Annotated in this window: 56 protein-coding genes, 1 tRNA gene, 1 pseudogene and 2 riboswitches (2 of these 60 cut by a window edge); of the genes and pseudogenes, 16 read left to right on the top strand and 42 right to left on the bottom strand. The window is 60.3% G+C overall.

Features of this window, described 5'->3' with window-relative positions; translation table 11 throughout:
• The 6 genes from HMPREF9161_RS05740 to HMPREF9161_RS05765 all read right to left on the bottom strand — a co-directional run.
• On the bottom strand, positions 1-438 hold the 5' end (the start) of the coding sequence (locus tag HMPREF9161_RS05740; RefSeq protein WP_009728744.1) for a TonB-dependent siderophore receptor. It extends 1,800 nt beyond the left edge of the window; only the first 438 of its 2,238 coding nucleotides appear in the window; its start codon is at positions 436-438; its stop codon lies beyond the left edge, outside the window.
• Between the two features lie 100 nt (positions 439-538).
• A complete protein-coding gene (locus HMPREF9161_RS05745; RefSeq protein ID WP_009728745.1) occupies positions 539-1,561 on the bottom strand; it encodes an ABC transporter substrate-binding protein in 1,023 nt (340 codons plus the stop codon).
• A complete protein-coding gene (locus HMPREF9161_RS05750; protein WP_009728746.1) occupies positions 1,558-2,583 on the bottom strand; it encodes an iron ABC transporter permease in 1,026 nt (341 codons plus the stop codon). Before HMPREF9161_RS05750 ends, HMPREF9161_RS05745 begins: the two co-directional genes overlap by 4 nt.
• Entirely contained in the window at positions 2,583-3,350 is a 768-nt protein-coding gene (locus HMPREF9161_RS05755; protein ID WP_009728747.1) for an ABC transporter ATP-binding protein, read from the bottom strand. Before HMPREF9161_RS05755 ends, HMPREF9161_RS05750 begins: the two co-directional genes overlap by 1 nt.
• Positions 3,347-4,408, bottom strand: a complete 1,062-nt coding sequence (locus HMPREF9161_RS05760; protein ID WP_051010566.1) for an iron ABC transporter permease — start codon at positions 4,406-4,408, stop codon at positions 3,347-3,349. Before HMPREF9161_RS05760 ends, HMPREF9161_RS05755 begins: the two co-directional genes overlap by 4 nt.
• Before the next feature lie 2 nt (positions 4,409-4,410).
• Positions 4,411-6,573, bottom strand: a complete 2,163-nt coding sequence (locus HMPREF9161_RS05765; protein ID WP_009728749.1) for a TonB-dependent siderophore receptor — start codon at positions 6,571-6,573, stop codon at positions 4,411-4,413.
• A 233-nt stretch (positions 6,574-6,806) separates the two neighbouring features.
• Positions 6,807-7,006: riboswitch (cobalamin riboswitch) on the bottom strand.
• Positions 7,007-7,286: 280 nt separating this feature from the next.
• Here HMPREF9161_RS05765 and HMPREF9161_RS05770 point away from each other — a divergent pair.
• Together HMPREF9161_RS05770 and HMPREF9161_RS05775 are read left to right on the top strand one after the other, a co-directional pair.
• Positions 7,287-8,567, top strand: a complete 1,281-nt coding sequence (locus HMPREF9161_RS05770) for an SLC13 family permease (protein ID WP_009728750.1) — start codon at positions 7,287-7,289, stop codon at positions 8,565-8,567.
• 142 nt (positions 8,568-8,709) lie between these two features.
• Positions 8,710-9,945, top strand: a complete 1,236-nt coding sequence (locus HMPREF9161_RS05775) for a hypothetical protein (RefSeq protein WP_009728751.1) — start codon at positions 8,710-8,712, stop codon at positions 9,943-9,945.
• Between the two features lie 366 nt (positions 9,946-10,311).
• On the opposite strand, the gene HMPREF9161_RS05780 is transcribed toward HMPREF9161_RS05775, so the two are convergent.
• The 4 genes from HMPREF9161_RS05780 to HMPREF9161_RS05795 all read right to left on the bottom strand — a co-directional run bounded on the left by HMPREF9161_RS05780 (position 10,312) and on the right by HMPREF9161_RS05795 (position 14,737).
• A complete protein-coding gene (locus HMPREF9161_RS05780; protein ID WP_037348817.1) occupies positions 10,312-11,226 on the bottom strand; it encodes a phosphatase in 915 nt (304 codons plus the stop codon).
• 36 nt (positions 11,227-11,262) lie between these two features.
• On the bottom strand, positions 11,263-13,116 hold the full coding sequence (locus HMPREF9161_RS05785; protein ID WP_037348603.1) for a phosphoethanolamine transferase: 1,854 nt from the start codon (positions 13,114-13,116) through the stop codon (positions 11,263-11,265).
• Positions 13,117-13,129: 13 nt separating this feature from the next.
• Positions 13,130-13,834, bottom strand: coding sequence for a 3D domain-containing protein (locus HMPREF9161_RS05790; protein ID WP_009728754.1), 705 nt, complete (start codon positions 13,832-13,834; stop codon positions 13,130-13,132).
• A 72-nt stretch (positions 13,835-13,906) separates the two neighbouring features.
• A complete protein-coding gene (locus HMPREF9161_RS05795; protein ID WP_009728755.1) occupies positions 13,907-14,737 on the bottom strand; it encodes a menaquinone biosynthetic enzyme MqnA/MqnD family protein in 831 nt (276 codons plus the stop codon).
• A gap of 258 nt (positions 14,738-14,995) precedes the next feature.
• Here HMPREF9161_RS05795 and HMPREF9161_RS05800 point away from each other — a divergent pair, with 258 nt between their 5' ends.
• The 4 genes from HMPREF9161_RS05800 (at position 14,996) to HMPREF9161_RS05815 (ending at position 18,709) form a co-directional block, all read left to right on the top strand.
• Complete coding sequence (locus tag HMPREF9161_RS05800; protein ID WP_009728756.1) at positions 14,996-15,679, top strand: hypothetical protein; 684 nt, start codon at positions 14,996-14,998, stop codon at positions 15,677-15,679.
• Positions 15,680-15,714: 35 nt separating this feature from the next.
• Entirely contained in the window at positions 15,715-16,281 is a 567-nt protein-coding gene (locus tag HMPREF9161_RS05805) for a hypothetical protein (RefSeq protein ID WP_009728757.1), read from the top strand.
• 185 nt (positions 16,282-16,466) lie between these two features.
• The gene (locus tag HMPREF9161_RS05810) at positions 16,467-17,639 is read left to right on the top strand and encodes a phosphoribosylaminoimidazolecarboxamide formyltransferase (protein WP_009728758.1); all 1,173 of its coding nucleotides are present in this window, start codon (positions 16,467-16,469) and stop codon (positions 17,637-17,639) included.
• Positions 17,640-17,908: 269 nt separating this feature from the next.
• The gene (locus tag HMPREF9161_RS05815) at positions 17,909-18,709 is read left to right on the top strand and encodes a class I SAM-dependent methyltransferase (protein ID WP_009728759.1); all 801 of its coding nucleotides are present in this window, start codon (positions 17,909-17,911) and stop codon (positions 18,707-18,709) included.
• An 81-nt stretch (positions 18,710-18,790) separates the two neighbouring features.
• Here the strand turns inward: HMPREF9161_RS05815 and bioA are convergent, their stop codons facing one another.
• The 7 genes and pseudogenes from bioA to HMPREF9161_RS05845 all read right to left on the bottom strand — a co-directional run bounded on the left by bioA (position 18,791) and on the right by HMPREF9161_RS05845 (position 24,905).
• On the bottom strand, positions 18,791-20,179 hold the full coding sequence (bioA, locus tag HMPREF9161_RS05820; RefSeq protein ID WP_009728760.1) for an adenosylmethionine--8-amino-7-oxononanoate transaminase: 1,389 nt from the start codon (positions 20,177-20,179) through the stop codon (positions 18,791-18,793).
• 13 nt (positions 20,180-20,192) lie between these two features.
• A complete protein-coding gene (gene bioD, locus HMPREF9161_RS05825) occupies positions 20,193-20,879 on the bottom strand; it encodes a dethiobiotin synthase (protein WP_009728761.1) in 687 nt (228 codons plus the stop codon).
• Positions 20,880-20,882: 3 nt separating this feature from the next.
• Complete coding sequence (locus HMPREF9161_RS05830) at positions 20,883-21,467, bottom strand: biotin transporter BioY (protein WP_009728762.1); 585 nt, start codon at positions 21,465-21,467, stop codon at positions 20,883-20,885.
• Positions 21,468-21,675: 208 nt separating this feature from the next.
• The gene (locus HMPREF9161_RS10190; protein ID WP_009728763.1) at positions 21,676-23,151 is read right to left on the bottom strand and encodes a methyl-accepting chemotaxis protein; all 1,476 of its coding nucleotides are present in this window, start codon (positions 23,149-23,151) and stop codon (positions 21,676-21,678) included.
• Positions 23,133-23,183: pseudogene (locus HMPREF9161_RS10195) on the bottom strand (hypothetical protein); the annotation flags it as partial. The pseudogene HMPREF9161_RS10195 and the gene HMPREF9161_RS10190, both read right to left, overlap by 19 nt.
• Positions 23,164-23,460, bottom strand: a complete 297-nt coding sequence (locus tag HMPREF9161_RS09950; protein ID WP_009728764.1) for a hypothetical protein — start codon at positions 23,458-23,460, stop codon at positions 23,164-23,166. The pseudogene HMPREF9161_RS10195 and the gene HMPREF9161_RS09950, both read right to left, overlap by 20 nt.
• An 86-nt stretch (positions 23,461-23,546) precedes the next feature.
• Positions 23,547-24,905 carry a glycoside hydrolase family 26 protein gene (locus HMPREF9161_RS05845; protein WP_009728765.1) on the bottom strand — a complete coding sequence of 453 codons (1,359 nt, stop codon included), beginning with the start codon at positions 24,903-24,905 and terminating at the stop codon, positions 23,547-23,549.
• Between the two features lie 142 nt (positions 24,906-25,047).
• On the opposite strand from HMPREF9161_RS05845, the gene HMPREF9161_RS05850 reads away from it, so the two are divergent.
• The 3 genes from HMPREF9161_RS05850 to HMPREF9161_RS05860 all read left to right on the top strand — a co-directional run bounded on the left by HMPREF9161_RS05850 (position 25,048) and on the right by HMPREF9161_RS05860 (position 26,747).
• On the top strand, positions 25,048-25,383 hold the full coding sequence (locus HMPREF9161_RS05850) for a DUF6883 domain-containing protein (protein ID WP_009728766.1): 336 nt from the start codon (positions 25,048-25,050) through the stop codon (positions 25,381-25,383).
• Positions 25,384-25,393: 10 nt separating this feature from the next.
• Positions 25,394-25,615, top strand: a complete 222-nt coding sequence (locus tag HMPREF9161_RS05855; protein ID WP_009728767.1) for a hypothetical protein — start codon at positions 25,394-25,396, stop codon at positions 25,613-25,615.
• Between the two features lie 88 nt (positions 25,616-25,703).
• Positions 25,704-26,747: an alpha/beta hydrolase gene (locus HMPREF9161_RS05860; protein WP_009728768.1), complete on the top strand. Its 1,044-nt coding sequence runs from the start codon at positions 25,704-25,706 to the stop codon at positions 26,745-26,747.
• A 53-nt stretch (positions 26,748-26,800) separates the two neighbouring features.
• Here the strand turns inward: HMPREF9161_RS05860 and HMPREF9161_RS09880 are convergent, their stop codons facing one another.
• The gene (locus tag HMPREF9161_RS09880; RefSeq protein WP_051010567.1) at positions 26,801-27,142 is read right to left on the bottom strand and encodes a hypothetical protein; all 342 of its coding nucleotides are present in this window, start codon (positions 27,140-27,142) and stop codon (positions 26,801-26,803) included.
• Between the two features lie 519 nt (positions 27,143-27,661).
• On the opposite strand from HMPREF9161_RS09880, the gene HMPREF9161_RS05870 reads away from it, so the two are divergent.
• Positions 27,662-28,849, top strand: coding sequence for an ATP/GTP-binding protein (locus HMPREF9161_RS05870; RefSeq protein WP_009728771.1), 1,188 nt, complete (start codon positions 27,662-27,664; stop codon positions 28,847-28,849).
• Positions 28,831-29,391: a hypothetical protein gene (locus tag HMPREF9161_RS05875; protein WP_009728772.1), complete on the top strand. Its 561-nt coding sequence runs from the start codon at positions 28,831-28,833 to the stop codon at positions 29,389-29,391. Before HMPREF9161_RS05870 ends, HMPREF9161_RS05875 begins: the two co-directional genes overlap by 19 nt.
• A 41-nt stretch (positions 29,392-29,432) precedes the next feature.
• Here the strand turns inward: HMPREF9161_RS05875 and HMPREF9161_RS09955 are convergent, their stop codons facing one another.
• The 3 genes from HMPREF9161_RS09955 to deoC all read right to left on the bottom strand — a co-directional run bounded on the left by HMPREF9161_RS09955 (position 29,433) and on the right by deoC (position 32,587).
• On the bottom strand, positions 29,433-30,017 hold the full coding sequence (locus HMPREF9161_RS09955) for a hypothetical protein (protein WP_156804652.1): 585 nt from the start codon (positions 30,015-30,017) through the stop codon (positions 29,433-29,435).
• A gap of 484 nt (positions 30,018-30,501) precedes the next feature.
• Positions 30,502-31,617: a sugar-binding protein gene (locus HMPREF9161_RS05885; RefSeq protein ID WP_009728774.1), complete on the bottom strand. Its 1,116-nt coding sequence runs from the start codon at positions 31,615-31,617 to the stop codon at positions 30,502-30,504.
• Between the two features lie 328 nt (positions 31,618-31,945).
• On the bottom strand, positions 31,946-32,587 hold the full coding sequence (gene deoC, locus HMPREF9161_RS05890) for a deoxyribose-phosphate aldolase (protein WP_009728775.1): 642 nt from the start codon (positions 32,585-32,587) through the stop codon (positions 31,946-31,948).
• 196 nt (positions 32,588-32,783) lie between these two features.
• On the opposite strand from deoC, the gene HMPREF9161_RS05895 reads away from it, so the two are divergent.
• From HMPREF9161_RS05895 to HMPREF9161_RS05905, 3 genes are all read left to right on the top strand, one after another.
• Positions 32,784-34,895, top strand: a complete 2,112-nt coding sequence (locus tag HMPREF9161_RS05895) for a TonB-dependent copper receptor (protein WP_009728776.1) — start codon at positions 32,784-32,786, stop codon at positions 34,893-34,895.
• Positions 34,896-35,061: 166 nt separating this feature from the next.
• Complete coding sequence (locus HMPREF9161_RS05900; protein ID WP_009728777.1) at positions 35,062-35,496, top strand: hypothetical protein; 435 nt, start codon at positions 35,062-35,064, stop codon at positions 35,494-35,496.
• Between the two features lie 43 nt (positions 35,497-35,539).
• Positions 35,540-35,613, top strand: a tRNA-Gly gene (locus tag HMPREF9161_RS05905).
• 214 nt (positions 35,614-35,827) lie between these two features.
• On the opposite strand, the gene tnpA is transcribed toward HMPREF9161_RS05905, so the two are convergent.
• From tnpA to HMPREF9161_RS05925, 4 genes are all read right to left on the bottom strand, one after another.
• The gene (gene tnpA, locus HMPREF9161_RS05910; RefSeq protein WP_009728778.1) at positions 35,828-36,301 is read right to left on the bottom strand and encodes an IS200/IS605 family transposase; all 474 of its coding nucleotides are present in this window, start codon (positions 36,299-36,301) and stop codon (positions 35,828-35,830) included.
• A gap of 160 nt (positions 36,302-36,461) precedes the next feature.
• Positions 36,462-37,097, bottom strand: a complete 636-nt coding sequence (locus HMPREF9161_RS05915) for an N-acetylmuramoyl-L-alanine amidase (protein ID WP_009728779.1) — start codon at positions 37,095-37,097, stop codon at positions 36,462-36,464.
• Entirely contained in the window at positions 37,094-37,327 is a 234-nt protein-coding gene (locus tag HMPREF9161_RS05920; protein WP_009728780.1) for a hypothetical protein, read from the bottom strand. Before HMPREF9161_RS05920 ends, HMPREF9161_RS05915 begins: the two co-directional genes overlap by 4 nt.
• A gap of 145 nt (positions 37,328-37,472) precedes the next feature.
• Positions 37,473-38,384 carry a LysR family transcriptional regulator gene (locus HMPREF9161_RS05925; RefSeq protein ID WP_009728781.1) on the bottom strand — a complete coding sequence of 304 codons (912 nt, stop codon included), beginning with the start codon at positions 38,382-38,384 and terminating at the stop codon, positions 37,473-37,475.
• A 259-nt stretch (positions 38,385-38,643) separates the two neighbouring features.
• Here HMPREF9161_RS05925 and HMPREF9161_RS09995 point away from each other — a divergent pair, with 259 nt between their 5' ends.
• On the top strand, positions 38,644-38,808 hold the full coding sequence (locus HMPREF9161_RS09995) for a hypothetical protein (RefSeq protein ID WP_009728782.1): 165 nt from the start codon (positions 38,644-38,646) through the stop codon (positions 38,806-38,808).
• Between the two features lie 223 nt (positions 38,809-39,031).
• Here the strand turns inward: HMPREF9161_RS09995 and hypE are convergent, their stop codons facing one another.
• Genes hypE through HMPREF9161_RS05945 form a run of 3 tightly spaced genes read right to left on the bottom strand, consistent with a single transcriptional unit; the run spans position 39,032 to position 41,383 of the window.
• The gene (gene hypE / locus HMPREF9161_RS05935) at positions 39,032-40,039 is read right to left on the bottom strand and encodes a hydrogenase expression/formation protein HypE (protein ID WP_009728783.1); all 1,008 of its coding nucleotides are present in this window, start codon (positions 40,037-40,039) and stop codon (positions 39,032-39,034) included.
• Positions 40,029-41,138 (bottom strand): hydrogenase formation protein HypD, encoded by a 1,110-nt coding sequence (hypD, locus tag HMPREF9161_RS05940; protein WP_009728784.1) that lies wholly within the window; start codon positions 41,136-41,138, stop codon positions 40,029-40,031. The genes hypE and hypD overlap by 11 nt, the downstream gene beginning before the upstream one ends.
• Positions 41,138-41,383 carry a HypC/HybG/HupF family hydrogenase formation chaperone gene (locus HMPREF9161_RS05945; RefSeq protein ID WP_009728785.1) on the bottom strand — a complete coding sequence of 82 codons (246 nt, stop codon included), beginning with the start codon at positions 41,381-41,383 and terminating at the stop codon, positions 41,138-41,140. The genes hypD and HMPREF9161_RS05945 overlap by 1 nt, the downstream gene beginning before the upstream one ends.
• A gap of 174 nt (positions 41,384-41,557) precedes the next feature.
• On the opposite strand from HMPREF9161_RS05945, the gene HMPREF9161_RS05950 reads away from it, so the two are divergent.
• A complete protein-coding gene (locus tag HMPREF9161_RS05950) occupies positions 41,558-42,301 on the top strand; it encodes a hypothetical protein (protein WP_009728786.1) in 744 nt (247 codons plus the stop codon).
• A gap of 158 nt (positions 42,302-42,459) precedes the next feature.
• Here the strand turns inward: HMPREF9161_RS05950 and hypF are convergent, their stop codons facing one another.
• From hypF to pfkA, 14 genes are all read right to left on the bottom strand, one after another.
• A complete protein-coding gene (hypF, locus tag HMPREF9161_RS05955; RefSeq protein WP_009728787.1) occupies positions 42,460-44,847 on the bottom strand; it encodes a carbamoyltransferase HypF in 2,388 nt (795 codons plus the stop codon).
• A complete protein-coding gene (locus tag HMPREF9161_RS05960) occupies positions 44,844-45,371 on the bottom strand; it encodes a HyaD/HybD family hydrogenase maturation endopeptidase (RefSeq protein WP_009728788.1) in 528 nt (175 codons plus the stop codon). The genes hypF and HMPREF9161_RS05960 overlap by 4 nt, the downstream gene beginning before the upstream one ends.
• A complete protein-coding gene (gene hypB / locus HMPREF9161_RS05965; protein WP_009728789.1) occupies positions 45,368-46,030 on the bottom strand; it encodes a hydrogenase nickel incorporation protein HypB in 663 nt (220 codons plus the stop codon). Before hypB ends, HMPREF9161_RS05960 begins: the two co-directional genes overlap by 4 nt.
• 6 nt (positions 46,031-46,036) lie before the next feature.
• The gene (locus tag HMPREF9161_RS05970; protein WP_037348611.1) at positions 46,037-46,375 is read right to left on the bottom strand and encodes a hydrogenase maturation nickel metallochaperone HypA; all 339 of its coding nucleotides are present in this window, start codon (positions 46,373-46,375) and stop codon (positions 46,037-46,039) included.
• 6 nt (positions 46,376-46,381) lie between these two features.
• Complete coding sequence (locus HMPREF9161_RS05975; protein ID WP_037348826.1) at positions 46,382-46,627, bottom strand: cation transporter; 246 nt, start codon at positions 46,625-46,627, stop codon at positions 46,382-46,384.
• A gap of 92 nt (positions 46,628-46,719) precedes the next feature.
• Positions 46,720-47,403: a Ni/Fe-hydrogenase, b-type cytochrome subunit gene (cybH, locus tag HMPREF9161_RS05980; RefSeq protein WP_009728792.1), complete on the bottom strand. Its 684-nt coding sequence runs from the start codon at positions 47,401-47,403 to the stop codon at positions 46,720-46,722.
• Positions 47,404-47,415: 12 nt separating this feature from the next.
• The gene (locus HMPREF9161_RS05985; protein ID WP_009728793.1) at positions 47,416-49,329 is read right to left on the bottom strand and encodes a nickel-dependent hydrogenase large subunit; all 1,914 of its coding nucleotides are present in this window, start codon (positions 49,327-49,329) and stop codon (positions 47,416-47,418) included.
• Positions 49,326-50,417 carry a hydrogenase small subunit gene (locus HMPREF9161_RS05990; protein WP_009728794.1) on the bottom strand — a complete coding sequence of 364 codons (1,092 nt, stop codon included), beginning with the start codon at positions 50,415-50,417 and terminating at the stop codon, positions 49,326-49,328. The genes HMPREF9161_RS05985 and HMPREF9161_RS05990 overlap by 4 nt, the downstream gene beginning before the upstream one ends.
• Positions 50,418-50,680: 263 nt before the next feature.
• A riboswitch (molybdenum cofactor riboswitch) is annotated at positions 50,681-50,826 on the bottom strand.
• A gap of 103 nt (positions 50,827-50,929) precedes the next feature.
• On the bottom strand, positions 50,930-51,967 hold the full coding sequence (locus HMPREF9161_RS05995; RefSeq protein WP_009728795.1) for a hypothetical protein: 1,038 nt from the start codon (positions 51,965-51,967) through the stop codon (positions 50,930-50,932).
• Between the two features lie 19 nt (positions 51,968-51,986).
• A complete protein-coding gene (locus HMPREF9161_RS06000; protein ID WP_009728796.1) occupies positions 51,987-52,949 on the bottom strand; it encodes a M23 family metallopeptidase in 963 nt (320 codons plus the stop codon).
• 164 nt (positions 52,950-53,113) lie between these two features.
• Positions 53,114-53,635, bottom strand: a complete 522-nt coding sequence (locus tag HMPREF9161_RS06005) for a DUF4446 family protein (RefSeq protein ID WP_009728797.1) — start codon at positions 53,633-53,635, stop codon at positions 53,114-53,116.
• A 24-nt stretch (positions 53,636-53,659) separates the two neighbouring features.
• Complete coding sequence (locus HMPREF9161_RS06010) at positions 53,660-54,799, bottom strand: ParB/RepB/Spo0J family partition protein (protein ID WP_009728798.1); 1,140 nt, start codon at positions 54,797-54,799, stop codon at positions 53,660-53,662.
• A complete protein-coding gene (locus HMPREF9161_RS06015) occupies positions 54,786-55,550 on the bottom strand; it encodes a ParA family protein (RefSeq protein ID WP_009728799.1) in 765 nt (254 codons plus the stop codon). The genes HMPREF9161_RS06010 and HMPREF9161_RS06015 overlap by 14 nt, the downstream gene beginning before the upstream one ends.
• 37 nt (positions 55,551-55,587) lie before the next feature.
• Positions 55,588-56,384, bottom strand: partial view of a 6-phosphofructokinase gene (pfkA, locus tag HMPREF9161_RS06020; protein ID WP_009728800.1) — the 3' portion only. 166 nt of this gene lie beyond the right edge of the window; only the last 797 of its 963 coding nucleotides appear in the window; its start codon lies beyond the right edge, outside the window — the gene reads right to left on this strand; the stop codon is at positions 55,588-55,590.

A 56,384-nucleotide genomic window follows, 5' to 3' on the forward strand; every position in this document is an offset into this window, starting at 1 on the left:
CTGCGAGAACATGCCCGGCACGCCGTTGACCTTGAACTGATAGGCGTTCATTTGAAAACCGCGGATCGAGAAATCGTTATACATCGTGCTGCTGCTCGTGCGCACCGATGGGGACATCAGCAGGGCGCTCGTCAGCGGTTCGCTCGCGTCGCCGTACTGCGTGATCGCCTTGTTCGTGATATTCGTCTGCGTGAAGGGGACGTCCATCACGTCCTTCGTCCCGAGGAACCCTGTGCCGCCCGTGCTGCTCGTGAGATTCTTCCCATCGTCCATGCGCGCGCCCGTAACATCGACGGGCTCGAGCTCATAGGTATCGACACTGCCCGTTCCCGCATCATGGGCGCCCGTCTTCTCCGCGGCGGATGCGCCGCCCGGCCACACCGTACTCGTCCCGAGCGCTGCGAGCGCGACCGCAAGCGCCAGTTTTCGTTTCGTCATTTGACAGTTCCTCCTTAAAATCATCAGCCTTCCTGTAAGCTCATCTTCTCGTTAAGAACACGAGACATTATATGATTACACAACGCAGCACACGATCCATCTACTCGACGTGGAAATCATATTCCGTTGCAAAATCAAATTGTCCCGGATACATGCGATTCGCCATGTAGCCGATGGCATCGATCGTCCGCGTCTGGGGACCGTAGACGAATTTCAAGGGAATGGGATAGAGCCTGTTATTTTGGATGAAATTCAGATGCCGGAACGCGGGGTTCTCCCGTATCTTTTGGACTTCTTCTTCCTTTTCATCGTACACGACGACGAACACGACGTCCGGATTCTCCTCCATGATGTTCTCGGTGCCGACCGCAGCCGTTGTGTGCGGCACATCCGCGCCGATCGCCGCCGCCATATCGCCCGCGATCTTATCGCGCCCGTAGGAAGCGACGATGCTGCTCATGAGATCGAGGATCATGACCTTCGGCTTTTCTCTGTCCTGCGTTTCGCTCCGGATGAATGCAATCCGCGCGTAGGTATCCGCGACGATTTTCTCCGCTGTGGCGTCACGGCGAAACGCCGCGCCCATATCGCGGATGAACTTCATCTCGCGCGCAATCGTCTCCACTGCGTTCAGCTTGCCGGGCGCGGTGGTATTGAGCGGCACCATCGTATGAACGCCCTTGCCGTTCCAATACGCCGTGCTGCCCAGGCGGTTTTTGGAGAAAAACTCCTGCTGCGCCACGATGAGATCGGGCTGCAGCGCGAGCAGGCGCTCCGCGTTCACCTCCGAGCGTTTCATCGGCGGAAAGGAGGCAAACGCTGCCCGATTGCACGCCTTAATGCCAAACGTCGGATTGTCCTGCGTCGGCACCGCCGCGATGACGCCGCGGGTCACGCCGAGATCCATGAGCGTCTCCGACTCGTTCGCCCCAACGACGACGATGCGCTCCGGCACATGCGAAAACGTCTCGATATTCGGACCGAGTTCAAAATAGTTTTCGACGCTGATATTCTCGACGGTGACAGGCGCGGACGACATCTCTGCCGCCGTCTCCCGGCCCCCGCCGCAGCCGCCGAGCGCGGGCAGAAGCGCCGCAAGCAGCGCTGCAAACCATAGCTTCATGACCGACCTCCCCCATATTTGCGCTGAAAGAGCAGCCACAGGAAGACCGGCGCGCCCGCAAGCGTCGTCGTGACGCCGATGGGCAGCTCCGTCCCCGGGACGATATTGCGGCCGAGGATGTTTGCCCACGCGAGGAAGCAGCCCCCTGCGAGCGCACTCATGGGAATCACATGCCGATGCGCGCTCCCTGTCGCAAGGCGAACGATATGCGGGACGACGAGTCCGACAAAGCCGATCATCCCCGCGACGTAAACGGCGCTCCCGACCATCGCGGCCGTGACCGCAATATATATTTTGCGATAAAACGCAAGATCCCGCCCCATACTGAGGGAGAGTTCGTCCCCCATGAGCATGAGATCGAGTATGCGCCGCTGCGAGAGGAAATACAGGCAGCCCGCAGCCGTTACGATGCCAAACAACCCCGTCATCGTCCAATTCCCCGCGCCGAGGTTCCCCATCATCCAGAACTGGATGGACCGCGTCTTGCTCGGTTCGGCCATCGCGGCGATGATGAAGCTGACCGCCGCCGAGCACGCGGCGCTCATCGCAAAGCCCGCGAGCAGGAGTGTGATGCTGCCGCCGCTCTGCTTGGTGAGAGAGGCAATGAGCAGGATAAAGGCGGATACGGCCGCCGCCCCGAGAAAGGCAAAGGCTCCCGTGCCGTCCATCCCCCACAGCGCGGAGACGCCGCCCGCGATGGCGAGCACCGCGCCGAGGCTCGCTCCCGAAGAGATGCCGAGCAGATAGGGATCGGCGAGCGGGTTTTTCATCACCGCCTGCATGACCGCTCCCGTGACCGCGAGGCACGCCCCCACGAGGAATGCGAGGACGAGATGCGGCAGGCGCAGATATTGGATCACATCCTGCCGCATGCTCCCCGCCCCCGACGGGTCGGCAACGCTCAGCCAAATATATTGTATCGTTTCCGTAAATCCAAGCGGGATCGTCCCGCGCCCGAGCGCATAGACCGTAACGAGGAGCAGCGCCGCCGCAAGGAGTAATGTGCGCACCGTTCTTCCCATCAGCGGCCGCCCCTCTCGTAGATCACGGCGGGCCGACCGTCCGGGCGCAGCGTCACCTTTGCCTTCACGCGGTAGAGGGCGCCGATGAGTTCCGGCGTCAGCACCTCGGCGGGCGTTCCCTCCGCGACGATCTTCCCCTTCTGCAGGGCGACGATGCGGTCGCAGTACATCGCCGCGATGTTGAGGTCATGGATCGCGGCGATCACCGTGAGCCCGCGTGCGCTGATGATATCCATGATCTGCAGCTGATAGGTGATGTCCAGATGATTCGTCGGCTCGTCGAGGATGAGACACGGCGTCTCCTGTGTGAGCGCACGCGCGAGCATCGCGCGCTGCTGCTCGCCGCCCGAGAGCCACGAGAAGCTGTCCCGCTCCATCGCGAGGACGCCCGTCTCCCGCATCGAGCGCCGCGCGATCTCGATGTCCTCGGCATTGTCGCCCTCGGTGATCCCCTTGTACGGCGTGCGCCCCATGAGCACGACATCCCGCACGGAGAAATCAAATCCGTGCCCGTGATGCTGCGCGAGCACCGCCGTCTCCTTGGCGCTCTCCTTATAGGAGAGCGTCGAGAGATCGCGTTCGCCGATCCTAATGCAGCCGCCCGAGGGCTTCAGCACGCGGTAGATACATTTGAGCAGGGTGCTCTTGCCGCTGCCGTTGGGTCCGATGAGCCCCGTCAGCCGATGTGCCGGAAAAGTGACGGACACGCGGTCGAGAACGCGTTTCTCCCCGTACTGTGCGGATAGTTCCGCAATCTGTATCTTCATTCCGCTCCTCCAAACCGATACGCGCGGCGCGTCAGCATAACGATAAATGCCGGCGCCCCCATCAGCGCAAGCATCACCCCAAGCGGGATATCGACGCCGGGCACGAGCGCTCTGCCGAGGATATCCGCCCACACCGCGGCAATGCCTCCGAAGAGCACAGCCGCAGGGATCAGCCGCCGGTGATCCGCCCCCACGAGCATGCGCGTAAAATGCGGCGCAAGAAGCCCGATGAACCCGATCAGCCCCGCATTGAGGACGACGCATCCGACCAGCAGCGCGTTCAGCACGAGATAGAGCCGCATAAAGGGCAGCAGCGGGCGCCCCAAGGGGATCGCCGCCGTCTCCCCCTCGAGCATGAGATTGAGGATCCGCGCCTGCGTTGTGAAAAAGGCCGCGGCACCAGCGACGACGACAAGCAGGATCAGCGTTCCGGGCAGCTTTGCCGCAGCGACGCTCCCCATCAGCCAGTAAAGCGTCACGTCCATACCCGTAGAGTTCGCGCCGAGGTAGACGAGCACGCCCGTAACGCCGGCGCACACCGCGCCGAGCGCAATACCGAGGATGAGGAGGTATGAGATATCATATCCGCCGAACCGTCCCGCAGCGGCCGCAGCCGCGGCGGAAACGGCGACGGCACCGAGAAAAGCGCCGACTCCCATGGAGCCGGCGCCCAGTGCCGTACCGATACCGAGGAATACCGCGCACGCGACGCCGAGCGACGCGCCGGACGATACGCCCATAATATAAGGATCCGCCATCGGATTCCGAAAGATCGCCTGCATCACGGCACCCGAAAGCGAGAGCCCCATGCCGACGCAGGCGGCGAGCAGGACGCGCGGCAGGCGCAGATCCCACACCGCGCTCGCCGCGCCCATACCGATCGCAGGCGACTCCCCGCCCAAGACTTGATACCGCAGGATATCCGCCAAATCCCGGCCCCCGATCGGCAGATAGCCGAGGAGCAGCCCCAGGAAGACGGAGAGGAGCAATATGCCCCCCAAAACGCCGAGCAGGGCCGACATCGGCATCCGCCGCGCAAAGTACAGCAGTTTTCCCATCATTAAAGCTCGAAGTTCGCAGAGAGCGTGAACGTCCGCGGCGAGCCGAGACCAAGCGTGCTGCTTGCCCCGCGCGCCACCCAATAATCCTTACCCGCGACATTGTAGAGCATCGCGCTGATCGTCACGGGCGTCCGGTCGATCTTCGTCCGATAGTTCGCGCCGAGGTCGAAGATGAAGTGGGACGGAACGCCGATCTTATCATTATTGATCGTGGTTGATCCCACATAGTTGGCGCGTCCAATGACAGACCACGCCTCTGTGGGATGATAGACGATGCCCATCGATCCCGACCAGTGCGGCATGCCGTCCACTGGCTTACCGTCGTTGAGTCCGCGGGACGTCTTGCGCTGCGTCACCTTCATATAGGAGAGTCCGCCGATGATATCCCAACGATTGGCAATATTCCCCGTGAAGCCCCACTCGACGCCCCTGTTTTCCTGCTGTCCGTCAAGCTGGCGATATTTGTCTGTGCCGCGATAGACATCCACCGCATTGGCCTGCCGAATCTGGTACAGGCTCAGCGTGTGGAGGAAGCTCCCCGCCTTGACCTTCACGCCGATCTCGTTCTGCTTGGTCTTCGCCGGATCGAGGCGCTCTCCCCCATTCTTATAGCCGTCCGTTGTAGATACCGTACTGCCGAGGCCAAAGCTCTCCGTGTGATCCAGATAGACCATCACATCCGGTGTGAATTTCCAACTGACGGCAAATGTCGGCGAGATGGCGTGCGTTTTCTTGGACTCCTTGTTCGCGGGCGTATCCTTCACGCTGTGCCCATGGATGCCCATGGTAAACTGGAGTCTGTCATCGAACGCCTTCATCGTATCGACCACATGCCAGCCCAGCATCAGCGTATTCGTGTCATGCGGCGCGCTTGCATGCGGATCCCCCGGGTTCGCCCAGTCGTTGTCGCGGTAGATATTGCCCGTCCCCGACCAGAAATTCTTGCCGTCGCCGTCGTAGTGCAGGCGGTTCCGATCGAGCCCGACGAGGTAATCGTGATGCACGGCGCCCGTCCTAAAGTCGCCGCGCAGGCCGATTCCCGTGTAAAAACGCGTAAAGGCGAGCGGCCAGTTGGACATCGAGATCGTAAAGTCGCCCGCTTCGTTGAAGACCTTCGGCGTACCGTCAACATAGCCGTACCAGTTCTCACGATGAACGCCCATATTGAGGAAGGCCGTCAGATGCGCCGAGAGCTTCTGCTCATGATTGAGCACCGCAAGGAGGTTATCATACTCATTGTAGGACCACGACGGCTTATAGCTGCGCGACAGGTCGGGGGCGGACGGCAGCTTCGTCAGCGTGCTGAAATCAAAGTTGATCGTACTGGGCCCCGCATTGTGCTTCGTATGGTTGTAGCCGAGCAGGAAATTCGTCCGGGATTTTTCCGTATGCTGATCGAGGTTGACGAAGATGTTCTGACGCACGAGACGCTCGTGTTTGATCGCCGTCTCGCCGCCGACATTGGTCGCCGTGATGCGCACGCCCCAGCGGTCGGCCTTGCCGAAGCGCGTGCTCACGTCGACCGCCTCCTCGACGGAATGCCCGCCGAGGTAGGAGATGCGGGCCTCCGTGGCCTTGCGCTCCGCTTTCTTCGAGATATAATTGACCGTGCCGCCGATTGCCTCGCTGAGGCTCGTACCACTGACGCCGAGGTTCGGCCCGGAGATCACGCTCACGCTGTCCACCCAGTAGTACGGAATATTATACTGCCCGAGCATCCCCGGGATGCCGTTGATGTATTGCGTATGCCCGTTCGTTCGGAACCCGCGAATCGCAATATCCTGATAGAGATGACTCGACCAGACCCGCACCGACGGATCGAGCGTAAGCACACCGTTCACGCCGTCCGCGGGCGAACTAAATGTCCGGATCGCCTTTTGGCTCATGCTCGAGACCGCAAACGGCGCATCCATCACATCCTGATTGCCGAGCATGCCGACCGTCGGTCTCTCCTCTACGAATCCGCCGGGCAGCGTCGTATCGGCCGGTTCCGGCGCACGCTGACCCGTGACATCAACAGGATCCAGCTCGTAGGTATCGACGGAGCCTGTCCCCCCCCCGTGCGCATCCGTCTTCTCTGCGGCGGATACACCGCTCATCCACACCGTGCTCGTCCCGAGCGCCGCGAGTGCAACCGCGAGCGCCAGCTTTCGTTTCGTCATTTGACAGTTCCTCCTTAAAAATTCCCGGAATCCGCACGCGCCATCCCCGGCACCCGCGGCATTCCATACAGCCCTTGTTCCCCTTCATCATCCGACTTTTCCAAAAAGAAGAGCCCCGCCAAGAACAGACGGGGCCGATTTCATGCGAAAAAAATCTGCCGTCCTGTCCATCGCAGGATGCAGCGGTCACAGCGCATCGCGCTGCGCATCCGCGCGCACACGAGTGCTGCCGTTCCCGGCGTACGAGGTTCGGTAGGTCTTCCGGCTCTGCGTCATCGTCCGCCCCGTCTTCCCGGTCTCCCAGTGACATCGTGAGGCGTCCTCGGCATTACGGCGGCGGGACCGCATCGGCTTTGCACCGATTTCCCTGTTACCCCGCGCGCATCGGCAGTACGCCGACGTCCGCGCGGGCACCGAACCTGCTTATGAAGTTAAAACAAAATAAATTCACATTGGAGTATAGCGAACTCGCATACGCTTGTCAACACGGCGCGGGCGTTTTCAAACGAATACGCGGCCATATCAATCCGGTCGCCTCTTTTATAGTCAAAAACTATGCTGTTAATTTTAAAATTTTATATTTTTTTATTGCATTTTATGTAAAAGTAAAGAAGGAATTGCTGAAAAGATAGAGAATTAAGAATTCGTCAAAGAAAGTTTCTGTAATATATTTCAGAAACTAAAGTTATGAACTGATGAATGGAGATGAATCAATGGATGCAGCAATGCTGACATTAGGGGTTCTCGCGGTGGCGGCGATACTCTTCGCTACCGAGATCATCCCGCTCGCCGTCACCGCGATGGGTGCGGCGATCTCGCTGGGTCTGTTAGGCGTGCTAACACCCACACAGGTATTTTCCGGTTTATCTAATTCCACCGTCGTTCTGTTCGCCGGTATGTTCGTCATCGGCGCCGCGATGTTCCAAACGGGACTCGCACAGAAAATCGGTATCGCCGTCGTTAAGAAGTCCGGCAGCAGCGAGGCCCCGCTGATGGCTGCGATCATGTTCATCACGATCGTCCTCTCGTCGGTCTCCTCGAACACGGCGACGGTCGCCTGCCTCATGCCGGTCGTGATCCAGATCTGCGCGGCGGCAAAGGTGCCTGTCTCTCCGCAGCTCATGGCGCTCGCCGTCGCGGCGAACGTCGGCGGTACGATCACGATGGTCGGCACGCCTCCGAACATCCTCATGAGCGCAACGCTTCAGTCCAGCGGGCTCCAGCCGTTCGGCTTCTTCGAGTTCGCATGGATCGGCATTCCGCTCTCCATCGCGGGTATGGCGTACATGCTCACGATCGGCCGTAAGCTCTGCCCGCAGCACATGGTACAGGGTCTCAGCACAGATGACGCCGACGCAGCGATCGAAAAAGAGGAGAAGACGAACGCGAGCAAGATGTATGTCTGCGCCGCCATCCTTATCGCTGTTATCGCCGCGATGGTCTTTGAGAAAGAACTCAACGTTCCGATGCATATGTCCGCCATCATCGGTGCGCTCATCTGCGTATTGACGGGCTGCCTCAACGAGAAACAGGCGTATCAGGGCATCGACTGGACGACGATCTTCCTCTTTGCCGGTATGCTCCCGCTCGCCAGCGCCATGGATAAGACGGGCGCGGGCGCTCTCATCGCGAACTTCGTCGTTAGCCTCATGGGCGACACGCCGTCGCCGTACGTCATCGTCTTCGCCATGTTCGTCCTCTCCTGCGGTCTGACGCAGTTCATGTCGAACACGGCTGCCGCAGCGCTGCTCGCGCCGATCGCGATCTCGATCGCGGAGACGGTCGGCGTTTCGCCGTATCCGGTCGTCATGGCGATCGGTATCGCCGCATCCTGCGCGTTCACGACGCCGGTGGCGACCCCGCCGAACACGCTCGTCCTCGGCCCCGGCCAGTTCCGTTTCATGGACTATGTGAAGGTCGGCATTCCGCTCGTCGCGGTTTCTCTCATCGTCTGCTTGATCGTCATTCCAATGGTATGGCCCTTCGCGAAATAAAAATCCGCAGGATATGAGTGACCGAAGCTTTTCATTGTGCTATACTAGGGGTATATTGCGCCGATGATAAGGCGCGGATGCACACGGTATGGAAAACGTCACCGGACGTTTCGCTCAGATTTTATACGAGGAGACATCGGCAATGAAAAAGAAAGTGTTGCTCAGCCATCTGAAATCGTTCGACGAGGAAATATTCACTCTGCTGGAGGAAGAGGAGCAGCGCCAGCGCTACACGCTCTCCTTCCTGCCGAATATCAACGCTATGTCACCGTTCGCGGCGTATCTCGAGGGGAGCATCCTCACGAATAGCATCTTTGACCACCACGACGAGACGGCAAGCGGGGGTATTCACCTCGAATCCATTGTTCAGACGCGCGCCCGGACGCTGTTCGGCAGCGACCACGCGATTGTGCGGCTCGGCAGTATCGCCTCCGCCTCGCGGGTCGTCTTCCAAGGCTTGCTCCAGCCGGGCGACTGCGTTCTCTCGTTCAATCTGCGCAAGAAGGATCACAGCACGGGGCTCTCGTATGTGTTCGAGAACTACGGCATCGATCCTTCGACGCAGCAGATCGACTGGGGCGAAGTGCGGGCACAGGCCGAACGCGTGCGTCCGCGTCTCATCATCTTTTCGCCGGTCAGTTATCCGCGCACGGTCGATTACCGCATTCTCTATGAGATCGCGCAGTCGGTGGACGCCTATCTCTGGGTGGACATCAGCCAGTGCGTCGGCCTTGTTGCGGCGGGGCTTGTGCCCACGCCCGTACCGTTCGCCGATGTAGTGACGTTCTCGACCTCGGCCTCTCTGCGCGGTCCCGATGGCGCGGTCATCCTCTGCAAACGCGATATCGCGGGGTGCATGGATGCGGCGATCGTCAATACGGGGCATGTCGCGCTCCATATGAACCATCTGGCGGCGCTCGGCGTCGTCCTGCGCGAAGCCGCGAGCGAACAGTTCCGCCGCTACGGGGAACAGGTCTTGAAGAACGCCGAAGTCCTCGCGCGCGCTCTCGCCGATCACGGCGCCTCGGTGCTCTGCGGCGGCACGGATACCCATCTCGTGCTCGCCTCGTCGACGGGCAGCGTGAATATGGACGAAGCGATGGATGTGATCGCACGGATGGGGATACGCGCGCGCGTCGCGGATATTCCAACGATGAACCCCGGGATTTTCCTCCATGCGCTGCGCCTCTCGACGTTCAATCCGACGACGCGCTCGCTCAAAGAGGAGGATATGGCGTATATCGGCTTGCTCCTTGCAAAGCCGCTGACACAGATCCTTTCTCCCGAGGAGATCGAACAGGCGCATCAAGAGATTGTCGCGCTGGTAAAGGACAGTCCCATCTCCTCCGAGGAGTGGATGGGCGAAAACGACGGCTAAGATACGATAAAAGCCCGCCGCGGAGAACCGCGGCGGGCTTTTTTTATGTATAAGTTATTGCAACGTATGTTTCATCGTGTTATACTGCCTATAAGGCACTGCTAACTACGGTAGGCGGTCGATTTCTTATCTTGCCCCCAAGAGTATACACATATGGGGGGTGATTGGCATGGGTACATATGAGTTTCTTACGACTCTCGTGTTGTTGCTTGCGCTGATTATCGCGATTAAATCCTAGATTGAGAAAGCCCCGCCTAATGTTTCCAGCAACGGGCGGGGTTTCTCGTTCAATTTGCTAAGGGGGCAGCCGCTTATCGGCAGCGCCTCTTTTTTATGTGTCTATTGTACCATGTCCGGTTCCGATCGTCAAGGCTCCCCGATGCCGATAATCTCTTTCCAGATATACCCCTCGCGGACGCCCGAATCGCTGTAGAGGATATCCTCGGCCGCGAAGGTCTCGGCAAGCACGCGGGCAATGATCATACCGGGAACGATATTGTGCAAACGATCGGGCGCCGCACGCAGGAGGAGCACAGCGCGCTGCTCATCGAGCGGCTCTGGCGTGTTGAACATATCGATGAGCAGCGGCAGTGTCTCCACAGGCAAGAGGCGCGGCGCGCCCTCCGGATGCAGCAGCCCATACATGCGGCTCGCGCTGCTGAGCACGCCGCCAAGCCCGACCATATGCACGGCACGCAGCGCGCATACATCGGGATCGGCATCGAGCACCGCCCGTACCACCGCTTCCATACGGCGGCACTCCTCCCGTGTCGGAAGAAGTCCCGCAACATGATCCCGCCGCAGGGCGAGCGCCCCCAGCGATAAACTCCACCGCGCCCGCATGGTATGATCCGCATAGGAAATAATCTCGGTGCTGCCGCCGCCGATATCCATCATGACGCCGTCCGGATACGGGATGCTGCGCGTCGCCCCGACGAAGTCGTAGGCCGCCTCCTCATCCCCCGAGATGATGCGGACGTTCACCCCCGTGCGCCGGGCGATCTCCGCCGCGGCGGCCCGGCTGTTCGTTGCGCTGCGGAGCGCCGCCGTCGCAAAGGCGTGCACGTGCCGGATATCGAAGGTCTCGATATAGCGCCGGAATCCGCGCAGAATCTTGACGGTCTTTTCGATACCGGCGCGCACAAGCCGCCCGCGGGAGAGATACCCCGCGAGGCCGACGGTATATTTCCGCTTCATCAGGAGGTCGAACGCGCGCCCCTCGATCCGGTAAATCGCCATGCGGACGGTATTGGATCCGATGTCGATGATCGCGTGCAGCATGGGCATCTCCCCCCTCCTCACATTGGTGCCGGCCCCCTATTTTTCCTCTGCCGGAGCGCCCGGCACGGCATAGATGGGCGGCTCGGTGTCCTCCGTGAGGCTGTGCATGCCGAACATGGTCGTGAGCGTCTCGCGCGTAAAGCCGTAGGCGGGGCTCGAGAAGTCCTGCCGCGGGTCATAGCGGTTGCTCGGCGCGCCGAGGAGGCCGCAGACGGTATCGTACATCATATCGTTCGTAAAGTAGGCGTCCCGCCGCGACGCGAGGGTTTCGCTCCGGCGCGGGAACGCCGCGCGGTACTCCGGCGAGAGGTAGATAAAGAACGGGATCTTCACCATGTCGAACCGGAACACGTCCGGGTTGTGCGAGATCTTGAGATTCTCCCCGTGATCGGAGAAATAGACCATCGCGCGCAGATTGAGGTTTTTCTGCGCGTAGTCGAAGATCTCTTTGAGGATATGGTCGGTGTAAAGGACGCTGTTCGCGTATGACGGCGCGCTTGTCATCGTAGAGTCGCCGTCCGCCGATTCGAACTTTGCCCACGCCTCTGGATAACGGTTGTTGTAGTAGATGTGGCTGCCCATGAGGTGCAGGACGATGAAGTTGTTCGCGTGCGGGTCGATGCGCGTCAGATACGGGAGGAGTTCCTCGTCGTATTTCGATGTGAACGTATAGGAGTCGTCCGTCCACTCGGCCTCGTCCGCCGTCTTTGCGACCATCGTGATCGCGCTGTCGAACTGCCCGTAGCGTCCCTGATTGCTGAACCAATACGTCTTGTAGCCGATTCTCTTTGCCACGTCGAGCAGCGACGCGGATTCGAAGAACTCCTTGTCGTTGTACTGGCTCTTTTCAGTCAGCGCCCGCTCGAGAACAGGGACGGTCTGCGTCCACGAGGAATAGGTGTTTTGATAGAGGATGAAGCCCGGATCCTCCGTCATGTGCTCCATCCACGGCGTATCGTCGTACGGGAAGCCCGGCGTGTAGATGTGCATATAGTCGCGCGAGGCGGACTCTCCGATGATGAAGATGACCGTGCCCGGCGCGCGCGCGGCGAGCGTATTCGCCTGATCGATGATGAGCGAGTTGAACCGCTCGTCCTGATGCAGACTGTAGGACTGGGTCTCCGTGACGTAGTCCGTCACATCCTTATAAACGCCCGCAATCGAACACGCGGGGAGGAGGGCGACGTTCACCCCCGCGGCGACGAGAATGACGGCAACCAACGCCCCCATGCGCGAGCCCTCCGCCGAAGGGTAGATGCCGCGCGCGAGGATAAGAAAGCTGCGATAGGAGAGATAGACGAGCGCGAGGAGGCCGATCGTGATGAACACAGCCGGCACCGTCCCCACGGTGGACTCGATGTAGTCCCCCGCCTCGTGCCAGTTCGTAAGATAAATCGCCATGAGCGAGGCGGGCGAGAGCGCGTGCCATACGGTCATGTAGTACGCGATCTGCGTGAGCGGTATGAGCGCCATGAGAAAGGATACCGCGGCAAGGAGGGCGGCGGTTATTTTTTTATGCCCGAGATGAAAGAGCACGCCGCCAAACGCCGCGAGCAGGATCATGTTCGCGGTGCCGATGAGGAAGTCGTAGTAGATGAGCGAGCGGTACCAGTCCTGCGCGTACGTCCACGCGTAAAGCAGGGGGAAGGCGACGCACCAGAGCACGCCCGCGGCCATCGCGCCGCACATGCCGCGCGAGAAGAGCGCGACGCCCGTGCCGTACTGCAGGAGGACGAGCACCGTAAGAATAGGAATGAGCGCGGGTACAAAATACTCCGCGCCCATGTCCTGCCCCATATCGATATATGCCGCGGTGAGCATGAGGAAATATGCGCCCGCCGCCGCGGCGTAGCGGATCAGTTCATTCTGCCGCTCTACAGTGAGATTCATAAAAATCGCCGTTTTACTCCATGATAAAAATTTCCAGTTCCTGCCGACCAAATATCAGCGCCTCTTCGTGCGAGTCGAACGCGACGTCGATGCGGTTGCCGCGGATGGCCCCGCCAACATCCTCCGCAATAGCCTCCCCATAACCCGGGATAAAGACGCGCGTGCCAAGCGGAATCACCGACGGGTCGACGGCAATGACCCCGTATCGCACGGGCGTGCCGGTTGCCGTGCGGTTCGAATTGCCGGGGTCGTACGCGCTGTACGCGGTCGCCGAGACGAATAGCGACCGTCCGCTGCCGCGGCTGACCGAGGGCGCGCGTTCCTCCGCGATGCCGAGCGCGACGGGGTCGTACGGTACGCCGCCCGAGAGCGCGAGATATGTCGCCTCGCCGCAGATGCCGTCCACGACGAGCATGTGATCGGTCTGACACTGCTCGATCGCCGCGCGCGTCTTTGGCCCCGCGACGCCGTCCGCGCCGCCCGCCTCGAGATAGCCCGCGCTCACGAGCAGTTCCTGCACGTGGCGGACCGCGCCGCCGCGCATCCCTTCTTTGACGAGAATATGCGCCGCCTCGGCGGGGCCGTGAATGGCAAGAGGCGCGGCAACCGCGAGCACGGCGCTGGCGGTGAGGCATCGCCGGAAATGCCGGCGCGCCCTCAGTTTACGCACGCCCCAAAGGAGTCCTCGTGCCGCTAAAAGAAGTGTCCACACTCGCATCAATCATCGCGCTCCCTTCTCTTCATCGTTCTCTTTATTTCGGATATATTTTACTATAAAGCCTCCGCCGCGTCAAACGCGCGCGAACGCAATCTGCGGCGCGGCGGGGATGAGTCCGTCCTCCGCCGCGTACCTGTAAAAGAGCCGCAGGCCCCGGAGAGACGCCTCGTCGAGCTGCCAGACCACGGCGCTGCCGAGGTAGGCCGTCAGCTCCGCGCGGGTAAAGCGCCCGCCTAGGAGCGCCGCGCCGATTGCCGCATCCCGCACCGCCGGCCACGTTCGGAACGCATCTTTGATGCGCGTATGGACTGCGGCGAGCTCTGCCGGATGTTCCGCCGCGAAGGAACGCACCGCCGCCCAGATGCCGAACACCATCCGCTGCCCCGTGAGGCGCTTCCACTCCCGCGCGAGGTCGTAGATACGGCAGTCCGCGGGCGGCCGGTGATAAAGTTCGAGCGCGTCGTCTCCGATGAACAGCGATGCCGCCGCTCCCGCTGGGACGGGATCGTCGGGCGTGAGCGCCCGCACTTCATAAGAGGGAGCGGCATTGTAGGCACGGCGCAGGATGATCTTCAGCAGGGCGTGAGACGACGCCGACTTATCAGAGAGGAGCACGCGCCGCGTTCCGATCTCCTCCGCAGGGACGCGGCTGACGAGCAGCACGCTGCGCACATCGCCGTCCGAGGCGATGCACACATCCGGCAGCATGAGAAGCTCGTCCGCATGACGCGCATACGTGATCGAGGAGATACCCGAGACGTCGAGGCCCTTTGCCTCGAGCGTCCCGTTCAGCTGCGCGGGCGACGCCCGCAAAACCGACAGTCCCTCCGCCGCCCCGTGCGCGAGCGCATAGGTCAGCGGCAGGACGTTCAGAAACGCGATATGTCCGAGCCGCAGCGTCATATACGCCCTCCCTTCGCTCTCATCCCAACCGCTCCCGCCTGTCCTATTATACTACTTTACGCTTGGAAAATACAGTATTTAGAAGATTTTGTTCTTTGTTGCCGGCGCATGATATATAATACAATTAAAAATACGCTTCCGCGCGGCCGGCGTTGAAGCGCATAATTTTTTCACTCCAGGGTTATCCGAATCCCGCAGTTCATTCGATATAGATGGTAAGGACAGTTCTATGAACGCGGTTTCCAAGGAGGAATAACGATGCATATCATGAGCAAATACGATATGGTGCAGAGTCTGATGCAAAAGATGACGGCGCCCGGGCGGCCCGGTCCGTCAAACAATGCGGTGACGGTCAAGCCGCCGACGATGAATCTCACGGCGGCGGAGCTGCGCGGCGTTCGCTACGGCGATTTCTCTCTCCGCTTTACGCCGTCGAACCTGACGTTCAGCCCGCCGAACTGGGATAAAATCGCCACAAAGAGAGCACCGGACCATCCGGATGAATACTATTTCGACAGGGCCCGCGAACTTGCGCGAAAGGTATTTGCCACAGGCGAACACAACGAGGAGGAATCCCGGGCTCTTTACCGCGGATTTATATCGAGCGTGTCGCCTGACCGGAAGGCGATCTATGAGGAAACGATGGCGCGGACGGGCGGAAAGATGCCGGCGTCGAGCATGTTCTGGGATCATGAGGGCAATCGGACGCTCTCTTACGAATACGATTACGGGACCTATACCGCAATAACCACCTCGAATGAATTCTCACGCGCACGCGCATTGTCTTCCGTCTATCTCGACGAGATGAATAAGCTGTATGACAAATACGGCGCGGCGTCTGCCGGGCATATTTCTCTCGACAGGATTCACAGCGATCTGCGCAGCGAGAGCCGGGCATCCGCCCCGTCGGAGCAAGGCATCGCCGTCGATATTTCCGTTTAGTTTTCATCATATCGGTTTTGTGAGGAGGGCTTTTCATGGATATTCTGCGCGCCGGCATAAAGGGAACCGCCGGCACCGATTCCATCGGCCGAAAAGGACCTATACCGGAACCTGCCGACGGCTTCAAAGACATCCTGTCCGAAACGCAAAGGGCCGTGCCTGCGGATGCCGTCAAAGGAGATGTGCCTGCACAGGAAGACCGTATTGTCAGCAAAAGCACGCTGTACTTCGGGGGCGGCGTCGTCTTCCCGCCCGCGAACGCGTCGCAGGAATTCCTAAAGGAATGGAACGATGCGCTCGACGCTATGCCGCAGGATGAGCGCGGGCTTTTTACAAGCCGTGTGATGCTTTCCTTGATCTATGGCGATTACTACGGCGAAGACATCATGGACGACGGCGAACGGCAGCGTATGATACAAAATCGTATCGATACCCTTGGATGTTCCGGCGTGATGAAACTCTCGCTTGCATCTATCAAGCATATGCTGAACGATAATATTGCCGGCGGCAACGACCTCATATACGTGAATATGATGCGCCGCAGCGTCGCGGATAATGAGGCCCTGCTGCTGCGCCTGCTCGAAAAAAAGATTCATAACTAAGCGCAGCAGCGCGGAGCGCGTCCGTCTCGGATGCGCTCCGTTTTACTGCGCCCGCAAGCAGGCGGACATCCATATGGTCATCGCCCCGCCTTTGTGCTATGATACAAGGAGACATCCGTGAAGCGGCGTTCGTCCGGCAAGGCTCGTCCCCCGCTTCACACGAAAGCAGAAAAGGAGCGCTCACGATGAACGAACTCGCACTGAAATACGGCTGCAACCCGAACCAAACGCCCGCGCGCGTCTACGCCGACGGAGGACTTCCCTTCACCGTGCTGAACGGGCGCCCCGGCTATATCAACCTGCTCGACGCGCTCAACAGCTGGCAGCTCGTGCGCGAGCTGCGGGACATGGCGGGGATACCCGCCGCCGCCTCGTTCAAGCACGTCAGCCCTGCGGGCGCCGCGCTCGGCCTCCCGCTCGAGGATGCGCTCGCGCGCGCCTGCCACGTGGGGGGGCGCTCCCTCTCGCCCGTCGCCGCCGCCTATGCGCGCGCGCGCGGCGCAGATCGTATGAGTTCTTACGGCGACTTTGCCGCCGTCTCCGATATTTGCGACGAGAGCCTCGCGGAATTCCTGCGCGGCGAGGTCTCCGACGGCATCATCGCGCCGGGGTACACCGCGGGCGCGCTCGGGATTTTAAAGAGCAAGCGCAAAGGCAGCTATCTCGTCCTCCAAATGGATGAGAACTACACGCCGCCCGCCGTCGAGCATAAAGACGTCTATGGCGTCACCTTCGAGCAGCGGCGCAACGACGTGCGCATCGCCGAGGACTGCCTCACGGACATCCCAACGGCCAATAAAGACATCCCGGCGCACGCGCGGCGCGACCTCCTGCTCGCCCTCATCACGCTGAAATACACGCAGTCGAACTCCGTCTGCTACGCCTCCGGCGGACAGGCGATCGGCGTCGGCGCGGGACAGCAGTCGCGCCTCCACTGTACGCGGCTTGCGGGGAGCAAGGCGGACACGTGGCATCTGCGCCAAAGTCCGCAGGCGCTCTCCCTCCCCTTCCGCAGCGACGTTCGCCGCCCCGACCGCGACAACGCGATCGACGTCTACATCACAGGGGACGCCGAGGACTACGCGCAGCTCGCCGCCGACTGGCGGCGGCTCTTTACCGCAAAACCCGCGCCCTTTACCGCCGAAGAAAAGCGCGCGTATCTAAAAACCGTCGGCGGCGTCTCCCTCGGCTCCGACGCATTCTTCCCCTTCGGCGACAACATTGAGCGCGCGCACCGCAGCGGCGTCTCCTACATCGCCCAGAGCGGCGGCTCCATCCGCGACGACAACGTCATCGAGACCTGCGACAAATACGGCATCGCGATGGCCATGACGCATATCAGACTGTTCCATCACTAAGAGACGTGACGTGCGATCTTGGCGTCTAGCGTCGTTATTCGTCGAATACTGCGCTCTGCATCCAAACTTCCACGTCACTCAGATTGCTGCGGTACGACGCGGGATTTTCGCGCAGTACGCGCCGCCGCCGTCCGCACCGCGCGGCGCCAAGCATATGCCCTTATATCTATTTAACCAAAAAGAAAATGATTCCCACTTGTATTTGAACCGACGCCTCCGTATAATAGGCTGTAAATAGTCAGCGGCATAAAAAGAAACCGGAGGTTCCAATGAAGATCAAGCTGGAGGGCGTCGCGGAGACGCTGCTCACGACGCTCTATGTGCGCGCGAAGGATGCGGACAGCCCGCACTCGGTGCTGCACGATACAAAGTCGGCGGAGATCGTGGCGATGCTCGATTACGACTTCGCGCAGTTCAAGCATGCGTGGGCGTCCTACTACGGCGTGCTCGCGCGGGCCAAGACCATCGACGCGGAGATTCGAAAGTTCCTCGCCGCACATCCCGAGAGCGTCGTCGTCTCGGTCGGCAGCGGCCTCGACACGCGGTTCTCCCGCGTCGACGACGGGCGCGTCCTGTGGTACGACCTCGACTTCCCCGAGGTCATCGCGTGGCGCAGACAGCTCTTTGAGGAGAATCCGCGCGTGCGCTGCATCGCGAAATCGGCGCTCGACCCCACATGGCCGCAGGATGTCGAGACAGGCGGCCGCCCGCTCCTCATCGTCTCCGAGGGCGTCCTCATGTACCTCGAGGAGAGCGACGTGCAGCGCTTTCTCCGCATCCTCACCGACGGGTTCGCGGACTTCACGGCATATTTTGACCTCATCTCCACCTATACGCAGAAACAGAGCAAACGCCACGACATGATCAAGAACATGAACGCCCCCTTCCGCTGGGGCGTCAAGGACGGCAGCGAGGTCGTCCGTCTTGAGCCGCGTATGCGCCAAATCGGCCTCATCAACTTTACCGACGAGATGCGCCGCCTCCTGCCCGGCTGGAAAAAACTCTTCATCCCCATCTTCTACCTCGTCAACAACCGTCTGGGGATGTATACCTATACGCGCGCGGAATAAGCGCACAGCACAAAGGCACTGCCGCACAAAACGATGCGGCAGCGCCTTTTCGTATGGGTGAAAATCAGAGAGACGAGACGGCTACGCGCAGAGGCCGCGCTTCACATCCCCGCGTTTCACGCCGCGCGGCAATATCTCCTCGAGCGCCGCCTTCGCGCGCTCGATCGCGATGCGCAGTTCCTCGCGCGTGATATTAAGCGCGGGGTTGAAGTAGAGCACGTCGCCGAGCGGACGCAGGAGGAGCCCGCGCCGCAGGGCGCGTTTGTAGATCTCATAGCCCGTGCGTCGCTGCGGGAGCGGCGACTTCGTCTCCCGGTCGGCGACCAGCTCGATCGCGTGGATGAGGCCAATGTGCCGGATCTCGCCGACGTTCGGATGCGCGCCGAAGGCGTCCTGCATCTCCTCCGTCAGCCACGCCGCCGTCTCGCCCGCCCGCGCGAGGATGTGCTGCTCGCGCATGACGCGCAGCACCGCGCGCGCCGCCGCACACCCGAGCGGGTTGCCCGCGTAGGTGTGACTGTGCATGAACGCGCGCCCCGCCGCATAGTCCGCATAGAACGCTTCATAAATATTTTCACGGACGCAGGTAATGGACATCGGCAGATATCCGCCCGTCAGCCCCTTCGAGAGACACATAATGTCGGGCGTGATGCCCGCATGGTCTGAGGCGAACATCTTGCCCGTGCGCCCGAAGCCCGTTGCGATCTCGTCGCAGATGAGCTTCACATCGTAGGCGTCGCAGAGGGCGCGCAGTTTTTTGAGATACAGCGGCGGATAGATGCGCATCCCCGCGCAGCCTTGGAGGAGCGGCTCCACGATGATCGCCGCCATCTCGTGCGCATGCGTTTCAAACGCCCGCTCCGCGTGCGCAAAACATGGGCAGTCGCAGTGCGCGCGTGTTTCGTCGTACGGACAGCGATAGCAGTCGGGCGCCTCGACGTGAATGTTATCCATCATCATCGGTTGATACATCCGCGCGAAGAGATCCATGCTCCCGACCGAGAGCGCGCCGATCGTCTCGCCGTGGTACGCCTCCGTCAGGCACATGAACCGCTGTTTTTCGGGCTTTCCCGTCTGCAAATAGTATTGGAACGACATCTTGAGCGCGCATTCCACCGCCGCCGAACCGTTGTCGTTGAAGTGGAACTTCGTCAGCCCCGGCGGCACGATCTCCGCCAGCTCCTCGGCAAGGAGGATCGCCCCCTCGTGGGAAAAATTGGCAAAGATGACATGCTCGAGCCGATCGAGCTGCTCCTTGATCGCTTGATTAATGTCCGGATTGCAGTGTCCGAGGAGATTCGCCCACCACGAGCTCACGATATCGAGATATTGCCTCCCGTAGATGTCATGCAGCCATACCCCTTCGCCGCGCTGCACGACAATGGGCGGCAGCTCCTCATAGTCCTTCATTTGCGAGCAGGGATGCCAGATGTGCGCGAGATCCCGCTCTTCCATAGCGCGTGCTTTCATTGCTCTCCTCTTTTCAGTGATACAGCGCCGCGAGCTGCGCCGCGTCGATATCGAGTTCCTCTGCGTTCGACGCGACCGCCGCGATGACGGGGACGCCCGTCATCTCCTCGATCATGCGGCGGTTGTCCTCCTCCATCGCGTCACCCGCGTGATAGTTGTTGAGGATCACGCCGCGCACGGGGATGTCGCGCCGCTCTAAATGCTCGACGGTCAGCGCCGCCGCGTTGATCGTACCGAGCCCCGCATCCGCGACCACGAGCGTGCCGAGCCCAAGCATTTTGATGAGATCGTCCAAAATCATTTTTTGCGCCGCGTCCCAACGCAGCGGGCAGATGATGCCGCCGCTGCCCTCCATCGTCAGCAGCTCATAGTAGTCCTTTGCCCGCGCAAAATCTCTGCGCACGCGGTCCGGATCGATCGGATCGTCATTCCACCGCGCCGCCAGATGCGGCGACACCGCCTCCCGGTAGACATAGGACACTGCGGGCGGCCCCCCCGGCGGAATCCCCGCCGCGCGCTGCACATGCAGCACATCCCCCGGCAGGAGCGCCCCGTTCGTATCCGGCACCGCCCCCGAGAGCGCCGCCTTATAATAGCCCGCCCGATGCCCCGCCGCGCGGAGCTTCTGCACGATGAGGCCCGTCACATAGGTCTTGCCGACATCCGTGCCCGTCCCCGTCACAAAAAGCGCTTTTCCCATCGATTACACATCCTTTACCGGGAGACGGACCGCCGGCTCCGTCTGCCACGCCCCTGCGCGGCGGAACCGCACGGCGAGCCACGCCGCCGCGCCGCAGATGAGGAGATCGGGCGGCGTCTGGAGAATGCCGCAATAGAGGATCGCCGTCCAGAGCGCGATCGGCGCCTCGAGCAGATAGTTCGACGCGAGATAAAACCAGCTGATGCCGATCCCGTAGACGATCGCCATGCCGCCGAGATTCACGAGCAACAGGCGCCGAAATCCCGGCTCCGCCGTCATGCGCGCCCAGCGTCCGCAGAAATACGCCTGCACGATGAAGCCGAGCAGATAGCCGAACGTCGGCTGTAAGAGATACGAGGGCCCGCCGCCCATCGCAAAGACCGGCACGCCCACGAGCCCGAGCAGCACATAGGTGCCGACCGCGAGCGCCCCGCGCCGCGGACCGAGCACGAGGCCTGCGAGCAACGTAAACAGGAACTGCAGCGTATAGACATCCGTCCCGACCGGAATGCGGATCCACGACCCCACCGTAATGAGCGCGATGAAAATCCCACAGCGCGCCAATTCTCGAATCTCCAAATATTTCACAGAAACATGCCTCCTTTATTCGTTCTGTTTATGATAACTCTAAATATGTTTTATTGTCAACAATATTTTAAATATTAGTTTACAAAAATATTTCCTGTTCTATACCATCCAAAGACGCGTATCTATCGACACTTTACCGCATCAAAAAAGACCGCCGTACCTCCGATATTGGTACGACGGTCTCTTTTGATGCGCGTCTATGTCCCGCTCAGATATCGAACGTCTCGATCTGGCCTTTGATTGCGCCGACTTCCTCGGCAAGCTGACGGGCGACGTCCGCCATTTCGTTGATCGCGTTCGTCTGCTGCTGGACGCTCGCCGCCATCTCCTCGGTGCTCGCGGCGCTGTTCTGTGCGTTGTCGGCGAGCGATCCGACGAGCGGCGCGATCTCTTTGACGTTGGCAAAGATATCGGAAATCGAGTGCTCCAGGTTGACGACGGCATTCTCCATCCGATCGATCGAGCCGGCGATGTTGATATAGTTGCTGCGCGTCGACTCGATCGCGGCCGTCTGCGCCTCGGCGGACGACTCGACGTCCTTGATGCAGGTTACGGCGTTCTCAGAGTCCCGCTGCAGGGCGAGAATCACGGTCTTGATATCGTTGGTAAATAGGGCGGTCTGCTCGGCGAGTTTGCGCACCTCGCCCGCGACGACGGCGAATCCGCGCCCCGTCTCGCCTGCGCGGGCGGCCTCGATGGCTGCGTTCAGCGCGAGGAGCTGGGTCTGTTCCGCGATGGACTCGATCATCGTGCTCGCCTCGCCGATCTTGCCCGCGCTCGCGTGGCTCTCCGTGACGAGGGTCGCGATGCGCGCGACATTCGCGTTCACTTGCTTGGTCTCCCGCATGAGGGCTTCGACGGCCTGTGTTCCGTGTTCCTTTTCCTCGTTGACGCTGGCGCTGACATCCTTCAGATCGCGCAGCATCGTCTCGTTCTCCTGCAGCGCGGACTCGATGGACTGGACGTTATCGTGGATGTTCTGCGTGTGCATCGCCTGATCGGTCGCGCCGTTCGCGATGTTCTCGATCGTCCGGCTGATCTGTTCGCCGGATTCGAGGACGCTCGTATTAGAGTGGCTGAGCGTGCTCGACATCTCGCCGAGCGCCGAAGCGCCTTTCGCGAGCGAGCCGATCATCGTCTTGATCTGCGCGCTGAAATCGTTCATCGTACGCGAGAGAACGCCGATTTCGTCTGCGCTGTCGTTCTCAATCGGGTGAATCTTAATCTTGCCCTGCGCGTTCTTGGAAAAGGCCCGCGACATATCCGTCACGGGACGCGTCACGCCGGTGCTGACACGCACGGCGACGATGACGCAGACGATGAGCGCCAGCGCGATGCAGAGCACGGAAAGGCCCAGCTGCTCATAGGCGCCGGTGCGGTTCTCCTCGCTGCGCTGCGAAAGATAGGTGTCGATATTGTCGACATAGTTGCCCGTCGATATGACCCAGCCCCACGGAGCGAACTTCAGCGAGTAGGCGCGCTTCGGCGAGAGGCGTCCCGTGCCGACATCCTCGGGCTTTTCCCACATGAAATTGCTGTAGCCGCTGCCGTCGTTCGCCGCCTTGATCAGACTGCGGATGACGTAGTTGCCCTCCGGGTCCTGCTCGTCCGCGCGGTTCGTTCCTTCTTTTTTTTCTCCAAAAACGGATGGGCGACGAGGATATAATTCGTGTCGTCGATCCAAAAATAGCCGCTGTTATCCGCTCCGTAGCGCAGCTGCTTGACGCGCGCGGCCGCTTCCGTCTTCGCCTCGTCCTCTGGTGAGGCGCCCGTCTTTGTAGGCGTCGTAGGCGCTCTGCACTTCGTAGAGCGCGAGCTGCGTCCCGACGCGGATCATGTTGTCGTAATCGTCGTAGAGGATCGTGCGGAACTGCGCCTGCGTCTCGTGGTCGCGGCTGTTCGTCATCACCAGCAGCAGTCCCACGATCAGCAGAGACAGGCCGATGACGGGCGCCAGCAGCGCCGCCATAAATTTACTGCGCAGAGATTTCATGAGATAAGACTCCCTTTCCTATGGTACGGTATTCCCTACGTACGGATATTCGCGAAGAAGCGAAAGTTCCTGCCGTAAATTTATATTTATCGCGCCGATACGGGCATCCTGCGGTAGTCGGCGATGCCGTCGGCGAAGAGGGACGACGGCTCGTTGTAGAACGCGACGAAGCCGTCGATCATCTCGTGCCCGTATACATCGTCCGTCATGTACGGCTGATAGAAGTTGCGGCGTTCCTTTTCAAAGTTCGCCCACGTCATGAAATACGGCATATGGTGCCGCCGCACAACCGCGGAGATCTCAGTATACCATGTCTTGTCCGCGCTGCCCGTGAGCGCGAGGCCGCCGCCGTCCATATGCACGCCGACCTCGGTCAGCGCCGCGATCTTCCCGTGCCGCGCCGCCGCCCGCGCTGCGGCCGCAGCCGACCGGTCGAGCGTGCCGATCCACGCGTCCGTATGGTCGTCGTCGTAGAGGTCGAATCCGAAGACGTCCGCATAATCGTCGCCGGGATAACGGTCCAAGTATTCCTCCTCCGTATCGAACGGGCCGTTCGGCGAATAGACGTAGATCAGATTGTGTACGCCCCGTTCATCGCGCAGGTACTCTACCGTCGCGCGCCAGAGCGCGGCGAAGTCCTCCGCCGACGAACTGCGCGCGCCCCACCAGAACCAATCTCCGTTATGCTCGTGAAGCGGGCGAAAGAGCAGGGGGATCCCCTCCGCCGAAAGCCGCCGCGCGAAGTCCGCGACAAGATCGAGATACGCCGTGTAGACGGGGCGGAGATCGCCGCCCGGCAGACAGCGGCGGACCACATTACCCGACAGCTGCCGCGGCGAATAGCCGGAGAAATCATAGCGGCCGTTCACCATCGGCCGCCGCGCGACGCGCGCGAAATTCGGCATGTGCATGGAAAACGTGAGGATCGCGCCCTCCCGCGACGCGCCGCGTGCGATACGGACGAGTTTATCCGTATGGGTGACGCCCGCCGCGCGCTCCGCTTCCGTCAGCTCCAGTTCCTCGCCCGTGAGGGAAAGCGCGTCCATGCCGACGATACCCGCGAGCGCGCCGACGGCGTCCTTCGTATCGGAGTTTGTCCCATCCTCCGTGCGGAACGCCTTATGATGCGCGTCGTTCTGGTGCCCGTAGATCACGTATCCCGCGCGCCCGACCGCCGTGAGATACGCGTATAGGGCCCGCGTTTCCGCGGTCGCCGCGGGATCGACGAGCGCCGCCCGTGCGGGCGCATATGCGCGCAGGCCCCCCACGGTCGGCATCTCGCGTCGCGCCCGCGCATTGTCGGGCAGCACCGTGCGCCGCACATACGCGGGGTGATGCGCGTCCGTCATCGGATCGGACGCGTCCGCACAGGCGGAGGAGAGGAGAACGGCCGCGCCGCAGAGGGCGGCGCATGCAAGTTTCACGGGAAAAGTCAACATATCCATCGTTCTATTCCTTTACAAAAGCCTCATGGAATTTCCTCATATTATAGCATGCGCACGATGACGGCGACGCATCTTTATTGCATTCCCTTATGCGGGATGATAAAATGTAATTGCAGATTCAACATCATGCAAGGTGACGCAGATGACGTTGCCCCATTATGAAAGCGCGCTTATCCCAAAGGAAAAGATCTTCGACTACGGGTTCAATATGCGCCATCCGCGCGGTGCCGACAAAGCAATTGCATTTGAACGGGCGTTGGGGTATCATCAAGACAGCGGCGCAGCCTTGATTAAGTCCATACGAAAAGCTCTGCCCGAAATGTCGGTCGTCGAGCGGACAGGCGCGTATGGGCGGCAGTTTTCCGGTGTGATTGAACTCTCCGGCATAGACGGGAGAACGGCAAAAGCGCGGACATGCTGGCAGTTGGATCAAGGCGCACATGCCCCCAAGCTGATATCAATTTATGTAGATAAGTGAGGTGAGCTCATTGAAACTCCAGGAACTTGACGTTATACGGCTGGCGGACGGCCGCGAAGGAACGATTGTCAATATTCAAGACGACCGTCGCGGACGCGCATTTCTCATCGAACTCGACGGAGTGGAGTTCTTTGACTGGCCTTATGTACGAGAGGCGGATATCGCGGCCGTCGTTTGGCACGCCGCGGATAAAACCGCGCCCCCGCGGACGAAAACAGTTCTGTCCGCCTAGTGCAGGCGATTCGTATGGTGAGACGCGCGTACGGTGCGTCTTTTTATATTTTGGGGAACTGTTTATCAAAATGAGAGGCAGGGATTTTATGAAGACAAAGGCACTGCTGCTGGCACTGATGATTTCGGCGATGGGAGGGACGGCAATGGCGGCACAGGCGATGCCGGATATGCGCGATGCGGAGATGGGCGGTTCGCCTGCCCTAGCGGAGCGGCCGGTTGTGATTCCGGAGGGGAGCGAGCGGCTCGACGTCACGAAGACGCGCCCGTACGTCTCCTATATCTCGAACGTCGTGTATGCGCAGGTGCCGAGCCGCGGCTATGAAAGCATCCCCCTGCGCATGGACATCCTCAAGCCGCAGGCAAAGGCGCCCATGCCCGCGCTCGTCTACGTCACGGGCGGCGGCTTCATCAACGCGAACAAGGACAGCTATCTCCAGCAGCGCATGGATCTCGCCGAGGCCGGCTACGTCGTCGCGAGCATCGAGTACCGCGTCGCGCCGACCGCAATCTTTCCGCAGCCGCTCGAGGATGTGAAGGCGGCCGTGCGCTATCTGCGCGCGCATGCGGAGAAGTTCAACATCGATCCCGCGCACATCGGCATCATCGGCGGCTCTGCGGGCGGCTATCTCACCGCGATGATGGGCACGACCAACGGCGACAAAGAGTTCGACGTCGGCGAGCACCTCGATCAGTCGAGCGATGTGCAGGCGGCGCTCGACATGTACGGTCTCTCGGATCTGACGAAGGTCGGCGCGGACTATTCGGACGCTGTGCAGGCCGCGCACAGATCGCCGGGCGCCACCGAGGCGCTCTGGGTGAACGGCTCGCCCGTATTCGGCGGCAAGGATGGCGGGATCCTCGCCAATCCTGAGGGTGCAAAGGCGGCGAATCCGATCACCTATATCTCGAAGCAGACCGCGCCGTTCCTCTTTATGCACGGCACAAACGACACTGCGGTCTCCCCAAGCCAGACGAACCTCCTGCACGAGGCGCTGCGCGCGCACGGCATCGCCTCGACGCGTTACGTCATTCCGCACGCGCTCCACGGCGGCGATTACTGGGTGCAGCCGGAGGTTATGAAGGTCATTATCGCGTTCTTTGACAAATACCTCAAGGGCAAAGCGCAGTGACCTGCGCTCTGCACGATAAAAGAGCCGGTACGTTTGATGCTCCGGCTCTTTTCTCATGCCGTTGCATCCGCCTCTTCGGGCTCTTTGCGGCGAAAGAGGCCGAAGAGGAGAAAGCCCATCGCTGAGAGCGCCGCCGAGAGTAGGATGCCCAATCCCGCGAGAATGGCCGTTCCGGCAAAGAGTCCCGGCCCTTCGTTCGGGCTGAGGGGTTCTGCGGTCGTTAGATACGCCAACGTTCCCCACATGAACAGCATATCGAGGATGACGAGGCCGATGCAGACGGCGGGCGGTACGAGGAGATACGCCTGCGAGCGCCCCGCGTCACGCAGCCGCCGCGCGGCGGGATATGTTTGCAGCACAAGCGGCATACACAGCGTGTAAACATAATAGTCCAAAACATCAAATGTATACCAATCCGGCGCCCCAACAGACGCTCCACCGCAGGGACAAATATCAGCGCTAACCCCCTGCATTATCAGCGCAGTAAGGACATCGATCACAGCCCCCTACCGAAGGATTCAAATTCCCGCCGCAGCCAAAATGCCGGAACAAAGCACATAGGGAGGCAGCGGTATTCTCCGGTCAAAGAACGCGCGAAGTTTTTGCATAAAAGCCTCCTCCTCATAAATTTATTGCGCAGAGGCTTCATGAAACAATACTCCCCTTCCTATGGTTCGATATTCATCAAAGATTTGAAAGTTCATGTGGAATCTTATATTTATCGACCTTAGAGGGGCGCTCCTGGATACAGGATATCACATATAACGAGGTGCTATAAGATCGTTATGAAAGTATTTTCGCCTAAAATCAAGGTTGCTTTATAATTTTTAGGAAGTTTACATAAAATATAACCAAAAAATGTGGTTATATTTTATATCTGTGCTATAATATGATTATAGAAAGGAAGGTAAATCATGAATACGATCAAGATACTCCGGATTGCATATAAAAATATTCCGCTATATAAAAACGGCAAATTTGAAATGAATTTTGTCGCTACAGATCGGGTGAGTGATCCGATACAGGTGTATCCGTTGTATCGTACACTTTACACGCAGAAGCTAGTGGCGCTAATCGGTATGAACGCATCGGGGAAGACGTCCGCTCTTAAACTGCTCTATCTTGCCATGTCGTTAATTCTAAGTAACCGCGGCTTAAACGACAAAACGCTCCTTGGAAGAGAACTTTTGCGAGACGGTACGGAATTGGAAATTACATTTATCCGTGCGAATACACATTATCAGCTACGCGCGACAATCGGGCAAAAAGTTGATGTACGCAATAAAGAAGAGGCTCTTTTTTTCCGCGAGGAATTTTTGTATGAAAAGCCAACGTCAAGTATAAAAAACAAACAGGACGCCTTATATTTTCAAGCGGATTCTAAAACGTTTGCTTTACAACGTACAAAAATGCCGCAAGAAGTGCTCGCCGTCTTGCAGGATGATGATAGCATCGTCATTGGCGTAACAAGGAATGACCGTACCGCTTTGCGGCAGTTTATATCGTTTACTAATTTGAACATGCTGGTGGCGCCGGGAAAAGTTGCGCCTGAGGTGCTGCATGTATTTGATACGAATTTGGAAGAGCTTACGACAGATATCAGCGGTGTGGATCTTACCTATACCGTGCGGTTTAAGAATCAAAAAGCCCCGATTACGATCCAATCGCCCTCACACCTTAATAATCTCATCTCCTCGGGGACGATCAAAGGGAAGAACATGATGGTGCTGATGCAAGATGTTCTGGCGAGCGGGGGATATTTTATTGTCGACGAGTTCGAAAATCATATGAATAAAGAGCTGTTGCGCGTCATCATCAATATATTCAAAAACCCGAAAATTAATCCCAAAGGCGCATGCCTTATCTTTTCAACGCACTACGCGGAGCTGCTAGACTTTATCGACCGTAAAGATAGTATCTATGTGGCTCGAAAGGTACCCAATGCGAAGGGCTGTATTGAGATCCTCAATTACGCAGCGGAAATTAAGCGCAATGACGTAAAGAAAAGCGACGTCATTCTGTCTAACCATATCAAGGGAACGGCACCACTGCATGAGAATATCAAAGCGTTGGAGGATTATTTATGCAACGTTCAGAACTGACCGCAGACAAGCTGCGCGATTCGTATATTATTTGTATTTGTGAGGGGGCTGCCGAGGAAGCGGTGATCGACTTGCTGCTGGATGCGAATCGACTGATCTTTCATAGGGAGCAGCTAATCGATGGGGGCGTGACGCATAAACGAAAAGCATGCGATATTGAAACGGAATATTTGCACAGAGATTATGAAAAGCCCGTGAACATCATCCGTGTTTTGGACTCTAGGAAAGAGAGTTTCAAACTTGGAAAAATATATGCCGACCGATATCGTATATATAATGTATATACACGACCCGAAATTGAAATGCTGCTCATCATATCCGAAAAACATTACGATAATTATACGCAAAAGATAGGAAAAGAGAAAGGGAAACCTAGTGAATATTGTAAATCGATACTATTTCCTTGCGATGCGGTAAAAAGCAAAAAATTTTGGCTGGATTATTTTCGTGAACCGGAAAGACTAATCGGCGCAATACGGCGATACCATCAACTGCATGGGCGCGCAAAAGAAATGAACTTATCCCATTTGTTGCGATGGTAAAGGGTCTGCACCGTTCGAGTGCGCTTCTTTACAAGAAGAACTTATTTGTTTCCTTTTAAAAGCTCCGTTTTGGCGGGCAGGAAGAAAAATACGGCATAGAGCGCCAATAGCTTTTCCCACACGCGAATCCATTGAACAGTATTTCCTTGTACCATGCCGTCAATTGGAATTCCCGTTAATATATGGAGCTCTTCCAGCGTGATAATCAACAGGTCGGTATATGTCAGAGGATTTGACAAGGAGGCCGGCGCTTTATTGTATAAGCCGAAATTAAGCGCGATATAGGCGGCGCTCAATACGACGAAGAGAAACGTATAAGTTGATTCCAGCAATTGATTTGTCGTTAATTTTGCGAGGACACTGCATGTCCTGTATATGAGCACCAGCCCTACTACGAGCGCTAGAAAAAGTATCGCGGGATCCGTCCCCGTAGCCGAGATCAATAGGAGAATATAGGGAAACATGATTACCCAAGCTATAAACATAAATATAACATTCCATCGAATAGAATCTTTTGTATTGACGTAATATATACAAAAGGCACCCATAAAGATGGTGATACATGTTAAAACAATGGTTTTTCCATAAGGGACTTCCTGCATCGCCCATAGCCAAAATTGCGGCATCCAATTTAGACTCGTTAACAGGTATAAGAATGCGCAGAAACTGATTTCGTATCTGATGTTGCACGGCGCGTTCAAACGTCTACGTAAACCTGTTTGTAGCCGAGGTTTTAAGCCGCTCTGTATATATGAACAGAATATATGGATTCGATTTTTTGTCTGTGCCATGAATGACTTACAGCGCATGTGCAGTTCCTTAGCCACCCGGTAAGAATAAAATAACGCGAACGGGAGCGTTTCCCATCCTTGAAGAACTTCCCAGATGGATAAATCTAGAACTGCCATCATACATACGCATACGGTGCTGAGAAGTATGACAAAGAATAAGATGTGCCATTTATTTACAATCGTGTGCATGTGAGATGTCCCTTTCAATAATGCGCCTCAATTCAGCCAAGGTGTGCTGTGCGGCATAACCGCATAAAAAGAAGCCGCTTCCTCTGCGGATCACCGCGAGGAAGCAACTTCTTTTGCCTATCTATGAATCTCACTTCACCCCGAGCGCCCGCGATGCGGTGCCGTCGATGTCGACGGTGCTGTAGTAGCCGGAATCGACGAGGACGCTCTTATAGTTCGACGCGTCGACGAACGTTCCCTTCAATACATGGGCGGGGACGACCTTTTTCCCGTTCATGAAATTCTGCGTATCGTTGATCTCGGGCGCGTGACTGCCGACGATCGCTTCGATCAACTTCGCCGTCTCGAGCGCGAGCCGGCGCGTGTCCTTAAAGACCGACATGGTCTGCTCTCCCGCGATGAGCGCGTGAACGTTCGGCAGGTCGGCATCCTGTCCCGTGAGGATCGGCAGGGGACGCCCCGCCGTGCCGTATCCGGCCTCCTTGAGCGCGTCCAGCACGCCGAGCGCGATGGAGTCGTTGGCCGCGAGCACGGCGTCGATCTTCGTGCCCTCTCCGTATTGCGCGAGAAGCCCCTTCATACGCTCCTCGGCCATCAGCGTCGCCCACCCGGGGACCGCGGCCTCTTCCTGCGTCCTCTCCCCGGAGCGCACGACAAGCTTTCCCTGTTCTATATAGGGCCTGAGCACATCCATGGCGCCCGCAAAGAGCACCTTGGCGTTGCTGTCCTCGGTCGGCCCCGCCGCGAACTCGAGATAAAACGGTCCTTTCCCTTCCGCAAGCCCGAGCCGGTCCACGATCGTCTGCGCCTGCAGCATGCCGACGCTGTAGCTGTCGAACGTCGCGTAGTAATCGACCGCGTCTGTTCCCATGAGGAGGCGGTCATAGGCGATGACGGTGACGCCCTCCCGCTTCGCGCGCTCCAGCACGGGGGCGAGCGCCTTGCTGTCCACAGCGCTGACAACGAGCACCTTGCACCCCTCTGCGATCATCTCCTCGATCTGTCCGGCCTGCTTTACCGCATCGCCGCCCGCAAACGCCACATCGACGGCGAACTCCTTTGCGCGCAGCTCCGATTCGAGATATGCGCCGTCCCTATTCCAGCGGAGCAGCTGCTGCGACGGCATCGCGACGCCCACCTTCGTCCCGCTGTTGTCGCGCGGGACCACATCCGTCCCGCCGCACCCCGTTAAGCACAGCGTCGCCGCACACAGCGCCGCATAGAAAAAGATTTTTCCGATTCGCATGACCATCAGCCTCCCGATCAGTGTGTGAAAACGCGACAGGATCTATCGTTGATGTACCGTGAACGATCGTATACCTTTTTCATTGCTTTCAGCTTCAGTTCTATTTTATCTATAGCGCTATCGTATCAATCGGCATGATATTTGTCAAGGCGGGCACCTCCCTATGGTCCCCGTCCTCTTTTGCAGTCGGATGTCCTTCACGCAGAGGCGCGCCGCGGCTCGCCCGGGTGTCCGCGCGCTGCAACAATAAAAGCCCCCGTTGTGCGGAGGGCTTCTATTGTTGTGCGGCCGTTCCCGAAAAACGCGGCGTTCTTATTCGTGCGGCGCATCACCCGACGATATCTACGCCGCGGCTCGTACCGATGCGCGTGGCTCCCGCGGCGATCATGGCCTCGGCATCCGCGCGCGAGCCGATACCGCCCGCCGCCTTAACGCCCATCGCGGGACCGACGGTTTCGCGCATGAGGCGTACGTCCTCCACCGTCGCGCCGTGCGCGGCGAATCCGGTCGACGTCTTGACGAAATCCGCCCCCGCAGCCTTTGCGAGGCGGCACGCCGTCCGTTTCTCCTCGTCGGTGAGGAGACAGCACTCGATGATGACTTTGACGATCGCCTTTCCTTTGACGGCGTTTACAACGGCGGCAATGTCTTTTTTCACATAGTCCTCGTCGCCGTCTTTGAGCATGCCGACGGCAATCACCATATCGATTTCCTCCGCGCCGTCCTCGACGGCCTTCCGCGCCTCGAACACCTTGACCTCGGTCGGCGTCGCGCCCTGCGGGAAACCGACGACGGTGCAGACCTTGACCCCCGTCCCGGCGAGCCGATGCGCCGCGTATGCCGCGCGGATCGGACTGACGCAGACGGAGGCGAATTTGTACGCCTTTGCCTCGGCGAGCAGCTTGTCGAGATCCGCTTGCCGCGCGTCCGTCTTGAGCAAGGTATGATCGATACACTTTGCAAGTTCCATAAAGGCCGCCTCCCAATGTTTGGATTCTTCAATAATCAAATTGTAGCATCGAACCCGCGAGAAGTAAACACGTTAAATAGGCGGCTTCCTCGATAAATTATAGATTGATTAGTTATTCGAATTGTGTTATCATTCTATTATTATTAGTATAATCAATCTCATTTAGTTCTCTAAAGAATCCACAGGAGGTTTTCCAATGACCCGAACAACGCACCGCCGCATGACGCTTGCCCTCGGCACTCTGCTGGGCGCCGCGCTCGCGGGAGCGCACGTCGATGCGGCGGATAATACGATGCACACGAGAGCCGGAACGATGCGTGCGGGGAGCGCAGCGGACGGGCTTTACGAGTTCGAGCTCGAGGAGGTTGTGATCACAGGCTACCGCTCGTACGATCCGCTGACGATCGTAACGGACCCGCAGAAGCCGCGGCAGCCGATCCCGGCGGCGGACGGCGGCGGTTATTTGAAGAACATTCCGGGCTTCTCGGTCGTGCGCAAGGGCGGCATCGGCGGCGATCCGATGATGCGCGGCATGGGCGGCTCTCGTCTCATGATGCAGATGGACGGCGGCAGCATGGCGGGCGGCTGCCCGAACCGCATGGACCCGACGGCGACGTATGCGTTCCCCGAGACGTACAGCCGCATCATCGTCAACAAGGGACCGCAGAGCGTACGCTACGGCGCGAGCGTCGCGGGCAGCGTCGTCTTCGAGCGCGAGACGGCGCGGTTCGAAAAACCGGGCGTACGCGGCAATATCTCCGTCCTCGGCGCGTCGAACCGCCGCTTCGACGACCTCTTCGACGTGACGGCGGGCGGCAGGGAGGGCTATGCGCGCTTCATCCAGACGCGCAACTATGCGCAGGACTACAAGGACGGCGACGGCCGACGCGTACACTCGGGCTACGGGCGGCACAGTCTTTCGGGCATCATCGGCCTGACGCCGGATAAAGATACCCTCTTTGAAGCCGCATATGATTCCAGCCGCGGCTGGGGCAAGTTCGCCCACGGCGGTATGGACGGCAGCAAGTTCGACCGCGACAGCTGGGCGGTGAAGTTCGAACGCGCGCATATGTCCCCCGTCGTCGAAAAGCTTACGCTGAACTTCAACCATGCCGAGATCGACCACCTCATGGACAACTATACCTACCGCAGAGGTATGATGGGCACGGATGTAAAGCGCCGTCAGTACAGTGTCCGTGCAGTCGCCGACCTGAAGTTCTCCCCGCGCGCGACGGGCGCCGTCGGCGTTGAGTTCGGCCGGCAGGCGCATTCTTTTGCCGAGGCGCATAAGAACAGACCGATGAGCGCGTTCACCGACGACATGACGATCCGGAACCTCGGCGTTTTCCTCGAATACAACCGCGAGATGCGGGAGCGCGACCGCCTCAGGACGGGGCTGCGCTACGACCGTATGACGGACGACTACCATGCGAATATCTTCCATAACCCCATGGGCATGGTCACGCGGGACCTCATCCCGGGCGCGACTTCCGACAATGCCGTGAGCGGATTCGTCCGCTGGGAACGCACGGCAAAGAGCCGGCCGCTTACCTTTTACGTCGGTCTCGGTCACGCCGAACGCCCCGCCGACTACTGGGAGTCGTTCCACACCTGGAACTTTTACAGCAACCGCAGGACGGGCGGCACCGTCGGCCCCGAAGCGCACCGACCGAAAAAAGAGCGCAATACGCAGCTCGACCTCGGCTGGGTTTACGGCGCTGAGAAGACGAACGCAAGCCTCTCGCTCTACTACAGTCATGTAAAGGATTTTATCCTGCGCTATCCCCCGGTCGGCACGGGCATGATGAGCCGCACACGCTACGGCAACGTGAACGCGCGGCTCTACGGGTTCGAGGCCGAGCTGACGCGCACCGTGTCCCCCGACTGGACGCTCGGCGCGTCGCTCGCCTATACGCGCGGCGACGACCGCACGAACGACGCGCCGCTGCCGCAGATCGCCCCGCTCGAGGCGAATCTCACGGCGAAGTACGCGCGCGGCAAGGGCGAGGCGAACGCCGTCTGGCGCCTTGTCGGCAGGCAAAACCGCTGCCGTACGGGCTACGGCAGCGTGACGGGTACGGACAGCGGCCCCACGGGCGGATTCGGCATTCTCTCGCTGAGCCTCGCCTACCGGCCGGATGAAAACCTCTCGTTCTCGCTCGGCGTCGACAACCTCTTTGACAAAACCTACACCGAATTCGTCAACCACACGGAACTGGCGGATGTCGCCGGTTTCGCGCCGCCCACAAAAACGCATATCAACGAGCCGGGGCGCACGTTCTGGTTCAAGACCAACTATCGGTTCTGAGTATTTTTCCGGAGCCGCCGCGCGCGGCTGCGGCGGCTCCGTTTTGATGTTCGGCATGCCGATCGCCGCGCGCCCCCGTAAATATCCCGGTTTCCTTTCTTCCCCTTTTCGCTCCGCTATGTTATAATGATTTTATTAGTTCATCTGCGGCAGGAGGTGATTGGTCGTGACAGAGGCGGCCAAGGCATTCGAGGAATATATCAAGAAGGAAAACATCACGGGCTTTCAAGTCCGCGAGCCGGGCGACGAACGCCAAACGACCGTCTTTGAAAGCGAAGTCGAAATCGAGGGGCGCCGCCTCCCGATCATCGTCATCATCGACGCGACGGCATACGCGACGATACGGATTCGCCTCGCGCAGAACGCCGTGGACGACACGAACGCCATGCTCTTAACGGGCTGGCTCATGCGGCAGAACCAGGACAGCCGCCTCGTAAAGTTCTACCTGACCTCCGACACGACGATCATCGCCGACGCGGTGGTCCCGCATAACCCCGACCGTTTTGACCCCGACGTCATGGTGAGCGTCCTGCGCGTCTTCATCCGCGACATCACGGCGCTTATGCCGGAACTCGCCCAGCTCCTGCCCGAAACGGAATGAGCGATTGACAAAACACCATGCGTCTGCTATGATGGAGAACGTCGCGGGCATAGTTCATCGGTAGAATGAAAGCTTCCCAAGCTTTAGAGGTGGGTTCGATTCCCATTGCCCGCTCCATAGGAAAATGCAGCAAGCCGTTGTATGAACAGGATTCATACGACGGCTTGTTTTTATGCGCGCGCAATATTATTTTCTCTAAAAAGCCGATAAGATCCGGGCACGCAATAAATATCCACCCGCGTAGCGGGTGGTTTTTCATTTTCGGGCATAGCCCTAATATTACTAGCGGCGTACAAGTACGCTTTTTATTGGCCTGCCAGCCATGCGTTTGTTACTTGCTACCCATAAATGGGTCTCTCGGGTCAAATAAACTCAACTGATCAGATTCCCTGTCTCGTTTCAGTTGACCTTCGATGTATTCTGTTATCGCCTTCGTGTTTTTCCCTACCGTATCCACATAGTAACCTTTACACCAAAACTCCCGGTTCCTATATGCAAATTTCATATTCCCAAACTTCTGGAATATCATTAAGCTGCTCTTGCCTTTTAGATACCCCATAAACCCCGATACACTCATTTTCGGTGGGATACTTATCAGTATGTGGATATGATCTGGACACACCTCTCCTTCGATTATTTCTACACCTTTCCACTGGCATAACGTCCGCAATATCTCTCGTATTGCCATCCGCTTCTCTGCATAAAACACTTTCCTACGATATTTCGGTGCAAATACTATGTGGTACTTACAATTCCACTTCGTATGTGCTAAACTATTTGTGTCTGCATTTTGTCGTTTTGACATTATGTGACCTCCCTAGTACGGTTGCTCTTGCTAAGCTGGCAGGCTCGGCTCTAGCTTACCATACTAGGGTCTATTTTTTTCACCGCTTAAGCTCTTTGGAACCACGCGACTATCGCGTGGTTTTCTTTATACAAAAAGAGGGGCAATGCCCCTCTCCGTATCATATCCCTCCCGTCGTCTTCCATGCCTCCCGATAAAACGCCGCTTTTCCTCTGAGGACGTCGCCGCCGCGCGTGCCGTCTTCCGCCCGGGGACGAAAGACGGGGCTTTCCGCCGTACCGAGATACTCGAGATCCCAGCGTTCGCAGGTCGAGCGCGGGCCGTAGGGCGCGTGCGCATATACGCCGTCCTCGTTGTCGGCGGCCTCGCCGTGGGTCATGATGCGCTCCTTGTCGATCGTCAGCCAAAGTCCGTCCGCAAGAGCCGCAGCCGCTTGTGCCGCCGCCTCAATCTGCGCACCGGTCGGCGGCTCGTCGCCAAGATCCGCCGTCGTCGCGCCATAGGCGCAGAGGAGAGCAATGCTGACGCTCCCGCTGTTGCGCAGATAGGTCGCGGCGCAGGGCCTGTCGAGAGCCCCGTCTCCAATCACATAGAGCGCGCCGTCCGCGTCGATCTGGACATGATAGTCCTCGAAGAATTGTCCGTAATGCCCCGCCGTCCAGTGGAGGTACATCTTCGTCTCCCGCGCGCATCGCAGAGCGGCATAATGCAGCGCAAGACGGTATGCCGCGCCCAGCCGCGCGAGATCGCGCACGGCGACACGGGTCATACGGGCGGCGGTCAATACGGCGCTCATCGCCGCACGTCCTTTCCTACGGCGCCTTCATCCCGCGCGCTGCGCGGCGCCGACGCGTCCGTTCCCCCGCCTCGTTCATCCCGCATAGCGGCGGTGCGCCCGAGGAAACCGATCAGCCCCGCCGCGATATTGCTCGTCAGTTCCGCGCTCCCATAGAATACAGACAGGACGGCGAGGGCGACGAGCCCCGTCCCGACCATCCAATCCACGCGCGGCAGTTGTTCCCGCATCGTTTTCTCCTTTCATATAATGCAGTCTCAGAAACATATTCTGTCTCCGTACCTGCCGCCGAAGCGCGAAAAAGGAGCGCCCGCGCGCGAAAAAACTGCTCCCGCAACGCCTTTCGGCGTGCGGGAGCAGTCTTTCCTCTGCCCGTTATAGTTTTTGCGCCCGTCCCGCGCCCTCGATGAGGAGTTCTTTGGTGAGGGTGCGCAGGTAGTTCATAACGAGACGTACGTCGTCGAGGACCTGCCGTCCCTTTTTCATGACGAGCCCGCTGTTGATGAAGATCGGATCGAGCAGCGGAATCTGTACGAAATCGTCGGACGGCAGTACGGACGGGCGCGCGAGAATCGTCGACGCGATGCCGGCACGCACGAGGTTCTTCACGGTGTGCAGATACGGCGAATAATGCACGATGTTCGGCTTCTCCCCGACCTGGCTGAACGCGTCCTGCACGAGGCGGTCGATAAAGAAGCTGCTGTCGAGCATGACGAGCGGCTCGTCGCGCAGTTCGCGGATACTGACCGCATGGCGCGGGGCCAGCGGATGCTCGAACCGCGTGACGAAGGTGCACTCGCAGTCAAAGAGCTTCGAATAGCTCAGCCGCGGGCTGAAATCGACGGTGTAATTCGTCAGCGCGAAGTCGAGTTTTTCCTCTTCGACCATTTGGAGCGCGCTCACGCCGCCCGTCTCGATGATCTCGAGTTCGATCTCGGGATGCTCGCTCTGAAATTTCCCAAGCAGATACGGCAAAAAGACGACGCCGAGCTGGAGCGGCATGGCGATACGCACCTTGGCGTGACGGTGCGCCATATCGCGGATCTCGTCGTCGAGCCGCGTGACCTCCCCGAGGATATAGGATATCTTGCCAAGCAGCTTCGCTCCGTCGTTCGTCACCGTGATCTTGCGCCCCTCGCGATGGAAGAGGTTCAGGCCAGTCTCCGTCTCGATCGCCTGCATCGCGACGGTGACGGTCGGCTGAGAAACGTGGAGCTGCTCCGCCGCCTTTGTGATATTTTGCCATTGGCAAACCTCATAAAAATACCGCATCTGTACCAACGTCATCCGACCATCTCCCTCCATGCGCCGCACGGCGCGTCCGACTGATCTTCACAACACAGTTGGAATAAGTTTACTATATATATAAATATTCAACTATGATATATGTTACAAAAAGTATAGTTTTTTACGATAGTTAAAGTCTATATGAAAATCAAAAAGTCATATTTCTCTTTTCTATAGAAACGTGCTATGTTGGACACAGTTCAGATGCGCCTTTGTACGAGGCGCTTTACGATATGCTTGGAGAAAGGGGAAATCTACGATGATGGTATATTTTGCAGACGCCGTCGAGCGCTTTGTCGAGGATATGCTCGAAGCGAACGAAGACAATCTGAAGGCATTCGAGACGAAGCCCGGCGTGTATTCGAACGTCGACCCCGACACGCATCATGAGGTCGAGATTCCCGACGTGCATCTCTCGAAGTAAACGATACCACGCGGAGCGGTCAGCAATGGCCGCTCTTTTTTTATGGGTTGGAATGGCGCCGCTATGCGCCAAAATCCCGCTCCAAGTTGAACCGTAAGTGGCGCGGAAGTTTGGATGCAGCGCAAGGAACGAGAAAAATCCAAGGGAGTCGTAGTGGGCCGCCTACGTCGACCATAGGATTTTTCAAAGTGACACAGCGATGCGCCAAGATCACGTTTCACGCCTAACAGATGCGGGGGACAAGCTCCCCCGCCGGCATATCCACAACGCGAATCCCCCCCAGCGGCGTCCGCATTCCGACCGCCCCCGGTGCGTCCTCGGTCGTCTCACCGATGACGACCGCCTCTTTGCCGTATACATTCTCGTGCATGACGTCGAGGACGCGTGCGGTATCCTCGGGCGGAACGAAGGCGAGGAGTTTGCCTTCGTTGGCAAGCGTCAGGGGATCGAAGCCGAGCAGTTCGCAGACGCCCTGCACCTCGGGACGCACGGGAATCCGTTCCTCGTCGAGGAGAATCCCGACGCCCGCCGCGCCCGCGATTTCGTTGAGCGCCGCCGCCGCGCCGCCGCGCGTGGGATCGCGCAGAACGGCGATGCCGGGCGCCGCCGTCAGCATTGCTTCCGCCATTCGGCAGAGCGGCGCGCAGTCGCTGGTGATGCCGGACGGGAGCGTCAGATTGTGCCGCGCCGCCATAACGGTGGCGGCATGGTCGCCGAGCGTCCCGGAGACGATAACATCCATCCCGGGGCACACGTTCGTCGGCGCAATATCTGCTCCCTCGACGAGCTGCCCCACGCCCGCCGTATTGATGTAGATGCCGTCGCCCGCCCCGCGCGGCACGACCTTCGTATCGCCCGTCACAATACGGACGTCCGCCTCCTCCGCCGCCGCGCGGATGTCCTCCACAACGCGGCCCAGCGTCTCAAGCGGAAGGCCTTCTTCAAGAATCAGCGCGAGCGAGAGATACGCCGCCCGCGCGCCCGTCATGGCGAGGTCGTTTACCGTACCGCAGACGGCGAGCCGACCGATGCTCCCGCCCGGGAAGAAATGCGGCTGCACGACGTAGGAATCCGTGGTAAACGCGATTTTTCCCTCTGCCGGCAGCACGACCCCGTCGTGCAGTCCGTTCAGCAGCGCATTGCCGAGCGCGGGGAGAATAATTTCCTCCGTCAGCGTGCGCGAGAGCCGTCCGCCCGCACCGTGCGCGAGCGTAATCACATCATGCGCCATAGCGGAACCTCCCCCCGCCGTATTTATACCATGCGGCGCACGTCCCCTCGACCGACACCATGCAGGGGCCGACCGCATGCTCCGGCACGCAGGCTCTGCCGAAGAGCCCGCAGTCCTTCGGCACGATCTTGCCGCGCAGCACCTCGCCGCAGCGGCAGCCGCGCCGCCCGTCGGGCACATCGGCGAGCGAGAGCGGCCGCGCGACGGCGAAATCATACGCCGCATATTCCTTGCGCATCCGGAGCCCCGATGCCGGGATCATACCGAGACCGCGCCATGCGGTGTCCGCCGGCTCGTAGACGCGCTCCACCGCCTCTTGCGCCGCCGGGTTCCCCTCCGGGCGCACGACGCTCCCGTAGGCGTTCTCCACGCGCGCCTCGCCCGCCGCCAGTTGGCGCACGATCATGTGGAGCGCGCGCAGGATCTCGTCGGGGCGGAACCCGCCCACGACGCCCGGCACGCGATAATCCGCCGCGAGGAAGTCAAAGAGGCGCGTTCCCGTCACGACCGCCACATGCCCCGGCAGGAGGAAGGCGTCCACCTGTGCCGCGGGGTCATTGAGGAGCGCCCGCATCACGGGTGGCACGAGTTTCTGCGCCGAGAGCAGGAAGAAGTTCGAGAGGCCCTTTTGCTCCGCCGCGAGCACCGCCGCCGCCTCCGTGGGAGCGGTCGTCTCGAAGCCGACCGCGAGGAATACGACCTTTTTGTCCGGATGCGCTTCGGCCACGGCGAGCGCGTCAAGCGGCGAGTAGACCACGCGGACATCCGCGCCCGCCGCCTGCGCCGCCGCAAGGCTCGACGTACTCCCCGGCACCTTTAGCATGTCGCCGAACGTCGTGACGACGACGTCCTCCTGCCCCGCGTACGCGATCGCCGCGTCGATATAGGCGTCGTGCGTCACGCAGACGGGACAGCCGGGACCCGAGACGAGTTCGATTTCCTCCGGGAGGATTTGCCGCAGACCCGCGCGAAAAATCGCGACGGTGTGCGTTCCGCAGACCTCCATGATGCGGATGCGGCGCCCGAGTGGGGCAAGCAGGCGGCGCATGTCCGCCGTGACCTCCGCAGTCAGCGCGCGCATGTCGTTTGCCGTCTGCATCAATGCGGCCTCAGCTCCTCAACCGTGCGCGGCGCGCCGCGCATCTCCGCGCGTAGCGCTTCCATGGCGCGCACCTCTTCCTCATCCACGATCTGCATCGCAAAGCCCGCGTGGACGAGCACGTAGTCCCCCACAGCCGCCTCCGGCAGGAGCATCAGGCTCGCCGCGCGGCGCACCCCCTGCACCTCCACCGAGGCAAGCTGATCTTCGATTGCAACGACCCGAGCGGGTACTGCTAAACACATGGTATATATTTTCCCCTTCCCTTGCTGTTGTGACGCGGCATTTTCGCACTACGCATCCGAAGCGCCGCGTCGCCGATATGATTTGTTTCCGGTTTCAATTATGATATAATTAACATTACGATATTTCATCCGATAATTTGAGTGACGGGTCAATCGATACACGGAGGTACGATGATGAAAATTCAAGACGCGCGACCTTTCCTCGGCACGGATAATCATTCCGTCACGCACGGCGCAGCGCAGCGCCGCAAGGCGCCCGAGACCGTTCTTTCCCGCGCCGCCGAGGTATTTATCAGCAAACGGGGAGCAAAACTCCAACGGGACGCTGCCATTCCCGACGATCTCTTGACGCCCGCGGAACTTGCACTCGCCGCCGACGAAAAGGAACGGGAGGACAAGCAGGCAAAAAAAGCGCAGGCGAAGGAAATCGAAGAGCGCATCGCAAGCGATAAAACCCTTTCCGACGAGGATAAGAGCATCCTGCAAAAGCAGGCGGACAAGCTGAAGAAAGAGGGCATGACCGACGAGGACAAGCTCGCGCAGCTCTATAAAGAGCGCGGTGTTTGGGAGCGGCGTGCGGAAAACGATACCCTCGCCGCGGACGAACGGCAGGCGGCGTTCAACATGGTGCAGATTTACAGCGGCGACATCAGCCGACTGCAGTTTGCCATGAAGGGCGAAGAGATACACAAGATGTGCCTGCGCACCCAAGCGGTGCAGGAGCGCGCCGACCTCGAAGCCGCCGCCCAAAAGGAGCAGGAAAAGGTTGACGACGCAATCAACCGGCCGTCCGGCGACGAGGCGAGCGCTCTTGAGACCTTGCTGAGATATGAAGCACAGCGCAAAGCCGCGAAGGATAAAGCTGCGGCGAGCGAGGCCCCCGCATCCGAGGGGCAGAGCAGAAAAACAAGTACATAGTGTGTTGTGTGCCGTTAGGAAACATCTTCTTGAGGAGGGCGTTTCCTTTTTTGTTGGCGTGATGCGGAAGTTTGGAGGCAGAGCAGGGAACAAGAAAAATACAAGCGAAGGCGTAGTTAAGAGCTGCGTTGAGCGCAGTATTTTTCGCAGTGACACAGCTATGCGCCAAAATCCCGCATCACGCCTATGGCGGCTTGTCCGTACGCAATCCCCCCGTCGTTCGGCGGTACGGTATGCGGCAGTAGGACGCGATACGCGCCCCTAATCTGCTCTAACAGCAGCTCGAGCAGCAGCGCATTTTGAAATACGCCGCCCGAGAGGGCAACGGTGCGGAGACCTGTCACGCGTGCGAGGCGGTCGAATATATCGCGTGTCGCGGCGGCGAGCGTCACATGGAAGTCGAGCGCCCGTCCCGCGCGTTCCTCTGCCGAAAGGCCCTCCGCCCCGTCCATCACCGCATGGAGCACGGGCAGAAAGTCAATTGTTATCGGCGCGCCGGTTTCCCCGGCACGCATATCGCCGCCGGGCAGCGCATCCCGCGCCCCGCCCCCATCCCCCCCGCGCACGGTATACGGGAGCACCCGCCCCCGCCGCCGCGCCCGGCGCGCCGCATGTTCGAGCTCGATTGCCGCCTGCCCCTCATACGCGTTCACATAGGAGACGCCGAGGAGCGCCGCCGCCGTATCAAAGAGCCGCCCGACGCTCGAGGTGAGCGGCGCACCCACGCCCGCCGCTGTCGCCTGCATGAGGAGGCGCCATCCGGGCGGGATCTGTGCGGCGAACGCGGGACACCGCGCCGCAAGCGCATCTCCATGCACGCCGTAAAGCACCCAAAGAGCCATGCGCCACGGCTCCTCCGCCGCCTTATCCCCGCCCGGCAGGGGCAGGTATGCAAAATGCGCACGTCGCTCATAGCCCGAGAGGTCGGCGACAAGGAACTCCCCGCCCCACGCGCAGCCGTCGTCACCGTACCCCGTGCCGTCAAACGCCGCGCCGAGCACGCGCTCCATGCAGCCGTGTTCGGCGAGCACCGCCGCGATATGCGCGTGATGATGCTGCACCTTGACGAGCGGAAGCCCCTCCGCCGCCGCGCGCGCCGCGAGGTACTGCCCCGACAGATACGCGGGATGCAGGTCGGCGGCGAGGAGCCGCGGCCGGACGTCGAACAGCCGCTCATAATGCGCGATCGTCCCCTCGTAGGACGCGCGCACCTTCGCATTCGTGAGGTCGCCGATGTGCTCGCTGAGAAACGCTTCGCGCCCGCGCGCGAGACAAAAGGTATTCTTTAACTCCGCCCCACCCGCGAGCACTGTGATATCGCTCTCAAAAGGAAGCGTTACGGGCGTCGGCGCGAATCCGCGGCTCCGGCGCAGGATCATGCGCCCGCCCGGCGCCATCCGCACGACCGAGTCGTCCACGCGGTGCGCGATGACGCGGTTGTGTGCGAGTATCGCGTCGGCAATCACCCGGAGCTCCCGCTCCGCCGCCGCATCCTCATGGAGAATCGGTTCGCCGCTCATGTTCGCGCTCGTCATGACCCAGAGGTCGCCCGGCGCGAGCAGGAGGAGATGGACGGGCGCGTAGGGCAGCAGGACGCCGAGGTATGCGTTGCCGGGCGCGACGGCGGGTGCCGCGGCATCCGCCGCATCCTCTCGGCGGCGCAGGAGGACAATCGGCGCGACGGGCGAGGTGAGCCACCGTTCCTCATCCGCCGACACGACGCAAAGCCCGCGTACGGTCTCGATGCTCCCCGCCATCACGGCGAGCGCCTTTCTCTCCCGATGTTTGCGCGCGCGCAGGCGCGTGACCGCCGCGTCGTTCCGGGCATCGCAGGCGAGATGATAGCCGCCGATGCCCTTGACGGCGACGATGCCGCCCGCCGCGATGATCCGCCGCGCCTCGGCGATGGGATCGCCCGCAAACGCCCCCGCCCCCGTCAGCAGACGGTACGCCGGGCCGCAGTCCACGCATGCATTCGGCTGCGCGTGGAACCTGCGGTCGGCGGGATCGTCATACTCCCTTTGGCACGCGCCACACATGCGGAACGCCGCCATCGTCGTCAGCGGACGGTCATACGGCACGCCGCGGATGATGGTGTAGCGGGGGCCGCAGTTCGTGCAGTTCGTGAACGCGTACCCGTACCGTCTGTCCCGCGCGTCCATGACCTCGCGCCGGCAGTCCGCGCAGACGGCGAGATCGGGGGAGACGAGCGTGCGCGGCGCATCCCCCGCGGGGCTGGGCAGGATACGAAACGCATCCTCCCCCACGGGCGGCATCTCCCGGGCCGTCACTTCCGTCACGGAGGCAGCAAGCGGCGCTTCTGCGCGGAGCGCAGCGGCAAATGCATCGAGCGCCGCCGCGTTCCCCTCCGCCTCGATGCCGACGCCTGCGCTGTCGTTCAGCACAAAACCGCCGAGCCCATAGCGGGCGGCAAGCCGATAGACAAAAGGGCGAAACCCCACCCCCTGCACGATCCCGGAGACACGAAAGGCGCGCCGCACTGCGGCGCACCCATTGATATCCGCCGCCGCCCTGCGCGCCGTCACAGCGCGTCCCCGGCGGCGCGGGGTACGGGGATAATCCCCCAGCGTACGAGCTCCTCCACCGCGCGCGCGGCAAAAGACGGCAGCGCAGCGGCCATCTCTGCACTGAGCGAGAGCCCCGCCGAAAGATCATACGGCTGCATACCGAGCACGACGACGTGCGGGATCGCGTGCCCCGTCACCGTCAGCCACGCGAGCACGTCCTGGATCCCGATCTCGTGCGAGGAAAGTTTTTCCTGAAAATGCGCCGTAACCGCGTCGTCTTCGAATCGGCAGACCGTCCCCGGCAGCCCGTCGCCCGAAACGGCGTCGAGAATGAGCAAACGCTTCGTCCCGGTGACGAAATGCAAAAGTTCCGGTCCGAGGGTTCCGCCGTCCAGCAGGCGCACCTCCTCGGGGAAGTCGTACCGCGCCTCAAGATACTCCACGGCGCGGACGCCGAAGCCCTCGTCACTCAGAATGATATTGCCGATGCCGAGCACCGTGACGGGCGCGACATCGATCAGCGTATCGGCGGCGGCACTCATCGTACATCTCTCTTTTTCGCCGCAGCCGCACGCAGCCACGCATACCACGCCGCAAGCCCCTCCTCCGTGCGGGAGGAGACGGGCAGGACGGCAATGCCCGGATGCAGCGCCTCGATGTCCCTCCGCGCCGCCGCCATATCAAAATCCGTATGGGGCAGGAGGTCGCATTTGTTCAGCACGGCGACTGCCGATTCCTTGAAAATGAGCGGATACTTGAGCGGTTTGTCGTCGCCCTCCGCAATGGAGAGGACGACTGCCTTCGCATCTTCGCCGAGCGCGAACTCTGCGGGACAGACGAGGTTGCCCACATTCTCTATGACGATGAGATCGAGCGCCGTGAGATCGAGCTGCGCAAGCGCCGCCGCGACCATCGACGCGTCGAGGTGACAGCCGCCGCTCGTGTTGATCTGCACGACGGGCGCCCCGCAGCGCTCGATGCGCGCCGCGTCCTTGACCGTAAAGAGGTCGCCCTCGACGACCGCCATGCGCAGTTCACCCGAGAGCGCCGTGAGCGTGCGTTCAAGCAGCGTCGTCTTGCCCGCGCCCGGCGATCCGAGCAGGTTCAGTGCGTAAATCCCGCGGCGCGCAAAGAGCGCGGCGTTCTCTGCCGCCGCATTCTCGTTGCGTCCGAGGATGTCCGTCTTAACCAGTACCTTCATCGTCCTCTATTCCATCTCTATGTAGTCCACGCGCATCTCGCGCCCGCGGATGAGTTCCATGCCGCCGCCGCAGTCCGGGCAGAAAAGATCCTGCGGACGGATCGTCCGCTCCCTGCCGCAGTCGTGACAGCGCCCCGCGAGCGGCACGCGCTCCCATGTAAGCGCGGCATGCGCCGCAATCGTCCCCCGCACGAGGGCGTCAAACGCGAGAGACAGCGACGCTGTCTCAACGCCCGCGAGCTCCCCGAGGACGAGATGCACCTCGGCGATGCGGTGCGCGTCATGCCGCCGCGCATAGTCCATCGCGATGTCCACGATGCCCTCGGCGAGCGCCATCTCGTGCATTTCCGCCTAGAACTCCGCGACGAGACCGTGCGTCTCAAACATGCGCGCGATCTCCGTCAGCTTCGTCTTGGCAGGGTTGTAGTCGACCGTCGTCTCCCCGTCGTGCGTGTGGATGTGCACGTAGAGGACGCCGGGCAGCCCGAGCAGCGCCTGCTCGACCACAGCGGCGTTCTCCGAGGTGTAGCCGCGCACAAAGAATTGCATATGCGTCGTGCTCTCGGTGAGCTCGCCGCAGCCGCAGTCTTTACACATAGTACCGTTCTCCTTCGGCGATGTGAGCGTGACCTGCCGCTTGAAGAAATTCCACGTGCGGCTCAGTATACGCTCACAATCATGCAGATTGATCATTCTACGTCTCTCGCGTCCGCCGGCGTATGTCGGAGCAGCTTGCTGCCCGCGAACATACTCGAGACTTCCGCTTCTCCTTCCATAAATTCCGCGCGTACGACCATGTAAAAATGCCCGATGGCAAAGAGAACGATCGCCCACGCCGTATAGTGATGCACGACGTGCGTCATATATTCGCCGCCGAGGATGCGGTTCACCCAGCCGAACAGGATCCCCCCGATTGCGCTCGGCTCCGTCATATTGTAGATCGCAAAGCCCGTCAGCACCTCGATCGCCACCAGCGCATAGAGTCCGGCGTACGAGCTGCGCGCCAAGGGGTTCCGCAGGAACGGCTCGTGCGAGGGTTTGACGAGCATGTAGTGGAGTGCAACGTCCATCATTTGGCGGTAGAAAATCGGCTTCCAAAAATGCGGAAACAGCCGGTCGCCGCGGTTGATGATAAACCCGTAAACGCGCCCGATGAAGCCCGCGCAGAACGCGAACGCCGCGACAAAGTGGATGTTGCGGATGAGGTTCATGAGGAGCGGCGAATACGTGGGCTCCGTAAAGAGCATCGTCGGCGGCTTCGTGATGAGAAGCCCCGTGACGGTAAGCACGACGATCGCGCCTACCATCAGCCAGTGAAAGATACGCAGGAAGGGACTAAAGAGGTAGTATTCCTTCCGTTCTTCTTGTTTCATAATGCGCGCCCCCTATTCGTCTATACGGACGCCCGCGTAGGGATCCGTCGTCACGACGCGGATCTTCTCTCCCTTCGCGTTGAAGAGGTGCGTCGAACACGCCATGCACGGATCGAACGAGCGCACCGCCTTGACGATCTCGAGCGGCTTATCGGGGATCTTGACGGGCGTATCCATCATGGATGCCTCGAATGCGCCGTGTCCCTCCGCATCGTCGCGCGGGCAGGCGTTCCACGTCGTCGGGACGACCGCCTGATAGTTTGCGACCTTGCCGTCCTTGATAACGACCCAATGGCTGAGCGCGCCGCGCGGGGCTTCGTAGAAGCCGACGCCCTTCGCTTCCTTCGGCCACGAGGAGGGCTCCCACTTCTCGTTGTTGACAACGGCGGTATCGCCCGCCTTGATGTTGGCGACGAGCTTATCGAAGAAAAATTTGCTGATTTCCGCCTGGAGCTGCGCGTCGAGGGCGCGCGCCGCCGTGCGGCCGACCGTCGAGGGCAGCCATGCCTCGGGCGGGACGCCGAGCACCTTCGTCACGGCGTCGACCTGATCGACGATCATCTGCTCCGCCCATGTGAGATCGCCGAGCAGCCCCTGTTTCGCCTTCGTATAGAGGACGATGTAGCGTGCGAGGGGGCCGACCTCGCAGAGCTTGCCGCGCCATTTCGGCGTCTTGAGCCACGAGTATTTCCCCTCTTCGTTGAGCGCCTTCCACTCGGTCTTCGTGCCTTCCTTCGGCTCCGTGTAGTTCGGGTCGGTGACGCCCTCCCACGGATGGAGCGCGTTCTTGTCGCCGCCGGGGTATTTGTACCATGCGTGATCGACGCTCTCGGCGATGACCTCGGGATCGGAGACGTCCGCCATGCTGAATTCATGCACCTTTGCCTGCATAACGCCGCCCGCAAAGTCCTCGACGACGCCGTTGCAGCGCACGAGCAGATCGCTGAAGAAGTCGCCGTTCGTGGCGCCCGAGAACGGTTCCTGCGGGAACATACCGAAGGCGAGGCAGCGTTTTTTCGCAAGCCCGCCGCCCGAGACGTAGCCCTGTTTAACGTAGAGCGCGCCGATGGCGAGCACGTCCGGCAGGTAGTAGTCGTTCATCATATCGCGCGCCGCGTTGATGGAGCGGTCGACGATGGCGAGCCGCGCCGCGTTCACGGGGGCGTTGCCGTCCTCCATGGAGATGGAGCAGGGCATACCGCCGAGCACATAGTGCGGATGCGGGTTCTTGCCGCCGAAGACAACGTGTGGAACGACGAGATCCTTTTGTTTATCCAGCATCTCGAGGTAATGCGAAATCGCCATGAGATGCACCTCGGGCGGCAGCATCTGAAAGTCCGGATGATCCCACCACTGCGCCGAGAAAATGCCGAGCTGACCGCTCTCCACGATCTTTTGAATCTTCGCCTTGAGCGCGGCATAGTAGGCGGGCGTCGCCACGGGCATATCGTGCGGATACGCCTCGGTGTCGAGCCCCGCGGGGCCGCGGAAGGGGAGACGATAGGTGTCGAGCACCGTATTTTGCAGCGCCGCCGTCGCCGCGGGGTCAGCCTTCAGCGCCTCGAGAGGACTCACCCAGTCGAGTGCGTGCAGGTGGTAAAAATGGATGATGTGATCCTGATGCCCGAGGCACGCGGCGATGATGTTGCGGATGTAATGCGCGTTCTTTGGAATCGTGATGCCGAACGCATCCTCGACGGCGCGCAGACAGCCGAGCGCATGGGACGACGTGCAGACGCCGCAGATGCGCTGAATATACGCCCACGCGTCGCGCGGGTCGCGGTCGTGCATGACGAGTTCGAGCCCGCGCCACGCCGTGCCGGAGGAAACTGCGTCCTCCACCTTGCCCGTTGCCTCGTCGACCTGAATCTCGACGCGCAGATGTCCCTCAATACGGGTGATCGGGTCTACAACAACGTGTTTCATTCATGCACCTCTTTCCCCTCATGCGCCGCGCGCTGTTTCTCGTGATAATGCTTCTGCACGAGACTCGCGCCCGCGTGTGCCGCGACGCCGACCGCTGTGGCGACGGCAAGCCCCGCGCCGACGGTGTCGATGTCGATGCCGCTATACTCCGGCAGGCGGCGCGAGAATGGCGCCTGATCCCAGAAGTTCGCATTGCTGCACCCGATGCACGCCGCGCCCGACTGGATCGGATACGACATGCCCTGGTACCAGCGGAGGTTGCCGCAGGAGTTATAGGTCTCGGGACCTCTGCAGCCGAGGTGATAGAGGCACCAGCCCGCCTTTGCCCCCGCGTCGTCGTAACGCTCGGCAAACATGCCCGCGTCGAAGAACGGACGGCGGTAGCAGGTGTCGTGAATCCGGTTGCCGTAGAACTGTTTCGGCCGTTTCTCCGCATCGAGCGGCGGCAGCGTGCCAAAGAGGGCGACATGCATCAATACGCCCGTCATGACCTCGGGGATCGGCGGGCATCCGGGGACGGCAATGTAGGGCTTTGCCCCGATGAGCGAGCGGATGCCGCGCGAGTCGGTGGGGTTCGGCGCCGCCGCTTGGATGCCGCCCGAAGTGGCGCAGGTGCCGTACGCGACGACGGCCTTTGCGTCTGCGGCAACACGCTTCAGCGTGTGCTCAAACGCATGCCCGCCCGACATGCAGGTGTAGGCGCGTTCGCCGACAGCGACGCCGCCTTCGACGGCGAGGATGTACTCGCCCCGATACTTTTCCATCGTCTTTTCGAGATGCTCCTCGAACGGCGCGCCGCAGCCCGCGCTGAGCACATGACTGTACTCGAGCGCAACCATGTTGAGTACGAGATCCGATGCGAGCGGCGCACCCGAACGGATGAACGACTCGTCGCAGCCCGTACACTCGTGCCCGTGCAGCCAGATGACGACCGGCAGCGGCTTTGTCTCCGCGGCCTCGACGACCTTCGTGAGACTCTCCGTGCTCAGTCCCATGAGAGACGTCAGCGTGACGCACCCTTTCAGAAAACTGCGCCGGCTCATCCCCTTCGCAAGGTAGGCCTCCCATAGACTTTCCCTCTTGTCCACTCTCCTGCCTCCTAACATCATACACAGTGTTCACCATATATTTTAATGAGAAACGATGAACTCATTAAAATTTTTTTCATCACATACCCTGTCCGATAAAAGCGATACCGCACAAAGTGTCCGCCAATGATTCTCCCTCCGCTATGGACGCGGAAAAGGGGAACCGTCTCCCGTACCCATGTACGACAAACAGTCCACCCTGCGCGGCCGCACGGTTGCTCAGTCCATGCCGCCGTTCGAAAATACAGGTCTCGCCTGCGGCAGCGGTGTATTCGTCGTTTCCTTTTCGATCATGGGAAGGCATGGCATTTCTACGCATACCCGCGCGGATGCGGATCAGTCCGCAGCGCAAACGCGGTATCGCAGGCGCGGAGCGCTTGGATATGTTTGCTCGGAAACGCGGAACAATAGCGATTCTCTATAGTTCCATATTTTATTTAATAGTATCTTCATACTATCAGGATTCCATACCGCTGTCAATAAGTCTCGGCAATGCTAATGAAAAATTTTATTTATCGTTTGGCTTTCAGACTGCGCGCCGCCTTCTTCACGGCATCGCGCTCCTGCTCCGCCATCGTGCCCGCGCGGATCTCGGCAGGTTCTCCCGTACGCGCGCTCTCTGCGAGGATCTCCCCGCCGACACCGTAGGCGATGATCTCATAGGTGCGTACGGTATTCTTCTTCACGTTCAGGACGCGGCGCTGAAGGGTGTAACGAAGGTCCCTATATGCCTCGTCGCGCATGGCCTCCGCAAACTGCGCGCTGCCCAGATCGTTATAGAGGATAAGCTGCCAGTAAGAGATCGTGTTGTCGTCGTTGCGCGCCATCTTGCTGCGGTCGACGAACCACCCGCGCCGCTCGTCGCCCTCGACGAATGCCCAGTCGCCGTCCGCGAGCGTGACGCGGTCGATCGCGGTCACATCGCCGTACGCCGTATCGGAACGCGACGCGGTGCCGCTGCGCGGGTCGGCGGAGCCCCGCCCCTCTCTGCCCGCGTCCGTTCGATCGGCGGAGGCGGCGGCACCGTGGCCCGCCTCATGGCCGGCGCCGTAAGCGGGTTCGCCTTCCTCATCCGTATCGGCAGCGGCTTGTCCCGTGCCGACTCGATGCCGCGGATCATCCGCGTCGGGCGAGAATACGGCATGTGCAGCGGTATTTTTATCATCCGCATCTTTGTCGGTATTTCGCTCGGGCGGGGCCTTTGCGGCGGTGCCGTCCGTATCCGCGGCATCCGCAGAATCCGGGGCATTGCCGTGGCCGCCCGCGGGATTCGCCCCCTCTTCTTTATCGGAGGCTTTCTCCTTGCCGCCCCTTCGGGCGTCGGCCCCGTCCTCCGCCGCACCGCTGATCTCGTCCATCTCCTCCGCAAGGGCTTCGTCCTGATCGGCGGCTTTTTTCTCCTGTACGGAAGATTCCGCCGCGCCGCTCTTGGCGGCGGACCCATGCTCCTCGGCCGCCATTACGGCGTGGATTTCCTTCTTGGTCGCGGTTTCCCCCGCGGCAGGGAGAAGCGCGATGCCTGCGGCAAGCAGGAATACGAGTGATCTCATGCGAACATTCCTTTCTCTCTCAAAGGTACGGCGCGGGGTTCACGGGCTGCCCGTTCAACCGCACTTCGTAGTGCAGATGCGGACCCGTCGAGTGTCCCGTCGAGCCGACGTAGGCGATGATCTGACCGCGCCGCACATGCTCGCCCGCCGTAACGGCAACCGCCGAGGCGTGTCCGTAACGCGTCATAACGCCGTCGCCGTGGTCAATGTCGACCATGTTGCCGTAGCCGCTCCCGCTCCACCCGGCGGCAGTGACGACGCCGTCGGCGGTCGCGACGATGGGCGTCCCCGTATCGGCCGCGATATCGATGCCCTGATGGAACTCCGTACCGCCGAAACGCAGCCCGTAGGGCGAGCTGATGAATCCGTTTGTCGGCCAGCCTGCAGGCGTTCCCGCGGGCGCGTCGGTACCGAGGATTCCGGCCGCCGGATAGGTATTCTGTATGAGCGTGCCAAGCGTATCAAGCGAAGCGTGTCGTACGCCCATATGCGCTTCGAGGACATCGAGCGCTTCGCCGATATCGTCGACCGTAGGTTCGTGCGGCGCGCCTCCGGTCGGCGCGCTGTCGCCCACCTGCGGGTTCTCGTCCGCCGGCGCGGCGGGCGGTGCGCCGACAATCGCACGCAGGCTGTCCTCCGTGTGCTGGAGCGTGGATAGTTCTTCCTGCATAGCTGCGGCTCTTTTCGAGACCTGCAGGATCTGCTCCTGTTGGATGCGGTTTGCCTCACGCAGCTGCGCCGTCTCCGCCGCATGCCGATATGAGTGCATGAGCGTGTATACCGAGAGGACGGACGCCGCGATGATGAAAAGTATGCCCGCGCCCGCACCGATCATGATCATGCGTGCGGCACGCAGGGAGAGGTGGACGGAATGCGTCACATCGCTCTCCGTATCGAAGAGCCGGATCGTATAGCGCTTTGTCCCGGATGCGGCGGCGCCGTTTTCGGCCGCGTTTTGCGTTTCATTTGTCGTATCGTTCAATGATTGCTCCTATATCGATAGAATAAGATGTCTGCCGTCCCCCTATCCTACCTTGACAAAATGAAAACCTGCTGAGTTTCCAGCAGGTTTATTTGCAGACGGCGCAATATGTAAGCGGCGGCCGATATTGTGCCGATACGGGGCGCGAACTTCCCGTGCCGCGCCTACCACTGAATGGGAAGCGACTGCCCCATCGCCTCCTTCAACACGCTTTTTTCTTCATCCGACAGCGCATACTCCGATGTGCCGCCCTTGACGGGCTTGACGTAACTGCGCGAATCCTCGCGGGCAAAGATACTGGAGAAGATGATGCCGTCGTTGTTCGCGTCGAGCAGGGCGACGGCATAGCTGAGATCGCCGCCCATATCGTCAAACGCACGGAAGCGGACGGCAGCGGTGCGGACGAGGGTGCGGCGGAGGAACTGACGAATGAGTTCATTTTCCTCAAGAATACGCGTATTCGTCGCCGCGACGTCCTCCACATCCTTCACGTGCTTGATCAGCATGCCCTCGAGATCCTGCGCCTCCGTGCCGCGCATCATGGCGCGGTAGCGGGACCGCATGCCGCTGATACGCACCATCTGATAGACGACGAGAATGAGCAGGACGAGGATGAGGATCATGGATGCGAGCAGAAGCGCCGCTTCGTTGGCGGCGATATACTTCACGAGATTTTGCAGAAACACTTCTTTTCCCTTCTCTTTCTTCCCTTAGACGGTGAACTTCTGCGTGGAGACTGCACGCAGAGCCGCGCGCTTATCCTCCTTCGCCGCACCGTCTGCCGCTGTGAGGAGGCCAATGAGCCGCTCGAGGTCGTCCGCGGAGAAATAGCTGATCTCCAGCTTCCCCTTGCCCTGCGCCCGCCCTTCTTTGATGGCGACCTTAGTCCCAAGGCTGCGTGTGAGGCGCTCCTCCGCCTCGCGGATGAAGATATCCGGTGCGGGGCGTTTCGCCTGCGTTTCAGTCGTTTTTTTGAGGATATTCGGGTCTTTTAAAAGGCGTTTGACAAGGGCCTCCACGCCGCGCGCCGAGAGTTCGCGCTCTTGGATGTACTCGGCTGCCTCGCTCTGGAGGGCCTTGCTCTCGAGGGCAAGGAGCGGGCGTACCTGGCCCATGGTCAGGACGCCGTTCGCGAGAAAGGCCTGTACGGACGCGGCAAGGCGCAGGAGGCGGACGCTGTTGGCAATCGCCGAGCGGCTGCGCGCAACGCGGCGAGCGAGCTGTTCCTGCGAGAGTTTGAACTCGCTGAGGAGACGCTCGTAGGCGTGTGCCTCTTCGATGGGATTCAGATCCTCGCGCTGGAGGTTCTCGATGAGCGCCATCTCTGCAAGTTCCGTATCGGTCGCCGTACGGAAGACTGCGGGCACCTCTTTGAGGCCCGCGAGTTTCGCCGCGCGCAGGCGGCGTTCACCCGCGACGAGTTCGTATGCGCCGCCCCCGATGTCGCGGACGATGAGCGGTTGGAGGATCCCGTGCCGCGCGATGGACTCACGCAGCTCCTCGAGGGCACCCTCATCGAACTCGCGGCGCGGCTGGAACCTGTTCGGCCGTACGGCAGCAACGGCGAGCATCGCGGGGGTGCCTGCGGCTGCGGCCTGCTTTGCGGGCGGCGTACCAGCGGCAGTCTTTGCCCGGGGCCCGGCTTTTCGTGTGCCGTCTCCGCTCTTTTTCTGTGCGGAAGCCTTTGCGGCCCCCTGCGCCGCCGCGGCTGGTTTTGGTGCGACGCCGCTCTTCTCCTCCGCGGGAACCGCGCTCCCGGCCGCAGTCTCCGCGGCCGGATGCAGCAGGCTGTTTTTCCCGAGGCCGAAGGCTCCGAGTCCGCGGCCGAGCCCGTGTTTATTTTTCTTCACGCTGCATCACCTCCCTTGCCAGTGCGATATAGGTCTCCGCGCCGCGCGACGTGATGTCGTACGAGGTAATCGGCTGACCGAACGACGGCGCCTCCGAGAGGCGGACGTTGCGCGGGATCAGGGTCTCATAGAGCGCTGTCCCAAAGACGGCGCGCACCTCGTCAACGACCTGCGTCGCGATGCGCGTGCGGCCGTCGTACATAGTCATGACGACCCCCTGGACGACGAGCGCGGGGTTGGCGCTCTCCTGCACGAGGCCGATGGTGTTCATGAGCTGCGCGACCCCCTCGAGCGCATAAAATTCGCACTGAATCGGAATGAGGACGGAGCGGCACGCGGTGAGGGCGTTGAGCGTTAAAAACCCGAGCGACGGCGGGCAGTCGATGAAGATGTAGTCATAATCGCGTGCAATCTCTCTAAGCGCGTCGCGCAGGCGCGTCTCACGCCGTTCCAGCCCCGCCAACTCTACCTCGGCTCCCGCGAGCTCCATATTTGAGGGCAGGATATCCACACGATAGTCGGACGCGATGCGCGTGTCCCGCAGACTGCGGCCGCCGATGAGCACTTCATAGGTAGTCGCTTGAAGGGTATTTTTATCTATGCCAAAGCCGCTGGTCGCATTCCCCTGCGGATCGATATCGACAAGCAGGACGCGGCGCTTCGCGCGCGCGATAGCAGCGGCAAGATTGACCGCCGTCGTCGTCTTGCCGACGCCGCCCTTTTGACTTGCAATTGCGATGATATGTGCCACAGGATCATCCTTTCCGGCTTCTTCTTTGTATGCTGGGTCAGCACAGCACCTTCGCGAGGCGGAGGTACTCCGGATCGAGCTTCTTCTTGTTGTTCACGGCATCGTAAAGATTGACCGAGACGACATGACCGTTGCTGTAACCGAACACCACCCCCGAAAGCCCCGAGATGAGCGAGAGCGCCGCCTGCTCGCCGAGCTGGCTTGCCCGTACGCGGTCGATGACCGACGGGGCGCCGCCGCGCTGGATATGGCCGAGGACGGAGACGCGCGTCTCGATATCGGTATGCTGCGCAATGTAGTCGCAGACATCCTGTCCCCGCGCCGCACCTTCGGCGACAACAATGAGGATGTAGCGTTTTCCGCGTTCATAGGCTTCGGATAGGCTGTCGGTAATCTGCCGGAGGTCGAATTCCTCCTCCGGCACGATAATATACTCTGCGCCGCCCGAGATACCCGAAACGAGGGCAAGCCATCCGCAGTTGCGCCCCATGACCTCGAGGACGATCACGCGGCGGTGCGCGGAGGCGGTGTCGCGCAGCTTGTTGATGGCGTCGATGATCGTATTCGCCGCAGTATCGCAGCCGATCGTGTAGTCCATGCCCCAAACGTCGTTGTCTATCGTGCCCGGCAGGCCGACGATGGGGAACCCGTATTCTTCCGAAAGGCGCTGCGCGCCGCGCAGGGAACCGTCGCCGCCGATGACGCAAAGGCCTTCGATGCCGCGCTGAATGAGGTTCTCATACCCAAGCCGGCGCCCCTCCGGCGTCTGCCACTGTTCGCAGCGTGCCGTGCCGAGGAATGTGCCGCCGCGCTGAATGATATCGCCGACGTCCT

The organism is Selenomonas sp. F0473 (genome assembly GCF_000315545.1).
Taxonomy (GTDB): Bacteria; Bacillota; Negativicutes; order Selenomonadales; family Selenomonadaceae; genus Centipeda.

Bases quoted from the DNA above. Each gene is read 5' to 3' on its own strand.
- HMPREF9161_RS05745 (WP_009728745.1), bottom strand. From the start codon at position 1,561: ATGAAGCTATGGTTTGCAGCGCTGCTTGCGGCGCTTCTGCCCGCGCTC.
- HMPREF9161_RS05750 (WP_009728746.1), bottom strand. From the start codon at position 2,583: ATGGGAAGAACGGTGCGCACATTACTCCTTGCGGCGGCGCTGCTCCTC.
- HMPREF9161_RS05755 (WP_009728747.1), bottom strand. From the start codon at position 3,350: ATGAAGATACAGATTGCGGAACTATCCGCACAGTACGGGGAGAAACGC.
- HMPREF9161_RS05760 (WP_051010566.1), bottom strand. From the start codon at position 4,408: ATGGGAAAACTGCTGTACTTTGCGCGGCGGATGCCGATGTCGGCCCTG.
- HMPREF9161_RS05765 (WP_009728749.1), bottom strand. From the start codon at position 6,573: ATGACGAAACGAAAGCTGGCGCTCGCGGTTGCACTCGCGGCGCTCGGG.
- HMPREF9161_RS05770 (WP_009728750.1), top strand. From the start codon at position 7,287: ATGGATGCAGCAATGCTGACATTAGGGGTTCTCGCGGTGGCGGCGATA.
- HMPREF9161_RS05775 (WP_009728751.1), top strand. From the start codon at position 8,710: ATGAAAAAGAAAGTGTTGCTCAGCCATCTGAAATCGTTCGACGAGGAA.
- HMPREF9161_RS05780 (WP_037348817.1), bottom strand. From the start codon at position 11,226: ATGCTGCACGCGATCATCGACATCGGATCCAATACCGTCCGCATGGCG.
- HMPREF9161_RS05785 (WP_037348603.1), bottom strand. From the start codon at position 13,116: ATGAATCTCACTGTAGAGCGGCAGAATGAACTGATCCGCTACGCCGCG.
- HMPREF9161_RS05790 (WP_009728754.1), bottom strand. From the start codon at position 13,834: ATGCGAGTGTGGACACTTCTTTTAGCGGCACGAGGACTCCTTTGGGGC.
- HMPREF9161_RS05795 (WP_009728755.1), bottom strand. From the start codon at position 14,737: ATGACGCTGCGGCTCGGACATATCGCGTTTCTGAACGTCCTGCCGCTG.
- HMPREF9161_RS05800 (WP_009728756.1), top strand. From the start codon at position 14,996: ATGCATATCATGAGCAAATACGATATGGTGCAGAGTCTGATGCAAAAG.
- HMPREF9161_RS05805 (WP_009728757.1), top strand. From the start codon at position 15,715: ATGGATATTCTGCGCGCCGGCATAAAGGGAACCGCCGGCACCGATTCC.
- HMPREF9161_RS05810 (WP_009728758.1), top strand. From the start codon at position 16,467: ATGAACGAACTCGCACTGAAATACGGCTGCAACCCGAACCAAACGCCC.
- HMPREF9161_RS05815 (WP_009728759.1), top strand. From the start codon at position 17,909: ATGAAGATCAAGCTGGAGGGCGTCGCGGAGACGCTGCTCACGACGCTC.
- bioA (WP_009728760.1), bottom strand. From the start codon at position 20,179: ATGAAAGCACGCGCTATGGAAGAGCGGGATCTCGCGCACATCTGGCAT.
- bioD (WP_009728761.1), bottom strand. From the start codon at position 20,879: ATGGGAAAAGCGCTTTTTGTGACGGGGACGGGCACGGATGTCGGCAAG.
- HMPREF9161_RS09950 (WP_009728764.1), bottom strand. From the start codon at position 23,460: ATGAAATCTCTGCGCAGTAAATTTATGGCGGCGCTGCTGGCGCCCGTC.
- HMPREF9161_RS05845 (WP_009728765.1), bottom strand. From the start codon at position 24,905: ATGGATATGTTGACTTTTCCCGTGAAACTTGCATGCGCCGCCCTCTGC.
- HMPREF9161_RS05850 (WP_009728766.1), top strand. From the start codon at position 25,048: ATGACGTTGCCCCATTATGAAAGCGCGCTTATCCCAAAGGAAAAGATC.
- HMPREF9161_RS05860 (WP_009728768.1), top strand. From the start codon at position 25,704: ATGAAGACAAAGGCACTGCTGCTGGCACTGATGATTTCGGCGATGGGA.
- HMPREF9161_RS05870 (WP_009728771.1), top strand. From the start codon at position 27,662: ATGAATACGATCAAGATACTCCGGATTGCATATAAAAATATTCCGCTA.
- HMPREF9161_RS05875 (WP_009728772.1), top strand. From the start codon at position 28,831: ATGCAACGTTCAGAACTGACCGCAGACAAGCTGCGCGATTCGTATATT.
- HMPREF9161_RS09955 (WP_156804652.1), bottom strand. From the start codon at position 30,017: ATGCCGCAATTTTGGCTATGGGCGATGCAGGAAGTCCCTTATGGAAAA.
- HMPREF9161_RS05885 (WP_009728774.1), bottom strand. From the start codon at position 31,617: ATGCGAATCGGAAAAATCTTTTTCTATGCGGCGCTGTGTGCGGCGACG.
- deoC (WP_009728775.1), bottom strand. From the start codon at position 32,587: ATGGAACTTGCAAAGTGTATCGATCATACCTTGCTCAAGACGGACGCG.
- HMPREF9161_RS05895 (WP_009728776.1), top strand. From the start codon at position 32,784: ATGACCCGAACAACGCACCGCCGCATGACGCTTGCCCTCGGCACTCTG.
- tnpA (WP_009728778.1), bottom strand. From the start codon at position 36,301: ATGTCAAAACGACAAAATGCAGACACAAATAGTTTAGCACATACGAAG.
- HMPREF9161_RS05915 (WP_009728779.1), bottom strand. From the start codon at position 37,097: ATGAGCGCCGTATTGACCGCCGCCCGTATGACCCGTGTCGCCGTGCGC.
- HMPREF9161_RS05920 (WP_009728780.1), bottom strand. From the start codon at position 37,327: ATGCGGGAACAACTGCCGCGCGTGGATTGGATGGTCGGGACGGGGCTC.
- HMPREF9161_RS05925 (WP_009728781.1), bottom strand. From the start codon at position 38,384: ATGACGTTGGTACAGATGCGGTATTTTTATGAGGTTTGCCAATGGCAA.
- HMPREF9161_RS09995 (WP_009728782.1), top strand. From the start codon at position 38,644: ATGATGGTATATTTTGCAGACGCCGTCGAGCGCTTTGTCGAGGATATG.
- hypE (WP_009728783.1), bottom strand. From the start codon at position 40,039: ATGGCGCATGATGTGATTACGCTCGCGCACGGTGCGGGCGGACGGCTC.
- hypD (WP_009728784.1), bottom strand. From the start codon at position 41,138: ATGCAGACGGCAAACGACATGCGCGCGCTGACTGCGGAGGTCACGGCG.
- HMPREF9161_RS05945 (WP_009728785.1), bottom strand. From the start codon at position 41,383: ATGTGTTTAGCAGTACCCGCTCGGGTCGTTGCAATCGAAGATCAGCTT.
- HMPREF9161_RS05950 (WP_009728786.1), top strand. From the start codon at position 41,558: ATGAAAATTCAAGACGCGCGACCTTTCCTCGGCACGGATAATCATTCC.
- HMPREF9161_RS05960 (WP_009728788.1), bottom strand. From the start codon at position 45,371: ATGAGTGCCGCCGCCGATACGCTGATCGATGTCGCGCCCGTCACGGTG.
- hypB (WP_009728789.1), bottom strand. From the start codon at position 46,030: ATGAAGGTACTGGTTAAGACGGACATCCTCGGACGCAACGAGAATGCG.
- HMPREF9161_RS05970 (WP_037348611.1), bottom strand. From the start codon at position 46,375: ATGCACGAGATGGCGCTCGCCGAGGGCATCGTGGACATCGCGATGGAC.
- HMPREF9161_RS05975 (WP_037348826.1), bottom strand. From the start codon at position 46,627: ATGTGTAAAGACTGCGGCTGCGGCGAGCTCACCGAGAGCACGACGCAT.
- cybH (WP_009728792.1), bottom strand. From the start codon at position 47,403: ATGAAACAAGAAGAACGGAAGGAATACTACCTCTTTAGTCCCTTCCTG.
- HMPREF9161_RS05985 (WP_009728793.1), bottom strand. From the start codon at position 49,329: ATGAAACACGTTGTTGTAGACCCGATCACCCGTATTGAGGGACATCTG.
- HMPREF9161_RS05995 (WP_009728795.1), bottom strand. From the start codon at position 51,967: ATGAGATCACTCGTATTCCTGCTTGCCGCAGGCATCGCGCTTCTCCCT.